Annotated in this window: 46 protein-coding genes and 3 tRNA genes; 21 read left to right on the top strand and 28 right to left on the bottom strand. The window is 41.7% G+C overall.

The genetic code is table 11. The features are described from left to right. The first annotated feature begins 365 nt into the window (after positions 1–365). Positions 366–1,658: a carboxyl-terminal processing protease CtpC gene (ctpC, locus tag IM507_RS14585; protein ID WP_002737617.1), complete on the top strand. Its 1,293-nt coding sequence runs from the start codon at positions 366–368 to the stop codon at positions 1,656–1,658. On the opposite strand, the gene IM507_RS14580 is transcribed toward ctpC, so the two are convergent. After that, a complete protein-coding gene (locus IM507_RS14580) occupies positions 1,648–1,833 on the bottom strand; it encodes a hypothetical protein (protein ID WP_002736073.1) in 186 nt (61 codons plus the stop codon). The genes ctpC and IM507_RS14580 overlap by 11 nt on opposite strands. Positions 1,834–1,959: 126 nt before the next feature. Here IM507_RS14580 and IM507_RS14575 point away from each other — a divergent pair. Continuing rightward, a tRNA-Gln gene (locus IM507_RS14575) sits at positions 1,960–2,032 on the top strand. A 1-nt stretch (position 2,033) separates the two neighbouring features. Here IM507_RS14575 and IM507_RS14570 read toward each other — a convergent pair. Continuing rightward, positions 2,034–3,083, bottom strand: coding sequence for an AI-2E family transporter (locus IM507_RS14570; RefSeq protein ID WP_002737465.1), 1,050 nt, complete (start codon positions 3,081–3,083; stop codon positions 2,034–2,036). Between the two features lie 21 nt (positions 3,084–3,104). After that, the gene (locus IM507_RS14565) at positions 3,105–3,278 is read right to left on the bottom strand and encodes a hypothetical protein (RefSeq protein WP_199309408.1); all 174 of its coding nucleotides are present in this window, start codon (positions 3,276–3,278) and stop codon (positions 3,105–3,107) included. Positions 3,279–3,587: 309 nt separating this feature from the next. Here IM507_RS14565 and IM507_RS14560 point away from each other — a divergent pair, with 309 nt between their 5' ends. Beyond that, entirely contained in the window at positions 3,588–3,980 is a 393-nt protein-coding gene (locus tag IM507_RS14560) for a DUF4278 domain-containing protein (protein ID WP_024970527.1), read from the top strand. A 134-nt stretch (positions 3,981–4,114) separates the two neighbouring features. On the opposite strand, the gene IM507_RS14555 is transcribed toward IM507_RS14560, so the two are convergent. Together IM507_RS14555 and IM507_RS14550 are read right to left on the bottom strand one after the other, a co-directional pair. Next, on the bottom strand, positions 4,115–4,705 hold the full coding sequence (locus tag IM507_RS14555; protein ID WP_002756225.1) for a DUF4276 family protein: 591 nt from the start codon (positions 4,703–4,705) through the stop codon (positions 4,115–4,117). Then, positions 4,705–5,889 carry an AAA family ATPase gene (locus IM507_RS14550; RefSeq protein ID WP_287637257.1) on the bottom strand — a complete coding sequence of 395 codons (1,185 nt, stop codon included), beginning with the start codon at positions 5,887–5,889 and terminating at the stop codon, positions 4,705–4,707. Before IM507_RS14550 ends, IM507_RS14555 begins: the two co-directional genes overlap by 1 nt. Before the next feature lie 238 nt (positions 5,890–6,127). Here IM507_RS14550 and IM507_RS14545 point away from each other — a divergent pair, with 238 nt between their 5' ends. Further along, the gene (locus IM507_RS14545; protein WP_287637256.1) at positions 6,128–7,264 is read left to right on the top strand and encodes a geranylgeranyl reductase family protein; all 1,137 of its coding nucleotides are present in this window, start codon (positions 6,128–6,130) and stop codon (positions 7,262–7,264) included. Here the strand turns inward: IM507_RS14545 and aroB are convergent. Both aroB and IM507_RS14535 read right to left on the bottom strand, forming a co-directional pair. Continuing rightward, entirely contained in the window at positions 7,241–8,341 is a 1,101-nt protein-coding gene (gene aroB, locus IM507_RS14540) for a 3-dehydroquinate synthase (protein WP_123230255.1), read from the bottom strand. The two genes, IM507_RS14545 and aroB, sit on opposite strands and share 24 nt — an antisense overlap. A 201-nt stretch (positions 8,342–8,542) precedes the next feature. After that, positions 8,543–8,938 (bottom strand): hypothetical protein, encoded by a 396-nt coding sequence (locus tag IM507_RS14535; protein WP_002777927.1) that lies wholly within the window; start codon positions 8,936–8,938, stop codon positions 8,543–8,545. A gap of 414 nt (positions 8,939–9,352) precedes the next feature. Here IM507_RS14535 and petN point away from each other — a divergent pair, with 414 nt between their 5' ends. From petN to IM507_RS14515, 4 genes are read left to right on the top strand one after another with little or no spacing between them, the layout of a single operon-like run. After that, positions 9,353–9,442, top strand: a complete 90-nt coding sequence (gene petN / locus IM507_RS14530; protein ID WP_012265708.1) for a cytochrome b6-f complex subunit PetN — start codon at positions 9,353–9,355, stop codon at positions 9,440–9,442. A gap of 16 nt (positions 9,443–9,458) precedes the next feature. Then, positions 9,459–9,602 (top strand): hypothetical protein, encoded by a 144-nt coding sequence (locus IM507_RS14525; RefSeq protein ID WP_002736416.1) that lies wholly within the window; start codon positions 9,459–9,461, stop codon positions 9,600–9,602. A 42-nt stretch (positions 9,603–9,644) separates the two neighbouring features. Further along, positions 9,645–10,898: an exonuclease subunit SbcD gene (sbcD, locus tag IM507_RS14520; RefSeq protein ID WP_002777928.1), complete on the top strand. Its 1,254-nt coding sequence runs from the start codon at positions 9,645–9,647 to the stop codon at positions 10,896–10,898. A 46-nt stretch (positions 10,899–10,944) separates the two neighbouring features. Continuing rightward, positions 10,945–12,390, top strand: coding sequence for a serine/threonine-protein kinase (locus tag IM507_RS14515; protein ID WP_002738071.1), 1,446 nt, complete (start codon positions 10,945–10,947; stop codon positions 12,388–12,390). Between the two features lie 6 nt (positions 12,391–12,396). Here IM507_RS14515 and IM507_RS14510 read toward each other — a convergent pair whose 3' ends face one another. The 11 genes from IM507_RS14510 to IM507_RS14460 form a co-directional block, all read right to left on the bottom strand. Next, positions 12,397–12,849: an ATP-binding protein gene (locus IM507_RS14510; RefSeq protein WP_002756253.1), complete on the bottom strand. Its 453-nt coding sequence runs from the start codon at positions 12,847–12,849 to the stop codon at positions 12,397–12,399. Continuing rightward, positions 12,836–13,831 (bottom strand): anti-sigma factor antagonist, encoded by a 996-nt coding sequence (locus tag IM507_RS14505; protein WP_002738169.1) that lies wholly within the window; start codon positions 13,829–13,831, stop codon positions 12,836–12,838. The genes IM507_RS14510 and IM507_RS14505 overlap by 14 nt, the downstream gene beginning before the upstream one ends. 114 nt (positions 13,832–13,945) lie before the next feature. Next, a complete protein-coding gene (locus IM507_RS14500) occupies positions 13,946–14,596 on the bottom strand; it encodes a DUF3318 domain-containing protein (protein WP_002756255.1) in 651 nt (216 codons plus the stop codon). 347 nt (positions 14,597–14,943) lie between these two features. Next, entirely contained in the window at positions 14,944–15,573 is a 630-nt protein-coding gene (locus IM507_RS14495) for a ribonuclease D (protein ID WP_002735888.1), read from the bottom strand. Positions 15,574–15,729: 156 nt separating this feature from the next. Further along, complete coding sequence (locus IM507_RS14490) at positions 15,730–16,719, bottom strand: CAP domain-containing protein (protein WP_271936036.1); 990 nt, start codon at positions 16,717–16,719, stop codon at positions 15,730–15,732. Between the two features lie 100 nt (positions 16,720–16,819). Continuing rightward, positions 16,820–18,067 (bottom strand): tryptophan synthase subunit beta, encoded by a 1,248-nt coding sequence (gene trpB / locus IM507_RS14485; protein ID WP_123230259.1) that lies wholly within the window; start codon positions 18,065–18,067, stop codon positions 16,820–16,822. 245 nt (positions 18,068–18,312) lie between these two features. Then, positions 18,313–20,883 (bottom strand): DUF3536 domain-containing protein, encoded by a 2,571-nt coding sequence (locus IM507_RS14480; protein ID WP_287637255.1) that lies wholly within the window; start codon positions 20,881–20,883, stop codon positions 18,313–18,315. 368 nt (positions 20,884–21,251) lie between these two features. Next, the gene (locus IM507_RS14475; protein WP_002735847.1) at positions 21,252–21,512 is read right to left on the bottom strand and encodes a Txe/YoeB family addiction module toxin; all 261 of its coding nucleotides are present in this window, start codon (positions 21,510–21,512) and stop codon (positions 21,252–21,254) included. Then, entirely contained in the window at positions 21,493–21,747 is a 255-nt protein-coding gene (locus tag IM507_RS14470; protein WP_016516668.1) for a hypothetical protein, read from the bottom strand. Before IM507_RS14470 ends, IM507_RS14475 begins: the two co-directional genes overlap by 20 nt. A gap of 202 nt (positions 21,748–21,949) precedes the next feature. After that, on the bottom strand, positions 21,950–22,195 hold the full coding sequence (locus IM507_RS14465; protein WP_052276673.1) for a DUF2442 domain-containing protein: 246 nt from the start codon (positions 22,193–22,195) through the stop codon (positions 21,950–21,952). A gap of 4 nt (positions 22,196–22,199) precedes the next feature. Continuing rightward, entirely contained in the window at positions 22,200–22,448 is a 249-nt protein-coding gene (locus IM507_RS14460; protein ID WP_002736965.1) for a DUF4160 domain-containing protein, read from the bottom strand. A 146-nt stretch (positions 22,449–22,594) separates the two neighbouring features. On the opposite strand from IM507_RS14460, the gene IM507_RS14455 reads away from it, so the two are divergent. Further along, the gene (locus IM507_RS14455) at positions 22,595–22,759 is read left to right on the top strand and encodes a hypothetical protein (protein WP_184891173.1); all 165 of its coding nucleotides are present in this window, start codon (positions 22,595–22,597) and stop codon (positions 22,757–22,759) included. On the opposite strand, the gene IM507_RS14450 is transcribed toward IM507_RS14455, so the two are convergent. Continuing rightward, positions 22,731–23,249, bottom strand: a complete 519-nt coding sequence (locus IM507_RS14450; protein WP_012265322.1) for a PDDEXK family nuclease — start codon at positions 23,247–23,249, stop codon at positions 22,731–22,733. The two genes, IM507_RS14455 and IM507_RS14450, sit on opposite strands and share 29 nt — an antisense overlap. A gap of 373 nt (positions 23,250–23,622) precedes the next feature. Next, complete coding sequence (locus tag IM507_RS14445; RefSeq protein WP_002738243.1) at positions 23,623–24,096, bottom strand: hypothetical protein; 474 nt, start codon at positions 24,094–24,096, stop codon at positions 23,623–23,625. A 147-nt stretch (positions 24,097–24,243) separates the two neighbouring features. Between IM507_RS14445 and IM507_RS14440 the strand changes: the two genes are divergently transcribed. Further along, positions 24,244–24,315 (top strand) — tRNA-Asn (locus tag IM507_RS14440). A 52-nt stretch (positions 24,316–24,367) separates the two neighbouring features. On the opposite strand, the gene IM507_RS14435 is transcribed toward IM507_RS14440, so the two are convergent. Together IM507_RS14435 and IM507_RS14430 are read right to left on the bottom strand one after the other, a co-directional pair. Continuing rightward, the gene (locus IM507_RS14435; protein WP_069474239.1) at positions 24,368–25,627 is read right to left on the bottom strand and encodes a M16 family metallopeptidase; all 1,260 of its coding nucleotides are present in this window, start codon (positions 25,625–25,627) and stop codon (positions 24,368–24,370) included. Positions 25,628–25,630: 3 nt separating this feature from the next. Next, positions 25,631–26,908: a M16 family metallopeptidase gene (locus IM507_RS14430; protein ID WP_287637254.1), complete on the bottom strand. Its 1,278-nt coding sequence runs from the start codon at positions 26,906–26,908 to the stop codon at positions 25,631–25,633. 308 nt (positions 26,909–27,216) lie between these two features. Here IM507_RS14430 and IM507_RS14425 point away from each other — a divergent pair, with 308 nt between their 5' ends. From IM507_RS14425 to IM507_RS14395, 7 genes are all read left to right on the top strand, one after another. Then, positions 27,217–27,996, top strand: coding sequence for a pantothenate kinase (locus IM507_RS14425; protein WP_069474237.1), 780 nt, complete (start codon positions 27,217–27,219; stop codon positions 27,994–27,996). 70 nt (positions 27,997–28,066) lie between these two features. Continuing rightward, entirely contained in the window at positions 28,067–29,134 is a 1,068-nt protein-coding gene (locus IM507_RS14420; protein ID WP_002737062.1) for an NAD-dependent epimerase/dehydratase family protein, read from the top strand. A 76-nt stretch (positions 29,135–29,210) separates the two neighbouring features. Continuing rightward, positions 29,211–30,737: an ArnT family glycosyltransferase gene (locus IM507_RS14415; RefSeq protein ID WP_287637253.1), complete on the top strand. Its 1,527-nt coding sequence runs from the start codon at positions 29,211–29,213 to the stop codon at positions 30,735–30,737. Between the two features lie 39 nt (positions 30,738–30,776). Then, complete coding sequence (locus tag IM507_RS14410) at positions 30,777–32,045, top strand: glycosyltransferase (RefSeq protein WP_002738189.1); 1,269 nt, start codon at positions 30,777–30,779, stop codon at positions 32,043–32,045. A 30-nt stretch (positions 32,046–32,075) separates the two neighbouring features. Continuing rightward, positions 32,076–32,765: a class I SAM-dependent methyltransferase gene (locus IM507_RS14405; protein WP_002737984.1), complete on the top strand. Its 690-nt coding sequence runs from the start codon at positions 32,076–32,078 to the stop codon at positions 32,763–32,765. Between the two features lie 58 nt (positions 32,766–32,823). After that, positions 32,824–33,888 carry an NAD-dependent epimerase/dehydratase family protein gene (locus tag IM507_RS14400; protein ID WP_002738066.1) on the top strand — a complete coding sequence of 355 codons (1,065 nt, stop codon included), beginning with the start codon at positions 32,824–32,826 and terminating at the stop codon, positions 33,886–33,888. Positions 33,889–33,898: 10 nt separating this feature from the next. Continuing rightward, complete coding sequence (locus tag IM507_RS14395; protein ID WP_287637251.1) at positions 33,899–36,124, top strand: hypothetical protein; 2,226 nt, start codon at positions 33,899–33,901, stop codon at positions 36,122–36,124. A gap of 41 nt (positions 36,125–36,165) precedes the next feature. On the opposite strand, the gene IM507_RS14390 is transcribed toward IM507_RS14395, so the two are convergent. Continuing rightward, positions 36,166–36,238 (bottom strand) — tRNA-Ala (locus IM507_RS14390). A gap of 131 nt (positions 36,239–36,369) precedes the next feature. On the opposite strand from IM507_RS14390, the gene IM507_RS14385 reads away from it, so the two are divergent. Beyond that, positions 36,370–36,921: a 1,2-dihydroxy-3-keto-5-methylthiopentene dioxygenase gene (locus IM507_RS14385; protein ID WP_002736975.1), complete on the top strand. Its 552-nt coding sequence runs from the start codon at positions 36,370–36,372 to the stop codon at positions 36,919–36,921. A gap of 169 nt (positions 36,922–37,090) precedes the next feature. Here IM507_RS14385 and petG read toward each other — a convergent pair whose 3' ends face one another. From petG to IM507_RS14370, 3 genes are all read right to left on the bottom strand, one after another. Next, positions 37,091–37,207 carry a cytochrome b6-f complex subunit V gene (gene petG, locus IM507_RS14380; protein ID WP_002738052.1) on the bottom strand — a complete coding sequence of 39 codons (117 nt, stop codon included), beginning with the start codon at positions 37,205–37,207 and terminating at the stop codon, positions 37,091–37,093. Between the two features lie 262 nt (positions 37,208–37,469). Next, a complete protein-coding gene (locus IM507_RS14375) occupies positions 37,470–37,955 on the bottom strand; it encodes a hypothetical protein (RefSeq protein ID WP_002736827.1) in 486 nt (161 codons plus the stop codon). An 87-nt stretch (positions 37,956–38,042) separates the two neighbouring features. Next, positions 38,043–39,179, bottom strand: coding sequence for a metallophosphoesterase family protein (locus IM507_RS14370; protein WP_002737824.1), 1,137 nt, complete (start codon positions 39,177–39,179; stop codon positions 38,043–38,045). Between the two features lie 65 nt (positions 39,180–39,244). Between IM507_RS14370 and trmB the strand changes: the two genes are divergently transcribed. The 3 genes from trmB to IM507_RS14355 are packed head-to-tail and all read left to right on the top strand — an operon-like array spanning position 39,245 to position 41,343. Next, the gene (gene trmB, locus IM507_RS14365; protein WP_002737645.1) at positions 39,245–39,880 is read left to right on the top strand and encodes a tRNA (guanosine(46)-N7)-methyltransferase TrmB; all 636 of its coding nucleotides are present in this window, start codon (positions 39,245–39,247) and stop codon (positions 39,878–39,880) included. A gap of 34 nt (positions 39,881–39,914) precedes the next feature. Further along, positions 39,915–40,523 (top strand): hypothetical protein, encoded by a 609-nt coding sequence (locus IM507_RS14360; RefSeq protein WP_287637250.1) that lies wholly within the window; start codon positions 39,915–39,917, stop codon positions 40,521–40,523. Between the two features lie 19 nt (positions 40,524–40,542). After that, on the top strand, positions 40,543–41,343 hold the full coding sequence (locus tag IM507_RS14355; RefSeq protein WP_069474229.1) for a tetratricopeptide repeat protein: 801 nt from the start codon (positions 40,543–40,545) through the stop codon (positions 41,341–41,343). A gap of 143 nt (positions 41,344–41,486) precedes the next feature. Here the strand turns inward: IM507_RS14355 and glgA are convergent, their stop codons facing one another. Together glgA and dacB are read right to left on the bottom strand one after the other, a co-directional pair. Next, positions 41,487–42,965: a glycogen synthase GlgA gene (gene glgA / locus IM507_RS14350; RefSeq protein WP_002737697.1), complete on the bottom strand. Its 1,479-nt coding sequence runs from the start codon at positions 42,963–42,965 to the stop codon at positions 41,487–41,489. Positions 42,966–43,141: 176 nt separating this feature from the next. Then, on the bottom strand, positions 43,142–44,566 hold the full coding sequence (gene dacB / locus IM507_RS14345; RefSeq protein ID WP_287637249.1) for a D-alanyl-D-alanine carboxypeptidase/D-alanyl-D-alanine endopeptidase: 1,425 nt from the start codon (positions 44,564–44,566) through the stop codon (positions 43,142–43,144). Positions 44,567–44,761 lie beyond the last annotated feature (195 nt).

Raw genomic sequence — 44,761 nt, 5'->3', positions numbered from 1 at the left:
TTTACGGTACATTAGCACTAATTAGAGAAGATGCAAGGGTGATGCAAGGGTTTTAAGAGATTCTAGCAGATTTAAGTGCATTTGGGAAGCTCTCAATCAAGCTAAAAGCCCTTTCCTGTAAGGTTTTTACCATTATTCAGCCAACCCTATCTTAGGTCGCGAGGTGGGCTGCTGGCAACTCGATCGCTACTCAAATAACCAGTTTGACAAAGAAAGAGATAATAAATGTTATAACAGTAGTAGTCTACAGGCGTTCTTTTGTCTGTCTCCAGTAAACCTAAACGCTCCTTTTTGCCAAGATATTTCGACGGTCAGCCCGAAAGAGCGTTCCGGCAAGAACAGCCTAATTTATCCGAAAATTACCTATGGTTATCAACAAACGCGGACTTGTTCTCGGTGCTACAGCAGTGGTCCTGTCTACCGTCGCCGTCACGGGGGCGGGATTCCGACTCTCCCAAAGTCAAGCTTTTTTTCAGGAAAGTCCCAAGGAAACCGTTGATGAGGTTTGGCAGATCATCAACCGCACTTATTTAGATGGCACTTTTAATCAATCGGACTGGAACGCCATCCGCAATCAGTATTTAAATCGTTCCTACAAAAATCAAGAGGAAGCATACACCGCTATCCGCGAGATGTTGAAAACTCTCAATGATCCCTATACCCGTTTTATGGATCCCAAAGAGTTTAACAATATGAGAATCGATACATCGGGAGAATTGACCGGGGTAGGGATTCAATTGACCAAAGATGAGAAAACTAAGCAGTTAGTCGTGGTTTCACCCATTGAAGATACTCCCGCTTCTAAAGCTGGTGTGCTGCCCAAAGATGTGATTATCGCTATCGATGGTAAATCTACCGCAGACATGGAACTCGATCAAGCGGTGAGCATGATCCGCGGCAAAGTGGGGACAAGCGTTAAGATCACGATTCAACGGGGTGAGGAGAAGAAAGAATTGACTCTTACCCGGGCTAAAATTGAAATTCACCCGGTACGCGCCCACACAGAAAACACCCCGATCGGTAAAGTCGGTTATATCCGTCTCAATCAATTTAGCGCCCAAGCTAGTGGCGATATGAGTCAAGCGATTCGCGAATTGGAAGCTGAACAGGTGAAGGGTTATATTCTCGATCTGCGTTCCAACCCCGGTGGTTTACTCTACGCCAGCATCGAAATCGCTCGGATGTGGATACCCGATGGTTTAATTGTCTCTACGGTTGATCGCAAAGGGGTGACGGAACGTCAACGGGCCAACAATCAAGCTTTGACTAATAAACCTCTAGTTGTTCTCGTCGATGGTGGTTCCGCTAGTGCCAGTGAAATTCTCTCCGGAGCTTTACAGGATCATGATCGGGCGGTTATTGTCGGTACGAAAACCTTTGGTAAGGGATTAGTGCAATCGGTACGCAGTCTTAGTGACGGTTCCGGATTAGCGGTGACAATTGCCAAGTATCTCACCCCCGACGGACGCGACATCAATAAAGATGGTATTCATCCGGATGTGGAGTCGGAACTGAGCGAGGAAGAGCGCAAAAATCTTCAACAGGAACGGGATCGGGTGGGAACTTTCCAGGATCCTCAATTCAAGAAAGCTTTTGAAATCTTGGAAAAAGAAATCACTGAAGGCAAGAAAACGCCCACCAATACCGCTAAACAATAGGTTGACATTTGCCCGCTCGAATTAAACCCACCCGACGGGCGATCGCTTCTCCCCGCTCGGCAAAAGGACCCCAGTATTGACCATTAACTGGGGTTTTTCCGTTTTCTAGGGCTATAATCTGACAAATTCCCGTATTTTCTTGAACAATGTACCAGTTTTGTGCGCTATTATCCATAGATTTTTCTCCTTAATCCCTCTATTCCCTTGTTTATAGCGTCTCTCAATCCCGAAGTAAAAAATTTTTATCAACTTCTTGACAAAACCGGGGAGATAAATGCTAATATTAGAAAGGTCTGTCCAATGGGGATTAGCCAAGCGGTAAGGCAGCGGGTTTTGGTCCCGCCATTTCCTAGGTTCGAATCCTAGATCCCCAGTTTAAGATTTTTTATCCCTAATCCGCCAATGATCGAGAATATCCTTGATCAAAGCTTCCTTGAGCCAAATACGAGCAATAAGCGTCAGGGGAACCGCCAGAAATAGCCCTAAAAAGCCAAAAATCGAGGCAAAAAACAACTGGGCCAACAGGGTAAAAGCGGGTAAGAGCTTGAGCGACCGCACTGTTAAAATGGGCAACGGTGGATGATGGTCGAAATACTGAATTAACAGATAAATACTGCTGTAGAGTAGTAAAACCGCCCAGGATTGCCAGGGAGCTTCCAGAAGGGCGATAGAAAAGGGTAAAATCGTGCTTAAAACCGGCCCGAGGTTGGGGATAAAGGTGAGAAATCCTGCGAGAATAGATTGGGAAAAAGCGAGGGGAATGCCAATCAGGGATAGACCCAAACAACTGCCCAAGGTCATAATCAACATATGACAGAAAATCCCTTTTAGCCAAGCTTTTAAATCTCGATCGCAGTGTTCTAGGATCGATCGTACCCTAGAACGGTAGAAAGCGGGAAATAAACGCAGAAAGCAACGGTAGTAAGCGGCAGGATCGGCGAGAATCATCAAGCTCAGGGCAATAATTAGCAGTAAGCTGAGGATAATGCCAAAAGTACCGTAAAAAATGCTCAAACCCCGGCCAGCAATTTGGTTAATTAGGGGTTGTAATTGAGCCAGCAGCGTTTTAAAGTCTGGAAAGACACTGGCCAGACTAGGATCGAGATAATCCTCAAGACGATGCACTTGTCCCCAGAGTCTTTCTATCGCTTGGGGTAATAAACTAAATAATTGGCGAAATTGTTGGACTAAAGCGGGTATAATTACTAAAAAAATACCGATAATACCAATAAAGAAGCCAAAAAGGGTGATAATTAGGGCGTAGGAACGCTTCAGGTGATGACGCTGCCACCAAGTCACAGCCAAATTTAAAATCTGAGCCAGAAGAATCGCCATCAATAATAATAAAAGAATCTGTCGAATCTGCCAGAGAATCAACAGACAAAAGACTAACAGGACTAAACCGAAGCTGCTGCCAAAAGTCATGATGAGTAAGGAGAAAAATTCCTAATCAGTTATTGTCCGTCTCCAGAGGGCAAAAACCGTGAGCAGAAAAGGAGTAAAAACCAGAATTAAAGTGTTAAGAGGACCAGGAGCGATCGATAATAAAGGGGCAAGATATTTAATTCCCAGGGAAATTAAAGCCGATATCAAGATTATTTTGATAATAAAGCCGCTCATAGATGAATGTTTAGGGGACACCAGCACTATCTTATCCCTGAAGAGGTTAAAAATTGCTCAAAATCTGGCAATCATCCCCCTTAATCCTCAAATCCCTAGAGGCTCCTTTGGTGGGCAACCAAACTCAGCCGGAAAAGGATACTATGGCCAACTAGAAAATATTAAATTTTTATAAAGTTTTTTCAATTTCCCTAACAAAATGTAAAAATAGATACAGAATAAGAAATAAGATCTTTTCGTTTGTTGACCCTAAATAGGGACGACAAGGGGGATTAAAGTCACTTTAAAGCATTGCAGGGAGTCAGTGATATTATGTTAGCCTATCGAGGAGTTAAGTACGAAAGGGATTCTCTCCCCTTGGAGATGAAGACTGGAGATATCGGGGGTAAATACCGAGGTCAAGACTGGAATCACCATTATCCTCGCCATATGCTCCAATTAGAGCCGAAACTGCATCGTCAGTATCGTGGGGTTGCCTACAGCACCCGTCCTCATCTTGCTGGACAAGTCATCCCAAGCACTTGTCCGTTGCCGGTTGTCAAACCCCCTATTGTCGTGCAAGAGGAAACCCTTTCTAGCGTCCATCTGAGCAATATTCGTCTTCGTCTGGAACGTCGTTTACAAATCGCTCAAGAGAATGGGGATGAAACCCTCGTTAATCTCTTGAAAAAAGAATCCCAAGACTTAGCCTTAAACTGCTAGATTAGCGGTTTTTCTCCACTTTCCCCTCGGTTCTGCCGGGGGGAATATTTTTGGGCGCAAAAATCTTATCGATAGAAATTATCACCCTGGTTAGGAGTTTACAGGCTTTTAATTATATTAGGTCGAGGTCTATTTTAGTTCGGGTTCGGATTGGGGCGTTGTATCATTTCCACAACATTTTTGATACCTTGGATAAAAGTTTGAAAACTACGCGATTTATTTTCAGTTAGGGAAAGATGGGGGGCAATCTGTTTAGAGTGGGTTCCTGCATAATACTCTTTCACTAGCTTTTTTAATTCTTGTTTGGCCGAGTTAAGCAGGTCCGGTTCTCTGTATTTACTTTTATTTTGTTTTTGGCCGAGACTATTTAAATTATACGCCTTGGCCACCGCTGCTAAATCTCCCAGAAACCAAGATTCTAATTCATGGCAAATAATCCGAATTAAGACTTGAGCATCACTGGCATTTTGACAAATTTCTCCTAGGTCTTTTTTGAGTTTTTGACAATCGTGGGAGTCCTGATCATGGACAATAATAAATTTGGTATTGGGACTAGATTTATTGAAAGCTTTGAGTTTTATAGGAATAGATTTTGCTAGGTCTTGTTTACCTTGATGACTAATACATATATAGCTGATTTCTCGGAGAATAAGTTTAGGCAAAAGTTCTTCTAACACATTTTTTATAGATGACTCTTCTAGCAAAAATACGATATCATAGTTCATTAGGGTTCTACTCCTTCAAACCAGCCTTGATTCCAAAGATAGCCGGGTAAATCGCCTTCCGCTACTAAGTTTTTGAGGATTTCGCTATCGGCAGCCCTATGGATTTGGGTGATACCTTGGGATTTAATTAGCCAGAAAATACTAGCTAGTGGAACCGCATTGATAAAATCGGGGGAGTGGCTAGAAACAAATACCTGACCCCCCTGATCGCTATAGTGGGCGAATTCTTCGGCTAGTTCTTTTAATAAAGTAGGATAAAGTTGGTTTTCTGGTTCTTCGACACAGAGTAGGGGATGAGGATTGGGATCGAATAGTAATATTAAATAGGCGAACATTTTCATAGTCCCGTCAGAAACATAGCGATCAATAAAAGGGTCTTTAAAGGCCTGATCTTGAAAACGTAAAATCAAGCGACCGTCTTCGGTTTCTTTGGCTTCCACAGAGGAAATACCCGGAACTCGTTGTTTCATTTTTTCGAGAATTTGCTGAAAAATTTCGGGATATTGTTGATAAATATATTGAGCAACTGTAGCTATATTGTCGCCAGTGGGGGATAAGTGTTCAGCGTAAGATATTTCTTTACTTCCTCTAGCTTCGCTAATATGAAAGTCAGAAACGTGCCAATTTTCAATCAGAGAACGAAAGGCTGTAGCGGCTTTAAAACGTTGAAATTGTCCTAATCCTTTGATTGCTAGTATATCGTTAGATTCTAGCTGTTGTTCTTCTCGATCGAGTTCTTTATCCGGTTTACTAAAATCTTCTTCGTTGGTGATAGCATATCCTTGACCAAGTTGAAAATCTAAAAAATGAAAAGGTTTACCGTGTTCACCCCGTTTATAGCGAAGTATTTCGCGTTTGATAACGGGGCGATTATTGTTTTGTCCAATTATGATTTGATAAGTAACCAGACGTTCTGTATCTAAGATTTTCATGCGAAATTGCAGCTCGATTTCAATATCTTCCTGTTCTTGACCTCTAGTGATAATTTCTCTATAACCGCCGCGAATTTGTAAAGCTTGGCGAATGTTGTTTTTAAGGGCATCTCGCAGAAACCCAAAAATATCAAATAGAGTAGATTTTCCCGTGCCGTTAGCTCCAATAATCACACAAAAAGGGGGAATATTTCTTATGTGTATATTTTTAAACATACGATAGTTTTTTATTTTAATAGAAACAATTTTCATGATATAATCGAGCCGTTATAGTTTTTTTGATTATACGATTGATCAGGTGAAGATAATTGATCAATTAGCCAAAAAAGCCAGAGATTAGACTCTCTTGGACATTGGGGGATAAATCAGTTAGAAACTAGAGAGGCAAGCTCAACCGCCTGAGGAAGGGACAAGAAACCAGACTCAACACAAGTTGCCCAAAATAGCGTAAATTGTCTATAAATTTGTTCAACGACTTAAATTAGTACAAATGTTTGACTGTATTATCATCGGTGCGGGACCAGCAGGAGCGACGGCGGGTTATCATCTAGCTAAAAAGGGACGATCGATTCTGATTCTCGATAAAGCGAAATTACCCCGTTATAAACCCTGTGGTGGGGGGGTATCCCCGGCAATTAAGCAATGGTTTGATTTTGACTTTACCCCCGTGATCGAGAATACCGTCACGCAAGTGGAGTTTACTTGGAAACAGGGGGATGCCGTCACCACTAAGTTAAATATGCTAGAACCGATGTGGATGGTACAAAGGGATCGTTTCGATGATTTTTTAGGTCAACAGGCGATCGCAGTCGGGGCAACTATCCAAGATAACAGCGAAGTTACCCAGATCAAATTTGTCCAAGATCACTGGCAAGTTACCACATCTCAAGGAACATTTTCAGGCAAATATCTGATTGCTGCCGATGGTGTTAGGGGCAATACCAGTCGCTGGTTGGGATTACCAGCAAAAAACGAAGCGATCGGGGCTACTCTCGAAATTACTAACGCAGAAGCGACTATTCCCCCCCAAAAAGCTTTTTTTGATTTTGGTTCCCTAAAAAATGGTTATATCTGGGCTTTTCCCAAGTCTAATGGTTACACAATTAGCGGTGGTTGTTTTAAGGGCAGCATCAAATCCGAGGAGCTGAAAAAACAACTGTTAAATTATGCCCGTCAAAAGGACTGGAATTTACAGGATTATCGCTATAGTGAGTATGCTTTAGCCCTTTGGAATGGAAATCAACCGCTACACGCCCAAAATGCCTTAATTGCAGGAGAAGCGGCGGGTATTCTCGATCCGCTCATCGGTGAGGGTATCCGTCCGGCAATTTTGACGGGAGTTAAGGCAGCCGAGGCGATCGATCGAGCTTTAGCCGGGGATAATCAGGCTTTAGCGGGCTATAGTCGGATAATTCGGGAAGAATGGGGGGAAGATATGGCTTTAGCGGCCAAATTAGCCGGTTTATTCTATCAATTTACCCAAATCGCCTACAATGTCGCCGTTAAACGCCCGATCGCCAGTCAAATGATGGGACGTATTCTCGTGGGAGATTTAAAATACCGGGATGTTACGGAACAAGCGATGCAACAATTGAAAAAGCTTTTACTGCCCGGATTCGGTTGGTGATAACACCTCGCGCACCAGGGTGGGGGTGACTCGATCGCTAATGGTAACTTGGCCGATTGCCGTTGGTAAAATAAATCTAACCTTGCCATCTTTAACCTTTTTATCGGCAGTAAGAGCATTAACCATCTCATCGGCATTTAAAGGCGGAATACGGGTTTCTAAGGCGGCTTTTTCGATTAAATCGGTTTGACGTTGATTTTCCCCGGCGGTCCACATTCCCAGTTTAACAGCGATCGCTCCTGCCGCCACCATCCCCATCGCCACCGCTTCCCCGTGGTTAACGCTAGTATATCCCGTTAGACTTTCAATGCCGTGGGCGATCGTGTGACCATAGTTTAAGATCGCCCGCAAACCCGCTTCTTTTTCGTCTGTGCATACCACATCTGCTTTAGCTTGGCAAGACTTTGTAATAATTGTTTGCAATAGCTCGCCATCAATCTGAGAAAAACTAGCTAAATTGTCCGAGTCTTCTAACTGTTGAAATAACTCAGAATCCCAAATTACACCGTATTTAATCACTTCTGCCATTCCAGCCCGAAATTCTCGCACGGGTAGGCTTTTAAGCACGTCAGGATCGATCAGAACTAATTTCGGTTGATAAAACGCCCCGATCAGATTTTTGCCCTGGGGATGATTAACACCAGTTTTACCCCCGATGGAAGCATCCACCATCGCTAACAGGGTGGTGGGAACCTGGACAAAATTAATGCCCCGTAACCATGTGGCTGCCGCAAATCCGGTCATATCCCCGATCACACCACCACCGAGGGCAACCATAGTCGAGGAACGTTCCAACCGGTGAGCGAGGGCAGTATCATAAACTTGGGCGATCGAATCGAGGGTTTTATAATTTTCGCCGGCGGGGATCAGATGTGTAAAAACGGTAAATCCCGCTTTTTCTAGAGAATTAACGGCTGTATGTCCGTAATAGTCAAAAATTTCGGGATTAGAAACCAATAAAACCTTTTTACCTAAGTTTAACCGGCTCATTTCTGCACCGAGATTGGCTAAACTGCCCTTCTCGATCAGAATATTATAGGAGCGATCGGGTAAATTAACGGGAATACAAATAGCCATGGGGTGTGGGGTGTGGGGTGTGGGGTGTGGGGAAGTGGGGTGTGGGGTGTGGGGTGTGGGGTGTGGGGTGTGGGGTGTGGGGTGTGGGGTGTGGGGTGTGGGGAAGTTGTCTCATCACCCTATCACCCCAAAACCTTATCACCCTATTTCCTGACTCCTATCTCCTGACTCCTGACTCCCGATAGGCAAAAAGATGATCGGTTATTGACGCAGCTTAGTCAACTCTAAGAGCAGACGAGAGGATAAAAAACAGATAAAGCTCTCTCCCAGAAAGAGACTTAATTGCCCACTGTCAGCGAGCAAGTCTGTGGATAATTGTAGGGGAACTAGGCCGCGGACTAGGGCAAAAGCTGCTACTGTACCATCTTTGAGATGGGGATTATCGTCGTTACGGACGACATAACGATAGGTGACACCGAAGAGAAATCCGCTAATTATCGCCCCGGATATCTTGACAAAAGCGCCAATTACTGTAAGCGATCCCCCTAAAAATAGTCGATCAACAGTTAAAAATAGCAGATAGGGAACCAGGAAAGCCAGCGCCGAGATACTCCCCACCTGTATGGATTCGATTCTTTCCTTGAGCGTAATTTGCACGATCGCCTCTCTAAAACGGAGTCACTGATGAAGTATTATCGAAAATTTGGGTTGAAAACCTCGCCCTTTAGGGCGACTTTATGTTAGCATTAAATTGAGTCGTTGACTTTGGGAACGCAGGAAACAAGCGACACTCCGTAATCCCTAAATCTCTAACCATCACTGGTACAAAAGCTTTCATCGTAAGTCCACATGGTAAGAGCGAAAAACAATTAAATACTGTGGGACACACAGAAATTTACGCTTGGGGAGTAGTCTTTAAGAGTGCTTACCTTGTAGGTGTAGTCGGACTAGACATGAAACTGTAAGACCAAAATTAGCTTTGCTAGTAGCGGCAAGATTCAGCCCAAGAATCTCCGCACTTTTAGGGCGGAGAGTGTCAACTCGCAAGTAATTCGTTTAACAAAGGCAATTATGGATATTTTGACACTTGGTTGGGTTAGCATTCTCGCCCTGTTCACTTGGTCGATCGCCATGGTGGTTTGGGGTCGTAACGGTTTCTAGGTAATCTATAGATACCATGGAAACATCCTTGATTCTGAACACTCTCTTTCTAGTCGCCTTAATTCTCCTCGTTATCGTCAGTGGTGGCATTCTCTACCTGACGACTACAGAATGGCGCGATCGCCGTCGTCAAGATGGCGATAAAAAATTAGGAAAATAATCCCGAACAGGTGTACTTAATTACGCCTGTTTTTCCTTTACTATGATTAAAATACTGCACTTATCGGATATTCACATGGGGAGCGGTTTTTCCCATGGACGTTTAAATCCAAAAACGGGATTAAATACTCGTTTCGAGGATTTTATGGGCAGTTTAAGCCTCTGTATCGATCGGGCTATTGCCACCCCTGTGGATCTAGTGCTTTTTGGGGGAGATGCCTTTCCCGATGCCACTCCTCCTCCTTTTGTTCACGAAGCTTTTGCCAGTCAATTCCGTCGTCTTGCCGATGCTAATATCCCGACAGTGTTATTAGTGGGTAATCACGATCAACATTCTCATGGTAATGGCGGTGTCAGTCTCTCCATCTATCGTACCCTAGCGGTGCCGGGTTTTATTGTTGGCGATCGCTTGACCACCCATCGCATCACCACCCGCAACGGCGATATCCAAGTAATTACTTTACCCTGGTTAACCCGCGCCACTCTCTTAACCCGTCCCGAAACCGAGGGTTTATCCTTGAGTGGGGTAAATGAATTATTAATTAACCGTTTGGAACCGGTGTTAGAAGGAGAAATTCGCCAATTAGATACAAGTGTACCAACAGTTTTATTAGCCCATTTAATGGCTGATCGAGCTAGTCTAGGAGCAGAAAGACTTTTAGCGGTTGGTAAAGGTTTTACCGTGCCTTTATCGCTACTAAATCGTCCACAATTCGAGTATGTTGCCCTCGGTCATGTTCACAAACATCAAAATCTTAATCCTAGCAATGATCCGCCCATTGTCTATCCGGGGAGCATCGATCGAGTGGATTTTAGCGAGGAAAAAGAAGATAAGGGCTATGTTTTAATAGAAGTGGCTAAAGGAGAGGTTAAATGGGAATTTTGTCCTTTACCCGTGCGTCCTTTCCGTTCCATCGAAGTGGATGTTTCCGAGGCAGAAAACCCCCAAAAAGAATTGCTGAAAGCTCTCAAAAAACACGATATTCAGGAAGCAGTTATCCGCTTAGTTTATAAAATTCGCAGTGAACAATTAGAACTAATCAACACCAATCAGCTTGACGAAGCGTTAAAAACTGCCCATAGTTATAGTATTCGGGCGGAATTAATTAGTCAATTAACCCGTCCCCGTTTACCGGAATTAGGGGTGGGTAATCAATTAGATCCGATGGAAGCGTTAAAAGCTTATATCGATAATAAGAAAGATTTGCGCGATATTGTTGATGATATGTTAGAGGCAGCCCAGCTTTTATTAAATCAACAGCCAGAAATTTGGCTAGAGGAAGAAACCTCGATTTAGTTATCAGTTTACTGAAACAGCTTCCCTATCCCTGTTTGAACTAACAATGAGTTTATGTCTTAATCCCGATTGTCTATATAACAATGATCCTACGGATAAATTCTGTCAAAAATGTCGCTTTCAATTATTACTAAAAGATCGTTATCGTTCTATAAAATTAATTGGTCAAGGAGGTTTCGGTAAAACTTTTCAAGCAATTGATGAGGATAAACCTTCTCAACCTTATTGTGTGATTAAACAATTTTTTCCTAGCGCTCAAGATAGTAATGCCCTCAAGAAAGCTGCGGAATTATTTAGAGAAGAAGCGATTAGTTTAGATAATCTCGGTCAACACCCACAAATTCCCTCGCTCTATGCCTATTTTACCAGCAATGATGGGCGACAATATCTTGTTCAAGAATATATTGAAGGACAAAATCTAGAACAAGAATTACAAAGCGAAGGAGTTTTCAATGAAGAAAAGATCAAACATCTTTTATTAGAAATTTTGCCAATTCTTGATTTTATCCATGCCAAAAGAGTCATTCATCGAGATATTAAACCAGCTAATATAATTAGGAGACCCAGCGATAATAAAATAATTTTAGTGGATTTCGGTGCCTCTAAATTTATAACCATTGCTAATCTTTCTCTAACAGGAACAGTGATCGGTTCGCCGGGATATATCGCTCCAGAACAAAGTAATGGCAAAGCGATTAATAGCAGTGATTTATATAGTTTGGGAGTCACTTGTATCTATTTATTAACGGGAATATCTCCCTTTGAATTATTCGATGTGAGTGAACATGAATGGGTATGGAGACAGCACCTGATTAATAATCCTGTTAGTGTTGAATTAGGTAAAATTTTAGATAAATTAATTGAATTTGGCACCAAAAAACGTTATCAATCAGCCGGGGAAGTCCTGCAAGAGTTAGCGGTAAAATTAGCCGTAGTGATTCCGCCAAAACCCCGATCACAGAATACAATTCAAGAAACAGTTTTGCCAGTTTTTCCAGCCGCCACCAGGGAGGAAATTAACCTCAAAAGTGCCAAGGAAATTGATTACACTAACCTACGGGATTTCTTAGCGCAAGAAAAATGGCAAGAGGCAGATCAAGAAACGGCTAATCTCTTCTTAAAAGTTGCCGATCGAACTAAAGAAAAATATCTTAAGATAGAAGACATAGATAACTTTCCCTGTGAAGATTTAGCCACTATCAATCAACTCTGGTTAAAATATAGTCAGGGAAAATTCGGTATATCTGTTCAGAAAAGAATCTATGAAAGTTTGGGAGGAAGCGGCAATTATGATCAACAAAAATGGAACGATTTTGGGTCAAAAGTCGGTTGGCGAGTTAATAACAAGTGGTTATACTACGATCAAATTACTTTCTCTCTCAAAGCACCCCCTGGACATCTCCCCACCCTTGTGTGGGGTGTGGGGGGTGGGATAATTCTTTTTTCTCGTCTGGAAACCTGTGCTATGGACAGAGTTTCTAGCAGGGGATAAATTGACTTAAAAACTTTTCTGGAGAATTAAACAGTTTCTCCCTTCGCCAGTGCGGATATATTGTAAAGTATCAGTAAGAGAACGCATCAAAAGTAATCCTCGATCGCTTTCCATTTCCAAAGGTGCGACGGGATCTTGTTGTGGAGAATCAAGTTTTGCTTGCAGATCAAAAGGTTGACCGTGATCCCATATTTTTATTTCTAGAGAATGGGACGAAAAAGTTAATTCTAGATCGATGGGTGTAGTTGGGGGTAAATTTTTGTGAGCGTAACGGACAGTATTAGTAAATCCTTCTGCTAAAGCCACCTTACACTGCCAAAGCACCGACTCAGGTAAAAAAGGGCAGCCGTGGGATTCAAACCATTGTAGGACTGGGATTAGAGCTGCCAATTCCGTCCGGACTTGTAGATGGAATTGAAGGGGGAAAGAAGGGGAAATTAAGACTTCAGAAGGCACCACTGTTTTTTTGAAAGAGAATCAAAATTGTTTTAAAAATCAGTCGTAGATCGTAGCTTAAACTCCAATTTTCTTGATAGCGCAAATCTAGTTGAATTACCTCTTCAAAATTATGCACCTGAGAGCGACCATTCACCTGCCATTCTCCCGTCATACCGGGTTTTACATCTAAACGTTGCCATTGGGGAACATCGTAGCGTTCCACTTCATCGGGGGTGGGAGGACGAGTGCCAACAAGACTCATTTCACCAATGATCACATTCCAAAACTGGGGGAATTCGTCTAAACTGGTGCGACGTAAAAATTTTCCTACCCGGGTAATCCGGGGATCATTTTTATTCTTAAAAAAAGCTCCCTGCGCTTGATTGGGGATTTTATCCCTGAGTGCTTCTGCATCCACACACATGGAACGAAACTTAAGAATCTTAAATTGCTTTCCCAACCAACCGCAGCGGGTTTGACTAAAAAAAATCGGACCCGGACTATCTAACTTAATAGCGATAGCAATGGGGACAAAAATAACCCCCGTGATCAATAAACCCACGATCCCACCAACAAGGTCAAGACCGCGCTTTAACCAACTACGAATCGAGGGATGGGTTTTCAGTAGATGGTTTTCAGTGGCAGTAAAGCCATTTTCTTGGGGTGCTAGGGGGGGGGTTTGAAAAGTGAATAATTGATCTAGTCCCGTAATCGATAAAACCCCCATCACTGGGGGATGGACGTTAACCAGCACTAACTCGATATTTTCTGCCCTGGCCGCTTTGAGATTATGCACCAAAGCACCCACACCACTACTATCCATAAATTGAGTGGCATTGAAATCGAGAATGACTTTTTCGGGAGTGGGTGTTTGGGTGATGAGATGGTGAAAGATATCCTTGAACTGTAGTGCTTCCAGGACAGTCAAGCGATCGGGTATCCGCAAAATGGGATACTCCATCGGAATGATCAGAAAACGCGTTTCAGGGATTTGGGAAGTCATCGACACAAAAAGATGATTTGATAGATGAACAAGGCCTGATGACCCACTTAAATGTTTACTACACTTTTCCCCAAATACCAATAGGCAATGTTACAGATTACCTGTGATTATCGGCTAACGAATCTCACCTAAAGGCGGACGGCCTTGGGTTTGGGATTTCGCTTTCGCCGCACTCTTCCTTAGGGCATCTAAACGGGTCTCATAACGCTTACGCAGACGACGGTTAGGTGTTTGTTCGATTAGGGTTTTAAAGGCACTGCCTAGGCTCTTGTAGGCGTTGGGAAGAGAATAACCGAAACGAGTGGCCAAGGCGATCGCTTTTTCATCGGCTTCGATCGCTTCTTTGAGAATTTTATCGCCATTATTTTTGCGCCAGAGACGATAACCAGAAATCCCACACAATCCCATGGCCAAGAGCAATAATAAACCGTCCTGTACCCATAATTCCCCCACCGCACCACCTAAACCAATAGCGAGGGCGGCCATTTCCCAGCCTTCCCGGGGAATACTATCATTTTGAATCCTGGCCACTTCATGCCAAAAGAGCAAATTACGCTGATCGATGGCTAAATTTTCCCATTTTGCCAAATCTATCTGAATTTCTACCTCATCTCTGCCAATTTCTTCACAACGGATCAGGGGGGGGTTAATCTCTGTGGAACCTTCTACCGTTACCCAGCTTTGTAATTCTGGGGGTAGCAGGGTTTTTAGGCGCCGAAGTTCGCTCATTTCGGCTCGTGCAGAGGAGGCCGCATAAGATGTCATAGATTTTTTACCTATTCTCTACCAATGACGATGATTTCCATTTTCGATCATAGCGGTCTTTTTTCTGATCTTGGCAGCTTTTAGCCCTAGGAAGTATTTTCAGTGATCAGTGATCAGTCATCAGTGAGGGAAGTGGGAAGTGGGGAGAAACAATCCATAACTGGGTTTTTAAAGTTCGATTGGGAGTCAATCATACTAAGTAGGTGGGTGTTAAAAATTGTCAGATACCCCCTTATTAAGGGCGATCCCCCCGCCTATCGGCACCCCCCTTATCAAGGGGGGCAGGGGGGATAAAAGACAAAATTTATCTTCTATTTACTTATTAAATAGACCGTAACTTTTGCTGACTAATGCTCAAATATATCTTTATACTGCTGTAAATCTAAAGCGGTGAAGATGGGGATACAACTAAAGCATTTTTGGGCTAATTCCCATCTTTCTTCTCTTTGCAGCATCACAATTAATTTATCTCGCACTGAGAGTAAATAGCGCACATCGTTGGCGGCATAACTCAGTTGTTTTGGGGTAAGATTAACGGCATTTCCCCAATCAGAACTTTGAGCGGTTTTGTCTAATTCTATGCCTTCTAATTCCTGCACGAGACTTTTTAAACCGTGACTGCTAGTATAAGTCCGAGCCAGTTTACTGGCGATTTTGGTACAGAAAATCGGTTGAGTCGCAATGCCAAAAGTTTGGGACAATTGAGCCACATCAAAACGGGCGAAATGAAAGACTTTTTCTATCCGCTCATCCTCCATGACCTTTTTGAGATTAGGAGCCTCTGTTTGCCCCCTAAAAATGCGAATAGCGGTGACAAAACCACTGGGATCACAGAGTTGAATTAAACACAGTCGATCTCGTCCTGGGATTAATCCCATAGTTTCTGTATCTACAGCGATCGAATTAACCCCTAGATAACGGGATAATAGGTCATCGCTTAAATCTCGATCGCACACTTGAAAATTGTCTAAGTTCATATAGTTAGCAGATAGGAGATAGGAGACAGGAGGGAAATTTGTCATGCTTTTGCCTATCGCACGACTGCCTTTATTTCCCTGATAACTGATAACTGATAACTGATAACTGATGTTAAAAACTGATAATTAAATTTAAATATCATCATGACCATTTTGTCAACGCTTTTTAACAAAAAGTTGTGTAAAATAATATTCACCAGCATTATTTTTAGCGATACCGATACCGGTAAGATTATAATCACCAACCATATTTTTTTGATGACCGGGGCTATTAATCCAACCCTTGACGGCAACGCTAACGGGGTCAGGATATCCCTTCATAAAAGCCAAATTTTCGCCCATTTTTTCTAAAGGAATCTTCCTTTGTACTGCCTTGACTCTTCCCTCAAAACCATCATGACTAAAAGGAGCCTGTTTATTGGCCATTTTTTGACTAAATAAGCGCGCTTCATGACTAATACGAGCATCGAGACGTAGGGGCGGTAAATTTTGAGAAATTCGGTAGCGATTAACTTGATAATTAGTGTTTTCTTCGAGGGTAATAAAAAAAGATTGATTCCCGATAGAATCGTAGCTAAGGGGATTAGTAGAAACGGGAGCGGATTGACGTTTTAAAAATATTTGAGTAAAGTACAATTTTCCTTGATTATCCGTCGCTACTCCAATCCCAGTACTATCAAAATCTCCCTTCATATTTTCCCGATGACCTTGACTTTTAATCCAACCATCCACAGCAATCATTACTGGGTCATCATAACCTTGATTAACTGCCAGATTTTCCCCCACCGCTTCATAGGGAACCGAAACGCCAATAGTTTGCACTCTTTTGTCAAAATCTTGATGACTAAAAGGAACTAAACCCGAGGCCATACGTTGGCTATGTAATCTTGCTTGTTGCGAAATTGCCCGATTTAACAGTAGGGGAGATAAATTGCGAGATTGACGATAGCGATTTACCTGTTGATAGATTTTATTCTCTAAAACAAGTAAAGTTGCCGCATCTAAAGGAGAGGGAGAAGGAGCGGGAGAGAAAGATGGTACAAGTTCCGTAAAAGAGCTATAGTTTAAGGCACTACAGGCCATTAAACTTGTCGATACAAGCATCAAAATTCCTAACTGATAACCCTTCTTAAAAGAACTTTTCATATTAAGCTAGTCTAGAACAGAGAATAGGTCAAAATGAATATAAAATTTAGATGCACAATAGCTGTCCCTCTGATAACTGTTAACTGATAACTGCTCACTGTTAACCATTCATCGATAAATATTTAGCCACCGATTGCACATCTTTATCACCCCGTCCAGAGAAATTAATAACAATGCGAGGACTACCACTTACTTGCGGGCAAAGAGTTTCTAAATAAGCTAAAGCGTGGGCAGTTTCTAGGGCCGGAATAATCCCTTCTAAACGGGAAACTCGTTGAAAAGCTTCTAGTGCTTCCTTGTCGGTAACACTGTAATATTCGGCGCGACCACTATCTTTTAAAAAGCTATGTTCTGGCCCGACTCCGGGATAATCTAAACCGGCACTAATGGAGTGGGCCTCGATAACTTGACCTTCGCTATCTTGTAATAAATAACTCATTGCTCCATGTAGAACCCCCGGTTGACCTTGGGTAAGGGTGGCGGCGTGTTTTCCAGAGGCGATACTTTCCCCGGCAGCCTCAACACCAATTAAACGCACGGCAGTTTCTTTAACAAACTCATGAAATAAACCCATAGCATTAGAACCACCCCCCACGCAAGCGAGGAGAATATCCGGTAAACCGCCCCATTTTTCCAGACTTTGCTGACGAGTTTCTTGACCAATAATCGCATGAAAATCGCGCACCATCATCGGATAGGGATGGGGACCTGCCACAGAACCGAGGATGTAGTGAGTAGTTTCCACATTTGTTACCCAGTCGCGAATCGCTTCCGAGGTGGCATCTTTCAGGGTTCCCGTCCCGGCGGCCACGGGTTGCACCGTTGCGCCAAGCAGTCTCATGCGGAAAACATTGAGTTCTTGGCGTTCCATGTCGTGAATTCCCATATAAATCACGCATTCTAGACCAAAACGAGCGCAAACCGTAGCGGTGGCCACGCCGTGCTGTCCTGCCCCGGTTTCGGCGATAATTCGCTTTTTACCCATGCGTTTGGCTAATAAAACCTGACCAAGGGCGTTATTAATCTTGTGGGCCCCGGTATGGTTTAAATCTTCCCGTTTTAGGTAAATTTGCGCCCCAGTACCGTCCGTTTTGGCATAATGGGCGGTGAGACGTTCGGCAAAATATAAGGGACTAGGTCTGCCGACGTAATCCTTGAGCAGTTGATTTAATTCTTCTTGAAAATCGGGGTCGTCCTTATACTGATTATAGGCCGTTTCTAGTTCACTTAAGGCTGGCATCAGGGTTTCTGGGACGTATTTGCCCCCGTAGCGTCCAAAACGCCCAAAAGCATCGGGATACTGGGTTACTGTGCTGGCTGAGGCGGTATAAATCGGCGTGATAGTCATGTAAACCTTCAATGAGAGACTTATGATCCATTATAAATCTAAGGGTTTAGTCTCTGGGTTAACCTGAGTTCTAGGGCAATCATCACCTAATACTAAATCCGTTGAGTATAGGCTATATATCAGGACGGGCAAAAGGCAAGAGGCAAGGGGCAAAAGGGGGAATAAATAATCAGTTTTTAATAACCGGATTTAGTATAACCCACTTAATCATTAAAGGGTGAGCATTGCCCACCCTTTGACTGATTTCACAGCCAAATACTCACATCAACTTTTAACACCTGTCCTAATAGTAATAACCACTTTAATTGAGTCATCGGCCAGGGACAGGCAGCACCTATTAAATTAGACCGCAAAGAATTAGGAACTAGACGATCATGGAAATAATAATAGTATAACTCCTGAGAGCGATCAAGGGATAATCCTAGCTTTAATTGTTGGCTAACTTCAATTAAACGGGTGATTAGACGAGTATCCTCCTCCGCCGTTAAAGGATCGCCATCGTGTAATAATTTCTCAAGAGATTGCCAGAGCAGACTTTCTAAGATTTGACGCGCTTCGGGGATGTTTAATTGACAGTGTAAATGATTGGCTTCCTTAGCAATAGCAAATAATTGATCGAGATTATTCTCCGTCACTTGCCGATGCTCAAAATCTTTTTCTAGGGCATTAATCACCTGTAAACAACGGTGAGAAATGGCAATATCGGCCGCTACCTGTAACTCTTGAGGTACGGGCAGCTCATCCCGTTGGAAAGCCGCTAAAATGCCGTAATTATCCCGATAAACTTGGGTGTATAATTGATCGAGACGTTTTTTAGTTTCGGCTGTCACCTTCTGCATGATTCGGTGTCTTTCATCGGCAAAAAGATGGGGTAAAGCAAAGAAGTTTTCTCCCAATCCGCGCCCCATTTCTACGATCATGGTCGAAACACTGGCCTGTTGTAAAGATTCAAAGAGATGATCCTTAAGATTGGTGTAGATTAACCGACTGTTAAACGGTTGAATGCAGCAGTAAAAATCCCAACCTCCTAAATGTAGAACAGCAAAGACAAAATGTTCACTTTCTTGGGTAATTTCCGAGGTTAATTCCACCTGTCCCACCGCTAAAGTTAAAGACCCGATCGCTTGTTTTTGATAATCTAATTGACGGGCATTGTAACAATAAATCCGATGATGACTGGGATAATTGGTAAATAGGGAACTAATGGCGTAATGGGCCGCCACCCGTTCCAAATCGACCCGCGCAGAAGTGACCAATTGTCGATAGACATCAGCCCCATCTTGATATAACTTAACGTTACTGGGGGCGAAAGCTAGACGACTGAGGAAATTCATTTCTAATTGAATTCCGGCCACTTCTCCAGCTAATTCCAGGGCCCGGCCAGCATATCTCAAAATTTGCGTACCTTCAGGTCGAGAAATTTCCTCAAAAAACCAGCCACAACTGGTAAACATCAATAAAGCTTGTCTTTGCATTTCTAATAAACGCAAAGCATCGATTTTCTCGCTTTTACTCAGGGTACGACTTTGATGCACAGCCAGGAAATGTTCGATCGCGTCTGGGGATCGATCTAAAATAACTGCAATGTAGTTATCCCTTGTCTGCCAAGGATCGCGGAAAAATTCCTGTCCTTGAATCTCATAGACCTTAATTAACTCATCTCTGAGCCAATTTAGGGACTCCCGCAGGGGTTTACGCCATTTTTGCTGGTAATTTCCCCCTCCCCCGCAACCACAGTCATCCTGCCAACGATTTACGCCATGGACGCAACTCCACGCGGTCACGGGTTTTAATTCCACTTCCCAAGTGGGGGGGCAAATACTGAGATAATGGGCGAAATTGGTGACTGTCCAGCCGTTTTTAGGGAAAGATTCTGTAAAAGCATAGCTAAGACACTTCTCTGTCCCCCGTTTGTGGTGGCCGAAGGTTTCCCCATCGGTAGCGACGCTGATTAACTGGGAGGGACGATGATCCCCTTTAATTGCTTGTCCCAGACGACCGACGAGAAAATCACTGCTGGCTAGGACATCATTAAAGCCCATATCGCGAGAAATTGGACCATCGTAGAAGAAAATATCCAGATAACGACCATCGGGGATGTAACAGCGATAGGGACGGGTGGGATCGATTTGACCTCCGGCCACCGCGTGCCATTGGGGATGGGGATCATGGTCGCTAGGGAAAGGACGACAGCGCAGGGCCTGGGAAGGGGCTAAAATGGTGAATTTAATCCCCTCATCGATTAAAGCTGTCACTGTGGCTAAATCAATGGCTGTTTCTGCTAACCACATTCCTTCGGGATCCCGGCCGAAACGGTGCTGAAAATCGGCTTTTCCCCAGCGAATTTGGGTGTATTTGTCCTGTTTGTTGGCTAGGGGCAGAATGATATGATTATAGACCTGGGCGATGGCGTTACCATGACCGTTTAAGCGTTGACAACTTTTTTGATCCGCTGCCAGGATGCGTTGATAAACTTCGGGATCGTGGGATTGCATCCATGACATCAGGGTGGCCCCGATGTTAAAGCTGAGATATTCGTAGTTATTAACTATTTTGAGCACTTCCCCCCGGTCATTGTAAATGCGCGCAAAAGCATTGGCACGATAACACTCGTGATGGATGCGTTCATTCCAATTGTGGAAGGGATGGGCGCTCGGTTGCCGTTCAATTCTGTCTAGATAGGGATTTTCTCGCGGTGGTTGGTAAAAATGTCCGTGAACCGTGATATAAACTCCGTGAGCGATTTTTAGGGGATCAACCCCCGTGTCGGTATAGGAATAAAAGGTTGTAGAAGGATTTTCAACAAGATAAGTCATAGAAATGCCTAGAAAATCGGTTTTTTTGAGCGAAAATAGCTGTAGAATGTAGCGACCTGATGTTTTAAAAAACTGAAAACCTTGCCGTTTTTTACGGACTTGGTGTCACAATATCATATTTTGCGTTCCTAGCAAAGCTAGGGTTAACAATTCGCAACTTCTCTATACACAGCACTAAGTAATACTAAATTTTGTGACAAAATCTAGCTTTTCCCGGTAGGCTGTTGACTATTGCCATCAGCGTTCTACCCTAAGAGAGATGCGATCGCTCCTGCTGCAGCCCAAAAAGCGATCGCCATTTGCGTTCCTATCCCAAGCAATGGCAATTTTAAAGTTTAATCCACAAGATGACAGCGATTACATTGAGCCTAGTCATAATGAAATTTACAACTGATAATAATAATTTCTGTTTCTGTAATTTTATAAACTAAGCGATGTTCATCATTAATGCGTCTTGACCAATAACCCTTGAGTTGATGTTTTAAGGGTTCGGGTTTACCGATTCCAGAGAAAGGATGGCGCAATATGTCGTCAATTAAATCAACGATTTTTTTATAGAGTTTTTTGTCTTCTATAGCCCATTCATTGAATTGTTTAAAAGCTTTTGGATCAAATACTATATTTTTCACGCCATTCTTTTACAGTAATTGTCACTAAGTTTTCTTTCTTTTCTATTCTGTCAATAGCTTCGGATAATTCACGCTGATTGGCTTCTGTTGAAAGAAGATATTCGGTTGTATCGGGTTCAGGATCAGATACTAAAATAATGATATCCACATCCGTTCCTTCTTCTAGTTCCGCAGAATAAAGCTCTATTTTTCCTTCTCTACCAACAATTCCTTTCTGTTTAATCGCTCTAATCATGATTTTTTCTCTTAAGATGTCAAACAATTATGGCTATTATATCAAAATCAGCATGAGTTAGAACTAATGAAAAAAAAGCGATCGCCATTTCCCAAAAATTGATCCTTCCCAAAGCGATCGCCCTTGGCGTTCCCATCCCAAGCAATGACAATTTTAAAGTTTAATCAACAAGATGACAGCGATCGCACTACAAGATCGGCAATCATAGTTCAATTCCATTGATCCAAATTTCATACTCGCTTATATCAACTTCATCATTCCAAACGATTCCGCTACCTGATGGATCAAGTTGAAAGTTTTTAAAGAAAGTATAGTTTTTAAGGGAAGAAAACATCGTTTTTTCTAGTAGATTTTCACAGTTATATTTTCTAGCTTGATGATTAGAAAAATGCACCAATAGAGTATAATTTTCAATGATTTCGGCTGATGTTATTTTGGGGTAAAGCATTGTTTTATTTCAAAGGTGGTAATTTATTAAATTCTTGAGTGTTCCACATTTTCAATAATTCTGATTGATAGATTGTTGCCCATTCTACAACCATTTTTGTAGCTCTATTAGGTAAGTCTCCTTCAATGATTTCTAAGGTTTCCAGATTAAATAGGGCGTTATATTCTCCATAAATCGCATGAAAATGGGGAGGTGGATGATCGGCAAAAAAGATTTTAATGATAATTCCATAAAATCGAGTAATTTCTGGCATAAATCTATTTTTATAAGTCTTGCTTTATGACAAAAATATTATAACAAAGCTTGTTGGGTTTTGTTACCTCGACCTAAACGACAAGATCAGCAATCGCACTCCTCATCCCCAAAAAGCGATCGCCCTTGGCGTTCCTATCCCAAGCAATGACAATTTCAGAGTTTAATCAAGAAGATAACAGCGATCGCACTGCCATCAATGTGCATGGTGCGTTCCCCAAAAGCGATCGCTTTGTAGCAGGACTTGCATTAGGGAACGCACCCTACAGCGATAGCGATCGCACTACGGCGATAGCTGCAACAGGTCTATAAAATCCGAACCAGCAGCACTCTTGATGGGGAATTTGTTAATTTTAAGCTCGCGAACAATATCTGGAAGCCGGTGTATGATTATTCCATGCTCGGCAATTAGCTCTACTTCCTGCTCAGATTTGACGTTATTTATGACTAGCTCCGAGGACCACTCACCGCTCCACAGAATTTCCATAAGGGAGCGCTTTTTGGTAGCGTGGAATTTCCCCTCAACCCACTCGGCGACACCTTCCACGAGCTCCTCGGGCGAACGTGCTGCGCTATTCGCAGCCCGACCAGTCTTTCGCGCAGCTTTGGGAACCTTGGAGATGTAGCTGACTGGCCTCATCGACGCCTGGACTTCTACATGACGGCAGACAGGACTTTCGCCTGATCTGAACTTCACCGCAACCAAATCAATTTCATTAACGCCAAGACGGATACCACGTATGGTGAAATAACCCTGCCTATTCAGCCATTCTTCAACTATTTCTTCGGCCAAAAGGGCCATAGCATTACCTCGTCATAGACACACAACTACATATTATACAGAAACTTTCTGTCTAACACTCTCCAGAGTAACGATAGGTGGAAACTTTGGGCATATTCCCCCATTTTACTGCAATCGCTGGAACTTTTCCCCATATCATACCCAAGAGCTTATTAGCCAGATTAAACAACGTCTTTTAAGTGGATTCCTAACAACAAGCTCAAATAAAATCGACTTTTCGGGAAGTGTAGCACTAAGTCTTCAATCCACCCGACAATTACCTAATTTTCGGGGAAAAAGTGCCTAAATTTTGCCACCGGCTGGCACTTTTTGAGGACAAAAAGTCTAAAAGTTTTATCCCACAAAGTTTTTAGCTCTATGCAGCCAACCCGATTTATTGGTGTACTTGCAAATGAAGGACATAATGACCTAAAATCAGGTTATCTGACCATAATTCGTACTCTAGACGCAAATATTCGGGGAAATTATCCCCCTCTAATTTGAGACTACGGGTATAGTTGCGGACGCGAAAAGCGTAACCCGGTTGAGAACTTTCGGCATTTAACCAGTAGCGACTGACACCAAAAACCCCTTGCTCCCAAAAATGACGATAGGCGAATTTTCCCTGGCCCTGCATGGTCATAATTACCCGATTGGCCGAAATTTCTAGCCAAATTAATTTATTTTGATTATTTTCGGGTTTAAGTGTCTCTATTTCTGCGAGAGCGACTGGGGGTTGATTGAGGAGAAGATGAAACCGGTGGCGATCCTTTTGGTAGAGGGTAGCGGCAGTGTCTAAAGTGGAGAGGATGGGTAGATCTGTCGAGAGCAGACAGAAGGAAACGGGACGGCGGTGATGGGCAAGCATAGACTAGACTTAATGGTGTCCTTATCTCCACAATAGTGGATTCTCCGCCCACCGCTACCGGCACCGGAAATTTTTTTGAGAAAAAATCCAGAAAGCACTTGCATTATTGAGGGACTTATGATTATAATTATTAATTGTGAGTAGCCTTCCTCGGTAGCTCAGTGGTAGAGCGGTCGGCTGTTAACCGATTGGTCGTAGGTTCGAATCCCACCCGGGGAGTTAATCAAAAATAGCAGCGGCAATAGTTTTTTGTTGCTGCTTTTTGCTCTGACTAGAGAATTTCGTTGATCGCATTTTCTGGGCCGACTAAAGAAATGTAAGGATTTTGAAAATATTTACTGGCTACCGATCGCGCTTGTTCGGGGGTAATCTGATTAATAGAATCCAGGAAAGTGCGATCGAATTCAATACCCAAACCTAAGCTTTCATACCAACCGTATAATTGAGCGATTTCGGCGTTAGTTTGTTTACCGAGAGCATATTGACCCAATAACTTATTTTTAGCTGACTGTAACTCCTCCTCACTCAAAGTTACTTGATATAACCTTTCTGCTTCCTGACGCAATCCCGACAGGGCCATGGCTGTGTTTTGGGGTGCAGTTCCCATATAAATGACAAATTGGGAAGAATCGAGACGGGTGGGATAAAAAGCGGAAACATCGTAGGCTAATCCCCGTTTTTCTCGCAATTCCACGAATAAACGACTAGATAACCCATTCCCCAGATAGGTACTCAATAATTTTAAAACCGCATAATCATCCTCTTGTACAGAAGAGCCGGGGTATCCTAACATAACGATCGCCTGTTGACTAGCTTGGACGGTAGTTAAACAGGTGGGCTGAAAATCAAAAGCGGCGGGGGGTAAACTAGATAAAGGAAGATCGGGAATTGACCAACTGCCAAAAATTTCCGTCACTGCTTTTACTGCTTGCTCTAGGGTAATACGGCCAGAAAGACTAATTACCAAGTTATCCGGACGGAAAAAGCGACTATGATAGGCCAGCAGGTCATCCCGTTGCAATTGCGAAACCGTTGCCTCCGTACCTAATAAAGACATACCATAGGGATGATCTGGGTACATAGCGGCGCGTAATTGATTAAAAGCTACATTAAAAGGCTGTTCCAATTGAGAGCGAATACTTTGACGGGTGAGATTTTTCTCTAATTCGATTTCTGGGGGGGGAAAACTGGGAAAACGAATAATTTCCGCCGCTAGACGCAATATATCTAAAAAATCCTTGGTAACAGTCTTTAAACTAACCACAAAATAATCAGTCCCCGTGTCTGCACTTAAACCGGCCCCCGTGGACTCAACGCGATCAGCAATTTCTAGGGAAGATAACTTTTCTGTACCTTTGGTGAGCAGCACGGCTAAAAGACGAAATAAACCCGCTTTTTCGGTTTTTTCCCAACGAGTACCCGCATTTTTGAGAAAAATCCTCCCTGCAACTAACTCCACGGCCGTATTTTCCACCACTAAAAGGGTGATGCCATTTTCTAAGGTTAAGCGGTGAATGGGGGAAGCGGACATCGTTTATTCACAGGGTTGCATTATTGTAATAGCATATCGCTCCGGGGAGAGATACTGACGAGCCAGACGTTGTAGATCTGATGGTTGCAAACTTTGGATAACTTGGGGATAGATCGTGGCTAGGTCGGCAGCTCTCAGGGTTTGATAATATCCATAGAGTCCGGCTAATTGGCCCGGGGTTTCTGTGGAGAAAATATAATCGTTAGCTAATAACTGTTGAGTGCGGTGTAATTCTGCGGGGGTGACGGGATCATCGTGCAGATGTTGGAGATGTTCACAGATAATGCCTTCAATTGTCTCAGTTTCTGAGCTAGATAGCCAAGCACCGATGGTAAAGAGACTGGAATCTCGTTGCAGGGAAAAATTACTGTTAATATCGAGGACGATTTGCGCTTCTTCCCGCAGCTGTCGCACTAAGCGCGAACAGCGTCCCCCGGCAAGAATTACCGAAATCAAGTCTAATCCAAAGGCATCTTCTAGGCGATCGCATCCTGGTCCAGTCCATCCCATCAAGAGACGAGAATGTTCTAGGTGGGGTAAATATACTTGGGAACGACGAATTTCGATCAGGGGGGGTTCGGCAGCCACTAGATGGGAGGGGGATTCCGAGGGGACGGGAAATTCCCGAAAAGATTGCCGGATAATTTCTAAAGCTGGTTGGGGTTCAATTCCCCCGATAATCGCCACACACATATTTTCTGGTTGATAATAGGTGCGATGGAAACAGCGCATTTGATTGGGGGTTAATTGCTCTAAACGGGGTTGATCGCCTAGAATAGAGCGTCCGTAGGGATGGTCTTGATAGATACTTCCGCAGAGGGTTTGGTAGGCAATCCAATCGGGATCATCATAACAGGCGCGTAATTCTTCTAAAACTACATCTTTTTCCCGATAGAATTCCTCATCGTCAATCTCAGCATGGAGGAGAATTTCGGCCAGATGGGGTAGGGTATGTTCAATTTGGTCAACACTGGTGGTGAGATAGAAGTGTGCATAGTCGTGACTGGTGGCAGCGTTGGTCATGCCGCCACAATTTTCGATTAAATAGTCAAAGAGTCCGGGGGGAAGTTTTTTCGTCCCCTTAAAGATCATGTGTTCGAGAAAATGGGCCATACCTAACCATGGGTCGGGTTCAGCGATCGCACCTGCTTTAACCCACACATCTACTACCACCACAGGAGTCACGGGTAAGTACTGATGAATTACGGTTAAGCCGTGATCTAATTGCCATACCTGAGCGGGAAAAGAACTCGTTTGACACTGCGCTATCGACTTGATCAATGTCCGTTAACCAGATTTTTTGTTAAATTCTATACCTAGGTTATCTTATTCTCTTGCCTGTGCAACCATTAAAAAACTTTTGTCATGATTTCTAGATAATTCCGCCAAATATCGGCTATCTTGAAGCCATCAGGAGTCAGGAGTCAGTGGTCAGGAGTCAGGAGACAGGAGATTATTTTATTTATTCTCCCCACACCCCACACCCCACACCCCACACCCCACACCCCATTTCCCATTTCCCCATTTCCCATTTCCCCACATCCCACACCCCACACCCCACACCCCAATTCATAATTCCTACTAACTAAATGACTGAGCAAGATACTGACTGGATAGGGTTGATGATCGGCAATTCTCGGCTACATTGGGGGTATTTTCGCGGTCAAACCCTGTTAGCTTGTCTCGATACTCCCCACCTGAGGGAACCCCCAAGTAATGAATTTTTGCAACAAATTTTCCCTAAACTCTTGACAAATAAATGTAACTGTGAATTGGTTGTCGCTTCTGTGGTTCCTAGCCAAAAAGAATTATGGGCAAATTATGACAATTTACGGATAATTACTTTAAAAGATATTCCTTTACTGGATTTATATCCGACATTCGGCATCGATCGAGCTTTAGCTGTCTTAGGTGCGGGAAAAAAATACGGATTTCCCTGTTTAGTCATCGATGCGGGAACAGCCTTAACTTTTACGGGAGTGGATGGGGATAAAAAGCTAGTGGGGGGGGCAATTTTACCCGGGTTAAAGGTGCAATTAGCCAGTTTAAGGGAACGGACGGCAGCCTTACCAGAGGTGTCCTTATCGGAAAGATTACCCCAGATGTGGGCAAAAGAAACAGCAGAAGGGATAAGAAGTGGGATAATTTATACAATTTTGGCGGGAATAGAAAAATTCAGTCGGGAATGGTTAAATTTATATCCAGAGAGCGGGATAATTTTAACGGGGGGAGATGGGGACTTAATTAGGGATTACTGGCAAGAAAAGGCCATTAAATCGCTCCTAGTAGATGAGACGATCATTTTTCAGGGAATTGCCGCAGTTAAGGGAATCTCCTCGGGTTTAATTGACAAAGGCGAACCTATCTAGTAAAGTCGGAGAAAGTTTTCTCAACTTGAGAAATTTCTGAACAACTAGGCAAAAAATTCAGGATATAGTTATGGCGATCGTTCTAGTAACCGGTTCTGCTGGTTTAATCGGTTCCGAATCAGTGAGGTTTTTTTGTGATCGGGGTTATACCGTCGTTGGAATTGATAATAATATGCGTCAGGTATTTTTTGGCGAAGACGCTTCAACGGAGTGGAATCGAGCCAAATTATCCCAAGATTACGGGGATAAATACATTCACCATGCTGTAGATATTCGCGATCATGAGGCTATTGCAGATATATTTAAAACCTATAGTCATGATATATCCTTAATTATCCACACGGCGGCGCAACCTTCCCACGATTGGGCAGCTAAGGATCCCTATATGGATTTTAGTGTCAATGCTAACGGAACTTTAGTATTATTAGAAAATACTCGTCAACACTGTCCCCAAGCAGTATTTATTTTCTGTTCCACTAATAAAGTTTACGGGGATAGACCGAATGAATTGCCTTTAGTAGAAAAAGAATTACGTTGGGAAATCTCGGAAAGTCATCCTTATTTTGCTCAAGGTATTGACGAGTTGATGAGTATTGATGCTTGTAAACATTCTTTGTTCGGTGCCTCAAAAGTGGCGGCGGATGTATTAGTACAGGAATACGGGCGTTATTTTGAGATGAAAACTGCCTCTTTTCGTGGCGGTTGTTTAACCGGTCCAAGTCATTCGGGAACCCAATTACACGGGTTTTTATCCTACTTAATGAAATGTACGATGATTGGCAAAGAATACAGTATTTATGGGTATAAGGGTAAGCAGGTACGCGATAATATTCATAGTTACGATCTGGTCAATGCTTTCTATCATTTTTATCAGACTCCGCGAGTGGCAGAAGTTTATAATATCGGTGGTAGTCGCTTTAGTAATTGTTCCATGTTAGAAGCTATTCAAGAATGTGAAGCGATTGCGGATAAAAAGTTAAAATGGCAGTATGTGGAGACTAATCGCATTGGTGATCATATCTGGTGGATTTCTGATGTGAGTAAGTTTAAAAATCATTATCCTGATTGGCAGTTAACCTACACAGTAACAGATATTCTCAAAGAGATTTTTAGTCAAAACGTTAGCCGTTGGTTATAGTAGATCATTAGATTACTATGTCAAAACTATCTGGGTCTGTGCGTCTATGGGTTTAAAAAACTGGAGATGGTCAAATATGCTTGCTTTTAAATCATGGACTGAGAAAATATTATTGTTAATTTTTGCAGCTTGCTTAATCCATAGTTTTTGGGGGATTAGCAGAGGCTGGAATAATCCTTTGATAGATGCTCACGCCTTTCGTCAAACTCAAACGGCCATCTCGGTTTTTTATTTACTCAAAGGTAGTCCTTGGTTAGCCTATGAAACCCCTGTTTTAGGAGTGCCTTGGTCAATTCCGATGGAGTTTCCGCTCTATCAAGGAATAGTGGCTATTTTAGTTAAGCTTTTGCAGACACCGATAGATCAAACTGGTAGATTTGTGAGTGCTTTTTTCTTTTATTTAAGTTTGATTCCTATATATGTAATCCTATCTTATTTACAAGTAGCGCGAGCTTTCCGTTGGCTGTTTTTGAGTTTATTTTTAGCCAGTCCTCTTTATCTGTTTTGGTCGCGAACATTCATGATTGAATCAACCGCCCTATTTTTCTCTTTAGCTTATCTTGCCTGTATTGCTGTTTATTTTCGCTATAAATCGCCAATTATTGCCTTACTAGCCTGTCTTTGTGGAATCGCTGCCAGTCTAACTAAAGTAACGACTATGGCTGGATTTTTAATTTTAGCTTCTGTCTGGATAGGTGCTAATTGGTTTAAGAAAGAGTCATCTCGTAACTTAGCGAGAGATTTATTGATACCGGTCGTTGTTTTTATAATCATACCCTTCCTTATAGCCAAAATTTGGGTTAACTTTACCGATGCCCAAAAGCTACTCAATCCCATGGCAGCAGATTTTATCACCTCGAAAGCTTTGAGAGATTGGAACTTTGGAACTATCGCTCAAAAATTATCTCGGTCACAGTGGAGAAATTATCTAACTAGGACTCTAAATGACGTTTTTGGCGGATTGATAATCAGCGTTATGGCTTTAGTAATATTACCAATTTTCACCTCAAAAAAGTTACTAAGTTATGGCTTAAGTTTACTATTTATATTGACAGTTGCCATTTTTACCAATTTGCATTTTGTTCATAACTATTATCCCTATGCTAATGCTATCTTTCTCCTCGGTGCTTCTGGATTTACCATCATGGGATTAATAGAAAAAAAACGGAAAATTTGGCAGTCTGTAGGCTGGTTTTTCCTAGCTTTAATTTTGTTATCACAACTGCAATTTTATCGAGCTTTCTGGCATCCTAAAACAAAATTTTATAGTATCAATTACTTAGAAATTGCCTCTCAAGTCCAAAGTATTACTTCTTCTGATGGTGTTTTGTTAATCTACGGACATCAATGGAATTCAATGATACCTTACTACAGTCAACGTCGTGCCTTAATGATTTATAGTGAAGCAAGTGAGGAAGAATTAAAAAATGCTCTCTATAAGTTATCAAGAGCTAATCATCAAGTTGAGGCGATAGTTTTTTGCAACGAAACAAGAGAAAACCGAGAAGATAAAAAATATTTAAATAGCCTGTATAATCCTAATGACAAGCCCGTTTTTTCTAACAAACGTTGTGATATATACACAACAAGACACGGTAAATAAGAGATAATTATCTGTAATTTATATTGAGTTGAGTTCCTTATGTTAACTAAAATCTACAATAATAAAATTTTTCGATTTCTCATTGCTGGGGGAGTGGCATTTTTAATCAACTTATTCTTCATTTATTGGTTCATTGACGACTTAGGATTTAATACCCCATTTCTGAAGAATGTTGCTAATGTTATTTCGATAGAAATATCTTTAATTGCTAGTTTCTTTATCTATAGAATCTGGGTGTGGACTGGGGGAGATTGGACAATTAGAGATGTGATTTTGATACAACTTCCTCTCTATCATCTCTCGGCAGGTTTAGCAGTTTTACTGCGAGTTTTTTTGGTATTTCCATTCTTAAATTGGTTAGGAATTAGCCCCGGAGTTAACACAATGATTGGGGTTTTACTGGGAGCTAGTATTAACTATGTTGCCAGTGATAGCCTAATTTTTAAACCTAAGAATAAGACTAATGAGACAGAAATGTACTATCCCGAAGGATTAGCCCCAGCTTTCGAGATGGACGGTTACTCTCACCCACGTCAATCAAGGGATAACTATGCAGTAAAAACCTTATCAATAGTTATTCCTGCTTACAACGAAGAAGATTGCATCGAAAGCACAACTCACTTAATATCCGAACGTTTAGAACGGGATAAAATTGATTATGAAATCCTAGTGGTTAATGACAATAGCAAAGATAACACCGAAGCAGTTCTGCAAAAAATCAACCAAGAAAATCCTCGGATTCGCTACATCAATAACTATTATCCCAACGGGTTTGGTTTTGCAGTGCGCTGTGGATTAGAAAATTTTAGCGGTGATGCAGTGGCAGTAGTAATGGCAGATAATTCCGACTCTCCCGATAACATGGTGGACTATTATTATAAACTCCAAGAAGGCTACGATTGCGTTTTTGGTTCTCGTTTTATCAGGGGAGGAAAAGTTATTGATTATCCCATACACAAGTTATTCGTTAATCGTTTGGCCAATCTATTCATTCAAGTTTTATTTGGGCTAAAATTTAATGATACCACTAATGCCTTTAAAATCTATCGTAAGGAGGTTATCGAAGGAATATCACCTCTACTGTCTCACCATTTTAACTTAACAGTAGAGATGCCCTTAAAAGCAATCGTGCGAGGATATTCCTACACGACAATTCCCATCACTTGGCGCAATCGTACCACGGGGATTTCCAAGTTAAAACTCAAGGAAATGGGTAGTCGTTATTTATTTATAGTTCTCTCTATCTGGTTAGAAAAATACCTTTCTAGAGGCGACTATAAGCGCAAATCTGTCCAAAAAATCAGATAAAAGTAACCAATAAATTCAGAGGTTAAAACCATGTTAGACGAGCAAGTAACCCGACAAATGGAATACTTAAAGAGACTTTACGAAAGTCGCTTTAATCCTCAAGAAAGAAAAGCAAAATTAGCTCTTTGGAAAGTTTTGGTTAATAATTTTTTACAAAATTATGTTACTGTCAATGATACAGTTTTAGATATTGGTGGAGGTTACTGTGAATTTATTAATCAAATTCGTTCTAAAAATAAATACTTAATCGATCTTAATCCTGATGCAAAAGTTTTTGCTAATCCTGATGTAACGGTATTGAATCTCAATATTCTCAGTATTAATGAGCAGCAAAAACTTGATATAAGATTTGATAAAATTTTTATCTCCAACTTTTTCGAGCATTTAAATAGTGCGGAAGAATTAATCGAAGTTTTGGGATTTTGTTATGACATTTTAACACCAGGCGGATCACTTCTAGTGATTCAACCTAATTTTAAGTATTCTTATAAAGAATACTATGATTTTATTGATCATAAACTACCAATAACTCACCTTTCTTTAAAGGAGTTATTGGAAACAATTGGTTTTAGAATCGATACTTTAATTCCTCGTTTTCTACCATTTTCTACGAAAGGAAGACTCGCTTCACCCACCTTACTCAAAATTTATTTAAAATTCCCTATTTTCTGGAATTTCTTGGGTGGGCAGCTATTTGTCAAAGCCACCAAACCTAGATAATTACTGACAATACGGTGATTCAAAGTAACCTACAAATACTAATCAAGATTGTACAATTATGACTAGACAAGTGTTAATTACTGGTGGTGCGGGTTTTGTGGGTAGTTCTTTAGGTTTAGGATTAGCCCAACGTTATCCCGATTGGAAAATTATCGCCTTAGATAACTTAAAACGTCGCGGTTCCGAGTTAAATATTCCCCGCCTCAAACAAGCAGGAATTGAATTTGTTCATGGAGATGTCAGAAATGCGGAAGACTTAGAAGCAGCCGCTTTGCCAGTGGATTTAATCCTAGAATGTTCGGCAGAACCTTCCGTTTTAGCTGGTTATAATTCCCCCGGCTACGTTTTGCAAACTAACTTAATTGGAACGATTAACTGTTTAGAATTAGCTAGACAAACCCAAGCAGATTTTATTTTTCTCTCCACCAGCAGAGTTTATCCCATTGCCTATCTTAATCAATTAAACTATACAGAAACAGATACTCGTTTTCAGTTATCTGAACAGCAAAATTTACCTGGGGTTTCTGCTTTTGGTATCAGTGAACAATTTCCCTTAGATTTGCCCCGTTCTCTCTACGGTTCCACTAAGTTAGCATCGGAATTGATTATTAATGAATATGGGGATGCCTACGGATTAAGAACTTTAATTAATCGCTGTGGAGTTTTAACTGGTCCTTGGCAAATGGGAAAAGTTGATCAGGGAGTTTTTGCCCTTTGGGTGGCTAATCATTACTTTCAGAAGTCCTTAAAATACATCGGTTATGGGGGTACGGGGAAACAGGTTAGAGATTTTCTTCATGTAGCTGATTTACTTGATTTAATCGATATTCAGATTGCTAATTTAGAACAATTCAAAGGGCAGACTTTTAATGTGGGGGGTGGGCAAGATTTTTCTTTGTCTCTTTACGAAACCACCAAACTATGTCAAGAAATCACGGGCAATAGTATAATGATTGAGGCAATTCCCGAAAATCGCACCGGAGATATGCCAATTTTTATCACTGATTCTCGCAAAATCAGTTCTATAACTGGATGGCAACCCCAGCGAGACGGTAGAAAATTAATCCAAGATATTTTTGATTGGATTTATAATCACGAGAAGGAATTAAAAGGAATTTTTTAACTCAAAAATTATGCAGAAAAAATCTCTCGATTCACCTGTATTAGTCAAAGGAATACTAATTATCATTACTGCCTACTTTTTTCTGGCAAATTTGCCTATTATTGATTGGCTAGAAATTGGTTTAGATCCTTCTTGGGCTTTTGCTATTAGTGATGCTGCCCATAAACAGTTAATTTTTGGTCAAGATATTATCTTCACCTATGGACCCCTAGGCTATCTGATTCATGGCACATCTTTAAATTACAACTTTTCCCAAATTATCTATTTTCGCTGGTTGATACACCTTTGTCTATTAGCGGTGGTTATTCTCAGATTATTATTTATTAAAAGCTATAGCAATCAAATAGTTTTTGTGCTGTCAATTATTTTTGCTACTCTAGTAGGAAATCCCTACAACAGTGTCGGCTTTACTGTTGATTATCAGATAATATTTATCCTCCTGATACTCATGTCTTTTGATAACTTTTTTCAAAAGTATATCAATTATTTAGCTATGGCTATTGGCATAATCACTGGGTTCTCTATACTCACGAAACTAACTCTAGGAATTTATCTAGCAGGCAGCCTGTTTATCTACATAATCGTTAATATTGTTCGGGGATATTTTCAGAAGTCACCATCGATAGTTATAAAAAATGTTCTCGCTGGTATTAACTTAACTTTAACCATTCCTTCCATTGCCTTTATTTTTCTCTATCCAGCTGCCTCTAACCGAGCCTTTATTCACATTATAGTTAATTTTTGCATTGCCGGAGGAGTGGCTTTAACTCTCTGGTTTATCGTCAGATCTGCCCGCCTATCGGCACCCCCCTTATTAAGAGAGGCAAGGGGTATCAAAGGCAGAATCTATCTTCTATTTAATCATAACCACTTACTTAACTTCTTACCTCTGTTAGTATTTTATGGGCTTTATGGGTTACTTCTTATCCAAACAATTAATCTAGATAATTTTCCCTCTCTCATGGAATATTTGAGCAATTCTTGGCAAATTTCTTCTGGTTATTCCAGTGCGATGAGTATTGTAGGAAATTACCCGCGTTTACTAATTGCTTTGCTCTGCTTTGCCTTAAGTTTGCTTTTAATGTCTCTGGCAATTATAGACCAAAAAATTAGTCTGGCTATTGCCTATATTTTCCCTATATTTTTATCATTTAAGCATGGATTTGTTAGGCAAGATGCTCACGTTGTTGTTTTTACACTTGTGGTTATTTTATTAGCTTCTCTCTATACAACAATTATTAAAAAATCTCGGTTTAAGAAAATTGCTTATTGTGCTTGGGGAATAATTTTTTTGGGATGTATTATTATCACCTCTAGTCCTAATTGGACTATATTGGAAAATGCTCGCCAGTGGAGTAATTTCAGTCCCGATAGGGTGGCTAATAATATTGGGGTTGTCATTTCCTCTATCCTTAATCCCAGAGAATTAAAAATGCGAGGTGAAAGGAGTACAACTCAAAATTTACAAGTCATTGCTACCGCTACCAAAATACCCGATTCTGTGCTGGAAAAAGTGCAAGGCAAAACTATTGATATAATTCCCTGGGAATTTTCACTTATTCCGGGCAATCAGCTTAATTGGAAACCGCGGCCGATTATTCAATCTTATGGTGCTTATACAGAAAAACTGGATGAACTAAATTATCAAAGCTTATCTCAATCTCCCAGAGATTATCTGATTTATCACTTTCAATCTATTGATGGCAGACATCCTTTTTTTGATGAACCTAAGGCCTTTTCTTATGTGGTTTGTAATTATCAACTTGACTCGGTAAATTCACCCTTCCAAGTCCCCGCAATCAAAACCAACTTTTATCTTCTAGAAAAACAAAAAGTCAGTCGTTGCATTCCAACCCCTCTAGGAGAGACTACTAATGTTACTTGGGATCAAGTCTATGAATTACCTACTCGTAATAGTGGGATTACTCGTGTTCAAGTTAAATTTGAATATTCTTGGTTCGGTAAAATAATCAAAAAAATATTTAGAATCCCTCCCGTGATAATTAACGTTAATTATCTCGATGGAACTCAAGCCAATTTTCGCTTTGTTCAAGATAATTCAGCTAATGGAGTTATCCTTAGTCATTTACCGAGAAATGATCAGGAATTAATGGCATTTTTTCAAGGAAAATTACCACCACAAGTCAAATCTTTTAGCTTTTCTGTCAGTAATCCTCTGCTATTCTCCCCAGAAATAAAAGTAACGCCTTTTTGGGAAGTTGAGACTGGTTCGTAATCTTTCTTGAACCTTGAAAAGCGGTTAATATCTCTGGAAAATGGAGAATAGGGAACTCGAATCCCTGACCTCTGCGGTGCGATCGCAGCGCTCTACCAACTGAGCTAATTCCCCAGATATAGACCATAATAGCATTTTTGAGCAGAAAATCCTAGGAACTGGCAAGGGCTCGAGGGGTAAAAAATCGAGCGGCTTGCCTCTGGAAAACTTTAAAATGAAAAAAGTAATCTTGAGGATGATAACCAATGGCGATACTACGCTTAGAGAATGGGACAACCTATACCCAGTTAGCCGATATTAGTCTGGAATTGGCCAAATTAAATGTTACTTTAAACTATTGGCCGATCGAAAACGAGGCCACCCGTCAGCTACTTAAGCAAGCTTCTCTGACTGACGAAGAAAAAGAAATAGTTTTAACCAGCTTAGACGGTTATTTTGAGCAACTAAAGCAAGAAGCGGGTTATCAAGCTAGAGATTTAATCGTTTTACACCCTGAAATTCCCAATCTCGACACTTTACTGGCCAAATTCGAGCGCTGTCACACCCACGCTGACGATGAGGTGCGTTATATCATTGATGGGGAGGGGGTTTTTGGCTTCGTCTTTCCCGATGGTTCTCAGGGGGAATTAACTATTCAACCTCAAGAATACATCAATGTTCCCGCCCATAGCGAACACTGGTTTCACCTCACTGCCAGTAAACGAGTTAAAGCAGTGCGTTACTTCACCACTACCGCCGGATGGGTTCCCGAATACACGGAAACCGTTATTCGTTTTCCTAGTTTAACAGCCGTGTAGCTCTTGGTTTTAGGCGATCGCTCTCCCAGTAAGACAGATAAGTTTTGCGGGGATGGCAACGCTGGCAGCCACAATCTGTTAAGCGGCAAATTTGTCCTGTTGAAAATCTCCCGTCTAGTGCCTAGCTTGACGGGAGATTTTCTCAATTCGGGGGATTGGCGTGATAGATTTAGTCTAAGCCGAATTGATTGCCCCGTTTGTACTGTAAATAGGCGGCAACGAACAAACCCGCTAGGGTAATGGGAATTAAGCCTAGGACAATCCCTAGCACTAAAGGTTCAATCACGTCTGTACTCCTTGGATTAGCAATTTTTCACCCGTATTTTATCCTAGCAGGGGTTGCCCGCGAAAGATAGGGCGATCGTACATACTTCTTAAGTGGGGTGTTGGGGTAGTGGGGTGTGGGGTGTGGGGTGTGGGGTGTGGGGGGTAGTGGGGAATTTAGCTGAAATTTCCCTATCTCCCTATCTCCCTAAATCCCTGACTCTTATCTCCCGACTCCCCAAAAGGAAAACTTGCTATCTCACCATTAAGATAACTGCTCTACTCTAGGAGCGATCGAGAAAAAATTTTCTCAATTTGCCTTTACCCCAATAGCGATCGATTTCTTGCCAGAGATTGTGGAGACAAAAAACCACTGCGAGACAGAGAGTAACCGCAAGGATTTGAGAGAAACTTTCCCTTTGCCAAAATTTGGCCATTGCCTCCGAAATCACCCGCGTTACCCGATAAGCTTCCAGAAAACCCTCGATCGAGCCGAGAATCAGTGCTGCTAGGGTATAAACAAAGGTTCGATACAGAACACTAACGTAACGGGGACGATTTTCTAACCATTCTAGCTTCATGGCTGCGTCGAGAATGGCCACGGTTTTTGCGGCAATGATCGCTCCTACGATCGCTTTACCCAACACGTAGGTGGTAATCGAATACTCTTCCAGAAATAATTTCATGATCAGAAGAATATAACCGAAAGCCAAGAAAAAAAAGAGGGCAAGAGAACCGATTTTTTTTAATTCCTTTTTAAGTGCTTCCATTTATTTTTATTGATTTTTTTTGATATTTTCTGCCAAGATAGCGGCCGCGTACCATAACTATAAGCTATAGTTAATTATTTGTTGCAGCTATTCTCCCATCTCCGGCAGAAAGTTTGAGCGCTGATAACTAAACTGATGCTTGAAACTAATTACGGCTTGATTGTCGATAAAATGAGGATTACCGAGGGGATCGATGGCACTGAAAGCGTAAAAATAACGGCGTGCTAGGGGCGGAAAATCGCTAAAATCGAAGATTGTGTCACCTTGGGCCACATCTGCCCAAAAATTGCGTAATTTTGGGGCTAATTCCTCCGCTAGACTCACGGGAAGATTGAGGGGATGACAGGTTAATAAACGCATCATAAAAGGATAAGAGCGATCGCCTAACCATTGCCGAGAAATAGCGGGTAAATTCTCCCATCCGGGTATATTTTGCAGATGAAAAGATTCTATGGCTAATTCAACCGTGTTTTCGCAATATTCTAGCACCCGGTAGGGATGGGGATAACTGACGAGAGAACCGGTGGTAATTTCATAGATACCTCTGGCAAAAGCCAGATCCTGCACATGGAGATGGCCGGTAATCAACAATTTTACGCCGTTTTCCTCTAGTATATCGAGCAGTTCTCCCGCATTAGCCAACATATAGCGTTTACCTAATTCATGATTGCTTTGTCCGGGTAAATGCTCGATAACGTTATGATGGATCATCACCATCACTAGATCGTTTTTTAGCGATGGTAAAATCTGTTTTAACCAATGCAATTGTTCTGCATCTAAACTGCCAATTTGTTTACCTTGCTCATCAAATTGATTAGAATTAAGACCGATTAATTGCACTCCGGGTAAAATTTCTTTTTGGTAGTATATTTGTTCGGGATGGCTGTAACCAAATTGTTGATAATAAAAGGGAAAATCTCCTAAACCGATCTGGTTTTCTGTTGCGGTTAAACTCAAAACATCATGATTACCCGGCACCACATAGACGGGAAAGGGTAAAGTGGCTAAACAATCGGCTAACCAACGATGATTTTCTGGTTCACCATCTTGGGTTAAATCGCCAGCAATCAGCAGAAAATCGAGGTTAAGGGTGATGAGATGGTCTAAAACAATTTTTAAAGCGGGAATACTCACTTCCACCAGATGAAAGCGATTAGAATGGTTCAAAATGGTTGTGGGTAAAGCGATATGAGGATCGCTGAGAATGGCGAAACGGAAATTCATCGCATTCAATTGGGCTAAATATCGGTAAACTAGATCGATCGAGGAGAAATGAGGAGAAAATATCTTTGGCTAAAGTTCGCGTTCGTCAGCACGTCAATCCCTTAAGTCATAAATATCGCCATCCGATCGCTCCCCCCGATTGGAATCAAGTTTATCAGGATATGACGCAACCTCTCCATCTTGATATTGGTTGTGCGCGGGGTAAATTTTTGTTACAAATGGCCCAAGTATATCCAGAAATTAATTTTTTGGGGATTGAAATTCGTCAACCTTTAGTAATTGAAGCGAATCAGGAACGGGAAAGGTTAGGATTAAAAAATCTCGCTTTTGTTTTTGGCAATATGAATGTTACCCCAGAAATTTTACTGCAATCTTTGCCCGCAGATAAGTTATTTCGGGTGTCGATTCAATTTCCCGATCCTTGGTTTAAACAGCGTCACAGTAAGCGTCGGGTTGTGCAGCCGGAATTAGTCATAGCTTTGGCTAAGTATATGGTAGCTGGAGGCTGGGTTTTTTTACAGTCGGATGTGGAATCGATCGCCCTGGAAATGACGGAGAGATTTCAAGCACATCCCCATTTTGTTCGGCAACATCAAACCCCCTGGTTAGCGGAAAATATTTTCCCCGTACCGACGGAAAGGGAAAAGTCCACTTATAATAAGGGTCAACCGGTTTATCGCTCGCTTTTTCGAGTTCGGTAGCTTCAGCTAAAATATCTTGGCACTGTCTGAAATCATGGTTATAAATCTCGACTCACCCCTAATACTTGAGGAGAATAATCGCCCTCCTGTATCTCAATTGTTAGAATTTCTCTTAGCAACAGAAAAAAACAATAAAAAAACTAAAGAAAATCTTACTTTTGAGGCTTTAGTCGGTACTTGGCGATTATACTTGATCACAGGAACTCAAAAAGCGAAAAAGAGAGCGGGAATTGTTTTGGGTAAGGGGCGCTATCTCCCATCCTGGTTAAAAATTACCATCTCTTACCAAAGAAATGAGAGCTTAGAACTGGGAGAATTTGTCTCTGGAACCGTCAGCAATCAGATATTTTTAGGGGCAGTAAAACTATCTGTAAGCGGTCCGGTTAAGTTTTTTCCTAAAACCCGTCTTCTTGCCTTTGATTTCACCCGGCTCAACTTAACCCTATTTAATCGCTCTCTCTATTCAGGTTTTATTAGAAATGGCCAGGTAAGCGAAGCTAATTTTTATCAGGAAAGCATCAAAAAACAGGCATTTTTTGCCTATTTTCTGATCACAGAAACAATGATAGCAGCCCGGGGACGAGGGGGAGGATTAGCCCTTTGGGTAAAAGAGATAAGTGAGACAAAACTAGCTGAAAAATAAGTTATTAGAGGAGAAATAGATGGGATATTCTATCGATGTAGATGGGACAAATTTTGACAGTGAAGTGATCGAGAAGTCCTATCTAAATACAGTGATTTTAGACTTTTATGCCCTGTGGTGTGGACCCTGTAAATTGGTAAAACCGATGCTAGAAAAACTGGCAAGCGAATATAATTTTATCCTAGCCAAAATAGATATAGATAAAAATCCTCAATTAGCCGAACAATACGATGTAGAAGGAGTTCCCGATGTGCGAATTGTCAGCAAGGGAGAAGTGTTACCCTGTTTTGTCGGTGCTTTGCCAGAAGAACAAATTAGAGACTTATTTTCCCGTCTCGATTTACAATCGGAATTAGAAACAGGATTAGCAGAAATCAAAGAAGCGATCGCCCTCGATAATTTGCCCGCAGCTAAACAATTATTTGATCGTCTTTTCCCTAAATATCCCAACGAACCGCGATTAATTATTATGGCGGTAAAATTTCTCATGCGTCTGGAAAAATGGTCAGATGCCTATCGATTAATCAGTGCTATTAAAGAGGAAAATCCTGTTATCAAAGGTTGGAAAACTCTCCTAGAATTTCAACAGTTAAAACCAGAAAATAATCCCCTCGATCCGATATTTTTTACTGGGATTAATTTCGCTTTAAAAGAAGATTATGCCGCCGCTTTAGATAAACTGATCAGTCTGGTGGAAGAAAGTAGAAAATATCGTCAGGATGGGGCAAGAAAAGCCATGTTAGCCATATTTCAGATTTTGGGAGTTAGTCATCCCCTCACCCAAGAATACCAAGCAAAGTTAACATTTCTGCTCTACTAAGTAGGGTTTACTAAAAAAGTTTGTTGGTGGGGTTAGGAGTCAGGAATCGGTCAGAACTAAAGCAATTACCCTGGTAATTTCAACAAATCTATTCCTCGAATTTCTGTTGATAATTGCCAGGGAATTGCTAGAGACAAGACAGTTTATTTGTGGCGAATCATTTCATAGAGGGCAACGTATTCTTCCCCAGGGCCATTCCAAGAGTAATCGCATTCCATGCCTTGGATCGCTAATTTTTGGAATTCTTCCGGTTGAGTGTACCACAATTCTAATGCCCGGGACATGGCTGATTCTAGGGCATTATTATCGGGATCAAAAAAGACAAAACCATTGCGTTCTTCGGGTTTGTGATAGGTATCATAATCGCGATCAAAAACCGTATTAACTAAACCACCAACTCCCCGGACAATGGGAACGGTTCCATATTTTAAGCTGATTACTTGTGTCAGTCCGCAGGGTTCAAAATTACTGGGAACCACAATCATATCGGCCCCCGCATAAATGAGGTGAGATAATTCCTCATTAAAGCCCAATTCAATATGGACATCAGGGTTATTATTTAGGTGATTTTTCTCATGCCAGAACCAGTTATTAATTAACGATTCGGTGGCGGAACCTAAGAGGACAAATTGCGCCCCGCGAGCTAAGGCATAATACATGGCATGGTGAACTAAATGTACGCCTTTTTGGTCATCTAAACGACCGACATAACAAATTAAGGGTTTTTCTGGTTCATCTCTTAACCAGAGTCTTTCTCGCAGTGCCTTCTTATTGCGTGCCTTCTCGGAGAAGTTATCAATACCGTAGGGTGCAGGAATAAATTTATCTACTTCTGGGTTCCAGATATTGTAATCTAAACCGTTGAGAATGCCAGTAAATTTGTGTTGATGCTGGTGAATTGTATGGCCTAAACCGTAACTAACATCGGTGTGGTGTGCTTCCCAAGCATGGTGGGGTGAGACGGTATTGAAATAGTTGGAAAAGACGATACCACCTTTCATAAAATTAATCACAAAAGGATTGAAGTTATCGCGCATTCGGGCATAGCTAAAGTAATAAGAATCGTTATTTAATCCTGTTGCCCAGAGAATTTCTGCACCACCAAATCCTTGATGTTTAAAGTTATGGATGGTGTAAAGAACGCGCTGATTGCCCATACCATGATATTTATAAATTTCAAAAAGTAAGGGCGGAATTAAACCCGTTTGCCAGTCGTGACAATGAATTATATCGGGACGTTTATTACTTCTGAGCAAAAATTCTAAAGCGGCTTTAGAGAAGAAGGCAAAACGCATATTATCGTCTTTACAACCGTAGTAAGTACCGCGATTAAAGAAATTATCCCCCGAATTGGGTTGAATAAAGAAACACAAGCGCCCGTGTACCCAACCACAAAAAACGTTACAGTGAATTGCGCCACCGTACCAAGGCACCCACAGGTCCCGATAAGCCTCGTGTAAGCCCCAAATTTGGTCGTAGCGCATACAATCATACATGGGTAGGATTAGCTCCACGCAATGACCGCGAATTTCTAATTCTCGACTCAATCCATATACCACATCCCCCAATCCCCCAGCTTTAATCACTGGGGCGCACTCAGAGGCAACCTGAACTATATACATATATCAATAACTCCCTCGATTAATCTACAGGTCAGCTAGAAGCAATTTTTACAAAAGTATACAGTCTTCTGTGATTAAATGGCTCGATCGAATTAGTTGCGGGTTTGGGTGTTGGGGTAGTGGGGAGAACAAAGCTGCCTTTTGCCTTTTGCCTTTTGCCTTTTGCCTCCTCAATATTAACAGCGTTTTAACTGTCCTAGGAGCAAAATCACCTCATCGATGCCGTTTCTGAGAGTATTGGCGGGTTTATCGCTGTTATTGACGGTTATGCTAAAGATTAGGGGTTGATTGTCGGCGGTTTCTAGATAACCGGCGAGAGCGATAACTCCGGTTAAAGTCCCGGTTTTTGCCTGTAATCGTCCTTCTAGGGGAGTCTGGCGAAATCTATTGGTTAAAGTGCCATCAATGCCGCCAATAGCTAAAGAACGACGATAATCAGGATTTTCTGCCATTAGTTGTAATATTTGACCTAAAGTATTGGGTTTAATCAGGTTTTGTCGTGATAGCCCCGAACCATCGCCGATTTTATAACTATCGCTGTTAATTCCCAGTTTTTTTAAAGTTTCTTGCAATCCCGAGACACCGCCGAGCATTTGTAGTAGGGTTTCGGCTAGTAAATTATCGCTATTTTTATTGACTTTTTCCACCAAATATGCTAGGGGTTCTGATTCTAAATTTGTGATTTCATCGCCGAGAATTTCTGAGCTAATTTCGGCGGTTTTAACGGTAATTCCCGTTTTTTCGAGGATATTACGCCAGCGATCGAGGAAATACTCCGAGGGTTGGGGAATAGCTAAATTAAAATCATCTTGACTATCAATAGCCAGAGAACCAGTGATAATCAGGCGATTATTGGCTAAATTGCCCTTAATTGCCAGATTATTCGGGCTTCCTTGCGCTGCGGTGCTGGTTTGATTCTCAATTAGCCATTGTTTAGCGGCAATGGGATCAGACCATTGTAAATCTAAGCTTTGCCCCAATTGTCGCGGTAAAAGCCTTAAATTGACGGAATTTTCGTTTAAAACCAAGCTAGAAGCGGGTACAGCATAGTCAAAAAAGACATCTTCCCATTCCCAGGTTTTTTGACTATCGGAGACGACAAAAGGACTAGCAACGACAATTAAGCGATAAATTGAGTTAATTCCCCCTGCTTTTAACTTTTCTGCCAATTTTTCTAACTTTTCTGTGGTTATGGTGGCATCTCCCCTCCCGACTAAGGTTAAAGTTTCTAAATCGGGGGGGTTGCCTTGGGCTAAAATGGGGGTTTTCAGACGATAATCGCGGTTAAATTTGCTAAAAGCGGCGGCAGTGGTTAATAATTTCGCAGTAGAAGCGGGAGTAAAAAAGTTATTTTCGTGGAGACTATAGAGATTTTCTTGAGAATTGAGGGATTTTACTAAAATTCCCCAGTAAGCGCCTTGATAATCGGGTCGGTCTAAAATGCGATCGATCTCGGTGGCTAAGTCTGCTGGACAGATAAACTGGGAAGGGGGGGAATTGTCTTGACTGATGGGGGTTGCGAGGGTGACGGGATGGTTTACCCAGAGAAATAGGGAACAGGTCCCCAAGAGAAAAGATAATTTCGAGCAGCGTGTTAGCATAGAATTAAATCTTGGCAGTAGGTAGGCGTTAAAAATTATCAGATGCCCCCCTTATTAAGGCTATCCATTAGTCACATCTTTCTTAACATAAAATTTGACAAAAAGAGAAAAGTGTGCAAGATGGCTCAAGGGGGTTCTATGGGGGGACTAATTTGATGAGATAGTTTCCAAGTCTGGCTGATATCATGTAACCTT

It is taken from the genome of Microcystis sp. M20BS1 (assembly GCF_020245305.1).
In the GTDB taxonomy this organism is placed as follows: Bacteria; Cyanobacteriota; Cyanobacteriia; order Cyanobacteriales; family Microcystaceae; genus Microcystis; species Microcystis ichthyoblabe_A.
The sequence above is the reverse complement of the archived record's forward strand: the minus strand, read 5'-3'. Positions and strand labels throughout refer to the sequence as shown.

Bases quoted from the DNA above. Each gene is read 5' to 3' on its own strand.
- IM507_RS14545 (WP_287637256.1), top strand. From the start codon at position 6,128: ATGTTTGACTGTATTATCATCGGTGCGGGACCAGCAGGAGCGACGGCG.
- IM507_RS14400 (WP_002738066.1), top strand. From the start codon at position 32,824: ATGACTAGACAAGTGTTAATTACTGGTGGTGCGGGTTTTGTGGGTAGT.
- IM507_RS14565 (WP_199309408.1), bottom strand. From the start codon at position 3,278: ATGAGCGGCTTTATTATCAAAATAATCTTGATATCGGCTTTAATTTCC.
- dacB (WP_287637249.1), bottom strand. From the start codon at position 44,566: ATGCTAACACGCTGCTCGAAATTATCTTTTCTCTTGGGGACCTGTTCC.
- IM507_RS14495 (WP_002735888.1), bottom strand. From the start codon at position 15,573: ATGAACTTAGACAATTTTCAAGTGTGCGATCGAGATTTAAGCGATGAC.
- trpB (WP_123230259.1), bottom strand. From the start codon at position 18,067: ATGACTATCACGCCGATTTATACCGCCTCAGCCAGCACAGTAACCCAG.
- IM507_RS14455 (WP_184891173.1), top strand. From the start codon at position 22,595: ATGACAATTTCAGAGTTTAATCAAGAAGATAACAGCGATCGCACTGCC.
- IM507_RS14515 (WP_002738071.1), top strand. From the start codon at position 10,945: ATGAGTTTATGTCTTAATCCCGATTGTCTATATAACAATGATCCTACG.
- IM507_RS14435 (WP_069474239.1), bottom strand. From the start codon at position 25,627: ATGTCCGCTTCCCCCATTCACCGCTTAACCTTAGAAAATGGCATCACC.
- IM507_RS14505 (WP_002738169.1), bottom strand. From the start codon at position 13,831: ATGACTTCCCAAATCCCTGAAACGCGTTTTCTGATCATTCCGATGGAG.
- IM507_RS14445 (WP_002738243.1), bottom strand. From the start codon at position 24,096: ATGCTTGCCCATCACCGCCGTCCCGTTTCCTTCTGTCTGCTCTCGACA.
- petN (WP_012265708.1), top strand. From the start codon at position 9,353: ATGGATATTTTGACACTTGGTTGGGTTAGCATTCTCGCCCTGTTCACT.
- IM507_RS14385 (WP_002736975.1), top strand. From the start codon at position 36,370: ATGGCGATACTACGCTTAGAGAATGGGACAACCTATACCCAGTTAGCC.
- IM507_RS14370 (WP_002737824.1), bottom strand. From the start codon at position 39,179: ATGAATTTCCGTTTCGCCATTCTCAGCGATCCTCATATCGCTTTACCC.
- IM507_RS14570 (WP_002737465.1), bottom strand. From the start codon at position 3,083: ATGACTTTTGGCAGCAGCTTCGGTTTAGTCCTGTTAGTCTTTTGTCTG.
- IM507_RS14450 (WP_012265322.1), bottom strand. From the start codon at position 23,249: ATGGCCCTTTTGGCCGAAGAAATAGTTGAAGAATGGCTGAATAGGCAG.
- IM507_RS14360 (WP_287637250.1), top strand. From the start codon at position 39,915: ATGGTTATAAATCTCGACTCACCCCTAATACTTGAGGAGAATAATCGC.
- IM507_RS14425 (WP_069474237.1), top strand. From the start codon at position 27,217: ATGACTGAGCAAGATACTGACTGGATAGGGTTGATGATCGGCAATTCT.
- IM507_RS14550 (WP_287637257.1), bottom strand. From the start codon at position 5,889: ATGAAAATTGTTTCTATTAAAATAAAAAACTATCGTATGTTTAAAAAT.
- IM507_RS14395 (WP_287637251.1), top strand. From the start codon at position 33,899: ATGCAGAAAAAATCTCTCGATTCACCTGTATTAGTCAAAGGAATACTA.
- sbcD (WP_002777928.1), top strand. From the start codon at position 9,645: ATGATTAAAATACTGCACTTATCGGATATTCACATGGGGAGCGGTTTT.
- IM507_RS14465 (WP_052276673.1), bottom strand. From the start codon at position 22,195: ATGCTTTACCCCAAAATAACATCAGCCGAAATCATTGAAAATTATACT.
- IM507_RS14580 (WP_002736073.1), bottom strand. From the start codon at position 1,833: ATGGATAATAGCGCACAAAACTGGTACATTGTTCAAGAAAATACGGGA.
- ctpC (WP_002737617.1), top strand. From the start codon at position 366: ATGGTTATCAACAAACGCGGACTTGTTCTCGGTGCTACAGCAGTGGTC.
- IM507_RS14375 (WP_002736827.1), bottom strand. From the start codon at position 37,955: ATGGAAGCACTTAAAAAGGAATTAAAAAAAATCGGTTCTCTTGCCCTC.
- IM507_RS14460 (WP_002736965.1), bottom strand. From the start codon at position 22,448: ATGCCAGAAATTACTCGATTTTATGGAATTATCATTAAAATCTTTTTT.
- IM507_RS14410 (WP_002738189.1), top strand. From the start codon at position 30,777: ATGTTAACTAAAATCTACAATAATAAAATTTTTCGATTTCTCATTGCT.
- IM507_RS14500 (WP_002756255.1), bottom strand. From the start codon at position 14,596: ATGACATCTTATGCGGCCTCCTCTGCACGAGCCGAAATGAGCGAACTT.
- IM507_RS14415 (WP_287637253.1), top strand. From the start codon at position 29,211: ATGCTTGCTTTTAAATCATGGACTGAGAAAATATTATTGTTAATTTTT.
- aroB (WP_123230255.1), bottom strand. From the start codon at position 8,341: ATGGCTATTTGTATTCCCGTTAATTTACCCGATCGCTCCTATAATATT.
- IM507_RS14355 (WP_069474229.1), top strand. From the start codon at position 40,543: ATGGGATATTCTATCGATGTAGATGGGACAAATTTTGACAGTGAAGTG.
- IM507_RS14555 (WP_002756225.1), bottom strand. From the start codon at position 4,705: ATGAACTATGATATCGTATTTTTGCTAGAAGAGTCATCTATAAAAAAT.
- IM507_RS14420 (WP_002737062.1), top strand. From the start codon at position 28,067: ATGGCGATCGTTCTAGTAACCGGTTCTGCTGGTTTAATCGGTTCCGAA.
- IM507_RS14470 (WP_016516668.1), bottom strand. From the start codon at position 21,747: ATGATTAGAGCGATTAAACAGAAAGGAATTGTTGGTAGAGAAGGAAAA.
- IM507_RS14490 (WP_271936036.1), bottom strand. From the start codon at position 16,719: ATGAAAAGTTCTTTTAAGAAGGGTTATCAGTTAGGAATTTTGATGCTT.
- glgA (WP_002737697.1), bottom strand. From the start codon at position 42,965: ATGTATATAGTTCAGGTTGCCTCTGAGTGCGCCCCAGTGATTAAAGCT.
- IM507_RS14525 (WP_002736416.1), top strand. From the start codon at position 9,459: ATGGAAACATCCTTGATTCTGAACACTCTCTTTCTAGTCGCCTTAATT.
- IM507_RS14405 (WP_002737984.1), top strand. From the start codon at position 32,076: ATGTTAGACGAGCAAGTAACCCGACAAATGGAATACTTAAAGAGACTT.
- IM507_RS14480 (WP_287637255.1), bottom strand. From the start codon at position 20,883: ATGACTTATCTTGTTGAAAATCCTTCTACAACCTTTTATTCCTATACC.